The organism is Tamlana sp. I1, from assembly GCF_015355625.1.
In the GTDB taxonomy this organism is placed as follows: domain Bacteria; phylum Bacteroidota; class Bacteroidia; order Flavobacteriales; family Flavobacteriaceae; genus Pseudotamlana.
On record NZ_JACLAF010000016.1, the window covers coordinates 1 to 57,671 of the forward strand.

At 34.8% G+C, this 57,671-nt stretch carries 47 protein-coding genes and 1 pseudogene (1 of these 48 running past the window's edge); 32 read left to right on the top strand and 16 right to left on the bottom strand.

Going from position 1 to position 57,671, the window contains the following annotated elements; genetic code table 11:
- Positions 1-333: 333 nt before the first annotated feature.
- The 3 genes from H6X70_RS14420 to H6X70_RS14430 all read left to right on the top strand — a co-directional run bounded on the left by H6X70_RS14420 (position 334) and on the right by H6X70_RS14430 (position 10,254).
- Complete coding sequence (locus H6X70_RS14420; protein WP_194768400.1) at positions 334-4,905, top strand: HYR domain-containing protein; 4,572 nt, start codon at positions 334-336, stop codon at positions 4,903-4,905.
- 334 nt (positions 4,906-5,239) lie between these two features.
- Positions 5,240-9,250: a T9SS type A sorting domain-containing protein gene (locus H6X70_RS14425; protein WP_194768401.1), complete on the top strand. Its 4,011-nt coding sequence runs from the start codon at positions 5,240-5,242 to the stop codon at positions 9,248-9,250.
- Between the two features lie 143 nt (positions 9,251-9,393).
- The gene (locus tag H6X70_RS14430; protein ID WP_194768402.1) at positions 9,394-10,254 is read left to right on the top strand and encodes a hypothetical protein; all 861 of its coding nucleotides are present in this window, start codon (positions 9,394-9,396) and stop codon (positions 10,252-10,254) included.
- Between the two features lie 54 nt (positions 10,255-10,308).
- On the opposite strand, the gene H6X70_RS14435 is transcribed toward H6X70_RS14430, so the two are convergent.
- Positions 10,309-11,478 (bottom strand): DKNYY domain-containing protein, encoded by a 1,170-nt coding sequence (locus H6X70_RS14435; protein ID WP_194768403.1) that lies wholly within the window; start codon positions 11,476-11,478, stop codon positions 10,309-10,311.
- A 181-nt stretch (positions 11,479-11,659) separates the two neighbouring features.
- Here H6X70_RS14435 and H6X70_RS14440 point away from each other — a divergent pair, with 181 nt between their 5' ends.
- From H6X70_RS14440 to H6X70_RS14480, 9 genes are all read left to right on the top strand, one after another.
- Positions 11,660-12,073 (top strand): HYC_CC_PP family protein, encoded by a 414-nt coding sequence (locus H6X70_RS14440; protein WP_194768404.1) that lies wholly within the window; start codon positions 11,660-11,662, stop codon positions 12,071-12,073.
- A 113-nt stretch (positions 12,074-12,186) separates the two neighbouring features.
- Positions 12,187-15,918, top strand: a complete 3,732-nt coding sequence (locus H6X70_RS14445; protein WP_194768405.1) for an efflux RND transporter permease subunit — start codon at positions 12,187-12,189, stop codon at positions 15,916-15,918.
- A complete protein-coding gene (locus H6X70_RS14450) occupies positions 15,915-17,150 on the top strand; it encodes a TolC family protein (protein ID WP_194768406.1) in 1,236 nt (411 codons plus the stop codon). Before H6X70_RS14445 ends, H6X70_RS14450 begins: the two co-directional genes overlap by 4 nt.
- Positions 17,151-17,178: 28 nt before the next feature.
- Positions 17,179-17,472, top strand: coding sequence for a phosphoribosylpyrophosphate synthetase (locus H6X70_RS14455; protein WP_194768407.1), 294 nt, complete (start codon positions 17,179-17,181; stop codon positions 17,470-17,472).
- A 2-nt stretch (positions 17,473-17,474) separates the two neighbouring features.
- Complete coding sequence (locus H6X70_RS14460) at positions 17,475-20,300, top strand: heavy metal translocating P-type ATPase (protein ID WP_194768408.1); 2,826 nt, start codon at positions 17,475-17,477, stop codon at positions 20,298-20,300.
- Between the two features lie 16 nt (positions 20,301-20,316).
- Entirely contained in the window at positions 20,317-22,092 is a 1,776-nt protein-coding gene (locus H6X70_RS14465; RefSeq protein ID WP_194768409.1) for an efflux RND transporter periplasmic adaptor subunit, read from the top strand.
- Between the two features lie 18 nt (positions 22,093-22,110).
- Positions 22,111-22,548: a cation transporter gene (locus H6X70_RS14470; protein WP_194768410.1), complete on the top strand. Its 438-nt coding sequence runs from the start codon at positions 22,111-22,113 to the stop codon at positions 22,546-22,548.
- A gap of 104 nt (positions 22,549-22,652) precedes the next feature.
- Complete coding sequence (locus tag H6X70_RS14475) at positions 22,653-23,069, top strand: Fur family transcriptional regulator (protein WP_194768411.1); 417 nt, start codon at positions 22,653-22,655, stop codon at positions 23,067-23,069.
- A gap of 59 nt (positions 23,070-23,128) precedes the next feature.
- On the top strand, positions 23,129-25,048 hold the full coding sequence (locus H6X70_RS14480) for a heavy metal translocating P-type ATPase (RefSeq protein WP_194768412.1): 1,920 nt from the start codon (positions 23,129-23,131) through the stop codon (positions 25,046-25,048).
- Between the two features lie 81 nt (positions 25,049-25,129).
- On the opposite strand, the gene H6X70_RS14485 is transcribed toward H6X70_RS14480, so the two are convergent.
- A complete protein-coding gene (locus H6X70_RS14485) occupies positions 25,130-25,771 on the bottom strand; it encodes a hypothetical protein (protein ID WP_194768413.1) in 642 nt (213 codons plus the stop codon).
- A 457-nt stretch (positions 25,772-26,228) separates the two neighbouring features.
- On the opposite strand from H6X70_RS14485, the pseudogene H6X70_RS14490 reads away from it, so the two are divergent.
- The 13 genes and pseudogenes from H6X70_RS14490 to H6X70_RS14550 all read left to right on the top strand — a co-directional run bounded on the left by H6X70_RS14490 (position 26,229) and on the right by H6X70_RS14550 (position 34,203).
- Positions 26,229-26,699, top strand: a pseudogene (locus H6X70_RS14490) (Dps family protein).
- 31 nt (positions 26,700-26,730) lie between these two features.
- Complete coding sequence (locus H6X70_RS14495) at positions 26,731-26,922, top strand: CsbD family protein (protein WP_194768414.1); 192 nt, start codon at positions 26,731-26,733, stop codon at positions 26,920-26,922.
- A 286-nt stretch (positions 26,923-27,208) separates the two neighbouring features.
- The gene (locus H6X70_RS14500) at positions 27,209-28,327 is read left to right on the top strand and encodes an AI-2E family transporter (RefSeq protein WP_194768415.1); all 1,119 of its coding nucleotides are present in this window, start codon (positions 27,209-27,211) and stop codon (positions 28,325-28,327) included.
- Positions 28,328-28,362: 35 nt separating this feature from the next.
- On the top strand, positions 28,363-28,923 hold the full coding sequence (locus tag H6X70_RS14505; protein WP_194768416.1) for a helix-turn-helix domain-containing protein: 561 nt from the start codon (positions 28,363-28,365) through the stop codon (positions 28,921-28,923).
- A 6-nt stretch (positions 28,924-28,929) separates the two neighbouring features.
- Positions 28,930-29,376 carry a response regulator gene (locus H6X70_RS14510; protein ID WP_194768417.1) on the top strand — a complete coding sequence of 149 codons (447 nt, stop codon included), beginning with the start codon at positions 28,930-28,932 and terminating at the stop codon, positions 29,374-29,376.
- Between the two features lie 3 nt (positions 29,377-29,379).
- Positions 29,380-31,161, top strand: coding sequence for a sensor histidine kinase (locus tag H6X70_RS14515; protein ID WP_194768418.1), 1,782 nt, complete (start codon positions 29,380-29,382; stop codon positions 31,159-31,161).
- Between the two features lie 386 nt (positions 31,162-31,547).
- A complete protein-coding gene (locus tag H6X70_RS14520; protein ID WP_194768419.1) occupies positions 31,548-32,129 on the top strand; it encodes a hypothetical protein in 582 nt (193 codons plus the stop codon).
- A gap of 35 nt (positions 32,130-32,164) precedes the next feature.
- On the top strand, positions 32,165-32,317 hold the full coding sequence (locus H6X70_RS14525) for a lmo0937 family membrane protein (protein WP_194768420.1): 153 nt from the start codon (positions 32,165-32,167) through the stop codon (positions 32,315-32,317).
- A gap of 44 nt (positions 32,318-32,361) precedes the next feature.
- Positions 32,362-32,622, top strand: coding sequence for a YtxH domain-containing protein (locus tag H6X70_RS14530; RefSeq protein WP_194768421.1), 261 nt, complete (start codon positions 32,362-32,364; stop codon positions 32,620-32,622).
- 105 nt (positions 32,623-32,727) lie between these two features.
- Entirely contained in the window at positions 32,728-33,204 is a 477-nt protein-coding gene (locus H6X70_RS14535; RefSeq protein ID WP_194768422.1) for an outer membrane protein, read from the top strand.
- Positions 33,205-33,222: 18 nt separating this feature from the next.
- Entirely contained in the window at positions 33,223-33,678 is a 456-nt protein-coding gene (locus tag H6X70_RS14540; protein ID WP_194768423.1) for a ferritin-like domain-containing protein, read from the top strand.
- 119 nt (positions 33,679-33,797) lie between these two features.
- Positions 33,798-33,959 (top strand): DUF1328 domain-containing protein, encoded by a 162-nt coding sequence (locus H6X70_RS14545; protein ID WP_194768424.1) that lies wholly within the window; start codon positions 33,798-33,800, stop codon positions 33,957-33,959.
- Between the two features lie 46 nt (positions 33,960-34,005).
- Complete coding sequence (locus H6X70_RS14550; RefSeq protein ID WP_194768425.1) at positions 34,006-34,203, top strand: hypothetical protein; 198 nt, start codon at positions 34,006-34,008, stop codon at positions 34,201-34,203.
- A gap of 195 nt (positions 34,204-34,398) precedes the next feature.
- Here the strand turns inward: H6X70_RS14550 and H6X70_RS14555 are convergent, their stop codons facing one another.
- The 4 genes from H6X70_RS14555 to H6X70_RS14570 all read right to left on the bottom strand — a co-directional run bounded on the left by H6X70_RS14555 (position 34,399) and on the right by H6X70_RS14570 (position 37,471).
- Positions 34,399-35,364 (bottom strand): D-2-hydroxyacid dehydrogenase, encoded by a 966-nt coding sequence (locus tag H6X70_RS14555; RefSeq protein ID WP_194768426.1) that lies wholly within the window; start codon positions 35,362-35,364, stop codon positions 34,399-34,401.
- Positions 35,365-35,474: 110 nt separating this feature from the next.
- Positions 35,475-36,119, bottom strand: a complete 645-nt coding sequence (locus H6X70_RS14560; RefSeq protein ID WP_194768427.1) for an outer membrane beta-barrel protein — start codon at positions 36,117-36,119, stop codon at positions 35,475-35,477.
- An 86-nt stretch (positions 36,120-36,205) separates the two neighbouring features.
- Entirely contained in the window at positions 36,206-36,880 is a 675-nt protein-coding gene (locus tag H6X70_RS14565) for a hypothetical protein (protein WP_194768428.1), read from the bottom strand.
- Positions 36,881-37,000: 120 nt separating this feature from the next.
- Positions 37,001-37,471, bottom strand: a complete 471-nt coding sequence (locus H6X70_RS14570) for a hypothetical protein (RefSeq protein WP_194768429.1) — start codon at positions 37,469-37,471, stop codon at positions 37,001-37,003.
- A 398-nt stretch (positions 37,472-37,869) separates the two neighbouring features.
- On the opposite strand from H6X70_RS14570, the gene H6X70_RS14575 reads away from it, so the two are divergent.
- Positions 37,870-38,280 (top strand): hypothetical protein, encoded by a 411-nt coding sequence (locus H6X70_RS14575; RefSeq protein WP_194768430.1) that lies wholly within the window; start codon positions 37,870-37,872, stop codon positions 38,278-38,280.
- 246 nt (positions 38,281-38,526) lie between these two features.
- On the opposite strand, the gene H6X70_RS14580 is transcribed toward H6X70_RS14575, so the two are convergent.
- From H6X70_RS14580 to uvrA, 6 genes are all read right to left on the bottom strand, one after another.
- Positions 38,527-39,267 carry a YqjF family protein gene (locus H6X70_RS14580; RefSeq protein ID WP_194768431.1) on the bottom strand — a complete coding sequence of 247 codons (741 nt, stop codon included), beginning with the start codon at positions 39,265-39,267 and terminating at the stop codon, positions 38,527-38,529.
- 150 nt (positions 39,268-39,417) lie between these two features.
- Positions 39,418-40,014 (bottom strand): hypothetical protein, encoded by a 597-nt coding sequence (locus H6X70_RS14585; RefSeq protein ID WP_194768432.1) that lies wholly within the window; start codon positions 40,012-40,014, stop codon positions 39,418-39,420.
- Between the two features lie 37 nt (positions 40,015-40,051).
- Positions 40,052-42,463 (bottom strand): thiamine pyrophosphate-dependent enzyme, encoded by a 2,412-nt coding sequence (locus H6X70_RS14590; protein ID WP_194768433.1) that lies wholly within the window; start codon positions 42,461-42,463, stop codon positions 40,052-40,054.
- A 173-nt stretch (positions 42,464-42,636) separates the two neighbouring features.
- Positions 42,637-45,384, bottom strand: a complete 2,748-nt coding sequence (locus tag H6X70_RS14595) for a metalloprotease (RefSeq protein ID WP_317171476.1) — start codon at positions 45,382-45,384, stop codon at positions 42,637-42,639.
- Between the two features lie 215 nt (positions 45,385-45,599).
- Complete coding sequence (locus H6X70_RS14600; RefSeq protein ID WP_194768435.1) at positions 45,600-46,289, bottom strand: TIGR00730 family Rossman fold protein; 690 nt, start codon at positions 46,287-46,289, stop codon at positions 45,600-45,602.
- Between the two features lie 64 nt (positions 46,290-46,353).
- Positions 46,354-49,185, bottom strand: a complete 2,832-nt coding sequence (gene uvrA, locus H6X70_RS14605; protein ID WP_194768475.1) for an excinuclease ABC subunit UvrA — start codon at positions 49,183-49,185, stop codon at positions 46,354-46,356.
- A gap of 126 nt (positions 49,186-49,311) precedes the next feature.
- On the opposite strand from uvrA, the gene H6X70_RS14610 reads away from it, so the two are divergent.
- Entirely contained in the window at positions 49,312-49,836 is a 525-nt protein-coding gene (locus H6X70_RS14610) for a hypothetical protein (protein ID WP_194768436.1), read from the top strand.
- A gap of 114 nt (positions 49,837-49,950) precedes the next feature.
- Here the strand turns inward: H6X70_RS14610 and H6X70_RS14615 are convergent, their stop codons facing one another.
- Positions 49,951-50,310, bottom strand: coding sequence for a hypothetical protein (locus H6X70_RS14615; RefSeq protein WP_194768437.1), 360 nt, complete (start codon positions 50,308-50,310; stop codon positions 49,951-49,953).
- A 479-nt stretch (positions 50,311-50,789) separates the two neighbouring features.
- Between H6X70_RS14615 and H6X70_RS14620 the strand changes: the two genes are divergently transcribed.
- Positions 50,790-51,083, top strand: a complete 294-nt coding sequence (locus tag H6X70_RS14620) for a type II toxin-antitoxin system HigB family toxin (protein ID WP_194768438.1) — start codon at positions 50,790-50,792, stop codon at positions 51,081-51,083.
- 2 nt (positions 51,084-51,085) lie between these two features.
- Entirely contained in the window at positions 51,086-51,442 is a 357-nt protein-coding gene (locus H6X70_RS14625) for a type II toxin-antitoxin system HigA family antitoxin (protein ID WP_194768439.1), read from the top strand.
- A 21-nt stretch (positions 51,443-51,463) separates the two neighbouring features.
- On the opposite strand, the gene H6X70_RS14630 is transcribed toward H6X70_RS14625, so the two are convergent.
- The gene (locus H6X70_RS14630) at positions 51,464-52,183 is read right to left on the bottom strand and encodes a hypothetical protein (RefSeq protein WP_194768440.1); all 720 of its coding nucleotides are present in this window, start codon (positions 52,181-52,183) and stop codon (positions 51,464-51,466) included.
- Positions 52,184-52,362: 179 nt separating this feature from the next.
- Positions 52,363-52,962, bottom strand: a complete 600-nt coding sequence (locus H6X70_RS14635) for an ACP phosphodiesterase (protein ID WP_194768441.1) — start codon at positions 52,960-52,962, stop codon at positions 52,363-52,365.
- A 79-nt stretch (positions 52,963-53,041) separates the two neighbouring features.
- On the opposite strand from H6X70_RS14635, the gene glmM reads away from it, so the two are divergent.
- Positions 53,042-54,430 carry a phosphoglucosamine mutase gene (gene glmM, locus H6X70_RS14640; protein ID WP_194768442.1) on the top strand — a complete coding sequence of 463 codons (1,389 nt, stop codon included), beginning with the start codon at positions 53,042-53,044 and terminating at the stop codon, positions 54,428-54,430.
- 15 nt (positions 54,431-54,445) lie between these two features.
- Here glmM and H6X70_RS14645 read toward each other — a convergent pair whose 3' ends face one another.
- Positions 54,446-55,333: a lysophospholipid acyltransferase family protein gene (locus H6X70_RS14645; RefSeq protein WP_194768443.1), complete on the bottom strand. Its 888-nt coding sequence runs from the start codon at positions 55,331-55,333 to the stop codon at positions 54,446-54,448.
- Positions 55,334-55,396: 63 nt separating this feature from the next.
- Here H6X70_RS14645 and H6X70_RS14650 point away from each other — a divergent pair, with 63 nt between their 5' ends.
- Both H6X70_RS14650 and lon read left to right on the top strand, forming a co-directional pair.
- Positions 55,397-56,047 (top strand): rhomboid family intramembrane serine protease, encoded by a 651-nt coding sequence (locus tag H6X70_RS14650; protein ID WP_194768444.1) that lies wholly within the window; start codon positions 55,397-55,399, stop codon positions 56,045-56,047.
- Between the two features lie 183 nt (positions 56,048-56,230).
- Positions 56,231-57,671 carry the 5' portion of an endopeptidase La gene (lon, locus tag H6X70_RS14655; RefSeq protein ID WP_194768445.1) on the top strand. The gene runs 1,010 nt beyond the window's last position, so 1,441 of the gene's 2,451 nt are visible here — the first part of the coding sequence; it begins with the start codon at positions 56,231-56,233; its stop codon lies off the right edge, out of view.

The following is a 57,671-nucleotide window of genomic DNA, read 5'->3' on the forward strand; positions in this document are numbered from 1 at the left end:
AAAATACTTAATAAGTATTTCTGGAAGTAATAAATTGGCTATGGCTAATAATGAATCTGATGGCATTAAAAATTTTTATTCAAAGGTCTTGCTTTTTTAGATGCTCCACAACTTTTGAGATTGACCCGGTATCTGTTACTTATACATATAAAATAATTCTATTCGCTTAGGCTTTTTTGATATGCATTAGAAATGTTATGTAAATTATGATGATTTAGCTTCATGTATTAAAAATCACATTCTAGATGTTAATTACTAAACGGATGGTATATAGGTTGCAAAATATTAATAAATTTGTCTTAAATTTTTATTTTAATCTTAACCGGAAAAAAGTTGAAAAAAAATTACAAACAACAAATTATATTAACCTTGTTAATGTGTTGCATTTCCATATTCACAGGAAATGCCCAGAGTATCCAACAATTAGGAACCACGTTTTACGGAACAAATCAAAACGATAACGCAGGGACTGCTAGTGCTATATCAGATGACGGAACTAGAGTTGCCGTTGGTTACCCTGGTAGTGATGAAGGTAACAACGATTCTGGACAGGTTCGGGTATTCGATTTTGTAGGAGGTGCTTGGACACAGGTTGGCGGGAACATTAATGGTGTGGCAGCAGGTGAGCACATGGGAGGTAATGTTGCGATTAATAAGGCAGGTAATATTCTGGCCATTTCGGGAGGGGGACAGACTAATACCAGAGGTATTATTAGGGTATATGAGCTTATTGCAGGCACATGGACACAATTAGGAGCTGATATTAATGGGGTAGATCTATCGGACCATCTTGGAGTAGTAATGGATTTAGATGCATCAGGTACTGTTTTAGCTCTTGGTGCCCCTAATAGTTCAGTAGGGAATAGTGGTTTTCTTAAAGGGTATGTAAAAGTTTTTAAATATTCAGGAGGTATTTGGACTCAAATAGGGGCGCAACTAAATGGTGCTCATTCTTATGAAACATTTGGAGCAGGAATAGCGCTAGACGATAGTGGAAACCGTTTGGCTGTGGGGGATTCTGGTGCTAATTCTTCAGTAGCAAATTTTACTGGAAAAGTAAATATTTATGATAAAGATGGTTCTAATAATTGGGTGCTTAAAGCAGAAATTTATGGATTAAAACAATTTGATTACTCGGGAGCATCGGTTGATTTAAGTGCTAATGGCAATATACTAATTAGTGGGTCGAGTGAACATACTGATACTAGAGGTGCACAGGCTCGTGTTTATGATATATCTAATATTACATCTCCAACTCAAATTGGGGCAGATATTACAGTTGAAAGTTTTGAAGATTTAGCAGCTCCCGTATCTATTTCCAATAACGGTAATCGGGTATTAGTGGCAGGGCCCCACCGAAATGTGAATGGTCATTATACGGGATATGTACGAATTTTTGATAACATTGGAGGAACCTGGACCCAGATTGGAGGAAATATAAACGGTGAGGCTTCAGAAGATCAATTTGGAGCTAGTGCTGCTATAAATGGAGATGGCAGTACATTGATAGTTGGTGCGGATCATTATGATGTCAACGGTACGGTGTCAAATGCAGGTCAAGCAAAAGTGTTTTTTATTGATGAAGCTCCAACAGCTGTTTGCCAAAATATTACCGTACAATTGGATGCTTCTGGTAATGCGAGTATTACTGGTGCAGCTATAGACAATGGATCATCTGATCAAGAAGGTCCCGTTAGCTTATCAGTAACCCCAAATACTTTTACATGTGCCAGTATAGGAACTCCAGTAGATGTTACCCTTACTGTTACCGATGGTGTAGGGCAAACAGATACTTGCACGGCCACGGTTATCGTAGAGGATAATATCGCTCCTATAGCCATATGTCAAAATATTACTGTAGCTCTAGATGATACTGGTCAAGTTACTATTACCCCCAATCAAATTGATAATGGAAGTAATGACGCCTGTAGTGTTAATTTAAGTATTGATGTAGATACTTTTGACTGTTCTAATATCGGGGCCAATACAGTAACTTTAACCGTAACTGATAATTCGGGAAATTCAAGTTCATGTCCAGCCACAGTAACGGTTGAAGACACCATGAATCCTACTGTTACTTGTGCAGCCAACGCAACCCGAAATACCGATTCAGGCACATGTGAATATACAGTACAAGGCACAGAATTTGATCCCATTGCTATTGGAGATAATTGTGGTGTCGCTAAAGTGAGAAATAGTATAAATGGAGCAGCTACTCTAAATGGTGTAAAACTACCTATAGGGAATAATACCGTGGGTTGGTTTATAGATGATGTTAATGGTAACTCGGTTAACTGTTCGATGGCTATTACCGTAGAAGATAACCAAGACCCTACTATTACCTGTGCAGCCAATGCTACCCGTGTTGCCGATTCAGGAGTATGTGGTTATACCGTTCAAGGCACAGAGTTCGATGCAACTTCTAATGACAATTGTAATGTTTCAATAGTAAATAATTTTAATCTAACATCTACTTTAGCTGGAGAGGTGATTCCTCCAGGCGTTAACAACATACTCTGGAGAGTGACAGACCCTGGCGGAAATTCTGATACCTGCACTATGTCTATTACTGTTGAAGATAATGAGGATCCAACTCCAGTATGCCAAAATATCACAGTAGCTCTCGATAATATGGGGCAGGCAACTATTCAGGCTAGTCAGATCGATAATGGGTCTACCGACAATTGTGGTATTGCAAACTTGTCTTTAGATAAAACTAGTTTTGATTGTTCCAATATAGGAGCCAATACGGTAACCTTAACGGTAACAGATACTAGTGGAAACACAGCAACATGTACGGCTACGGTTACGGTTGAAGATACTATTAAACCAGTGGTAAGTTGTTTAAATTCTCAAATAAAAGATCGGGATTCTGGCGTGTGTTATTATACTGTGCAAGGCACCGAGTTTGATCCAACCTCAAGTGACAATTGTACTGTGAGTACTGTGACCAACAACATTAATAATATGGCAACTCTAGATGGTGCTCAATTACCGGTAGGAACAACTGCCATTACTTGGACAGTTACCGATAGTAGTGGAAACCAATCAAGTTGTAGTTTTTCTGCAATTATTATAAATCTAGATCCACCTGTAATTGATTGTGTACCAAATGGTACACGAGAAATCGATTCAGGAGTATGTACCTATACTGTTCAAGGTACTGAGTTTGACGCCACTGTTAGCAATGCCTGTAATAACACAACATTAATTAACGATTTTAATGGCGCAGCTACTCTTAATGGCGCTGTTTTACCATTGGGAAATACAACTGTAACTTGGACAGCCAAAGAAGACGGTTTTTCGGATGTTACCTGTACTACAGTTATTACTGTAGAAGATAATGTGGCACCAGTCGCCATGTGTAAAGATGTTGAACTCGCCTTAGACGCCAATGGTACAGCTACCTTAACAGCTAATGATATGGACAATGGTAGTTCTGATAATTGTGGAGGCCCACTTACCTTTAGTTTTTCTAAAACTGATTTTGACTGTAATGATTTTAATTCGGCCTTTTTTATAACAATGACCGTAACTGATGCCAGTGGTAATTCTTCAACTTGTCAAGCAGATGTACTTGTTGTAGATAAGATGGCTCCAGTTGTTACCTGCCCTGGAGACATGTCCTTCGCTACAACCACTGGACTCTGTGATTACCTAGTAGAAGACAGCTCATTAGACGCTACATATGTAGAGAATTGCCCAGACCGGGATGTGGTATTTACCAACGACTATACAGGATCAAGTTCCTTGAATGGTGCGTCATTTCCTGTAGGTGTAACAACGGTAACCTGGACAGCTACAGATAATTATGGCCATACCAATAGCAACAGTGGTAGCTGTAGTATGACGGTAACCGTAGCAGACAATGAGCCCCCAGTGGTTTATTGCGACGTTGCCACTGTGTATCTCGATGCCAATGGTAATGCCAGTATTGATGAATTTGATATTGGAGGCAATACCGGTTTTGATAATTGTAGTGGGACAAACTTAATATTTGATGTTATGCCAAATACATTCGATTGCTTCGATTCCACGGGTGATCAGTCGGTAACCATGACCGTGACGGATGAGAGTGGAAACAGTACCAGTTGTACAACTAAGGTAACGGTATTAGATAAAATTCCTCCTACTTTTACTTGTCCTGCCAATGCAACACGAAGTACCGATGCCAGTTTCTGCAACTATCAGGTACAGGGTACCGAGTTTGACCCTACAAATATTGATGATAATTGCTCCAATCTTGGTTGGACGATCAGTAACAATATTAACTTCAGCAGTACTTTGGACGGGGCTCTGTTCAATCTAGGTGACAATGATGTGATTTGGTCCGTAACCGATTTTCATGGTAATAACACAACCTGTACCATGACCATCACCATTGAAGATAATGAATCACCAACGGCTATATGTAAAGATGCGACAGTGCATCTGGATTCTAATGGCACCGTGACTATATCTAAGGACGACATTGATAATGGTAGTTCTGATAATTGTAGTAGTACATTGACTTATGCTTTTTCACCATCCACTTTTGATAGTTCTGATCTTGGCCCTAATACGGTAACCATGTTTGTTGCAGATGCGTACGGCAATAGTAAAGCCTGTACAGCTACGGTAACCGTAGAGGAAACACTCTCTACAACCGATGTTAATTCAAAACTGCAAGGCGTATCAATTTATCCTAACCCAGCTAGCGATAAAGTAATTATTAGAAACGCTAGGCAAGAATCCTTAAAAACCGCGAAAATATATGATATAAGAGGAAGCCTTGTTAAAAAGGTTAATCTTAATGGCATGGGAGAAACCTTAGATTTAGATATTTCGGCTTTAGAAGGTGCTTTATATCTTCTTAAAGTAGAAGGAGAAAATGGCTCTAAAGAATTTAAATTAATGGTTAAATGATATTAATAAACCTATAAATTATAAAAGCGATTCATTTTTATGGGTCGCTTTTTTTTTGTTAATAGTCATCAATCGTGATAAAATGGATTCAGATTATTTTATTTAAATCAAGAGGTATATATATTACTCTTACATATAAAATAATTCTATTCTCTTAGTTTTTTTTGATATGCATTAGAAATGTTATGTAAATTATGATGATTTAGCTTCGTGTGTTATAAAATCACATTTAAGATGTTAATAACTGGATGTTTAGTGTTCAGACAGAAAATATTAATATTTTTGCACGAAATAAATGATTGTACTAACCTATAAAAGCCTAAAAAATAAAAGGATGAAAAAGAATTACAAACAACTAACGATATTAACTTTGTTAATCTGTTGCTTTTGGGTACTCACAGGGTACGCTCAAACCACCGTAACTAAAAATTATAGTGGACCTACTCAGGAGATAAATGGATGTGGTGGACCATATTGTGCAGATGTAGGTAGTGTTAGTTTTGCTGCAAGTGACTTTCCAGCAGGAGCTGTAATAACCGATGTAAAGGTATCTATTACCTGGCAAAAAACAGCGGGAACCTGTTCTGCCCCAACATCGGAAGACCCTACTAACGCAGAAGTAAGCTTCCAAATCGTAGAAACCGATAGTGGTAAAAATGTAGTTTTAGCGGGACAAACTACCTGGAGAGGAACAACTCCAGGCGGTGTAGTTACAACTATTTTTGATGATAATGCTGCAACAGTACCTTCAGGTACCCCAACGTCTGGAACTTTTAAACCAGCAGAGGTTAACACTTTTGAAGGCCAATTTAAGGGCGAAAATCCTGTTGGCACTTGGTTATTAAAAGCAGGAGATTTGCTTGATAATAATAAGGCACTTTGTGTTTCTAGTTTTTCAGTCACGATTACGGCTAATGCAGCACCTACGGCGGTTTGTATATCTGGAACAGAAATGTTTTTAGATCAAAACGGACAGGCAACTCTACCGGCTCATTTAGTGGATGGAGGGTCAAGCGATCCTGAAGGAGGTGTTACACTTGCTGTGAGTCCAAATACTTTCGATTGTAGTGATATTGGAGATCAAATAGTTACCCTTACAGTTACTGATGCTGCAGGAGAAACAGACACATGTACAGCCACTGTTACAGTAAGCAAAGGGGACGATTTGGCCATTACCGATGCATATCCGGAAGATATTTGTCATGGAGCAGCAGCCAATACTGGTAAAATTAATGTAGAATGGGTAGGTACAGCTCAAGAAGTAGTATTAACACCTAGTGGAGGTACAGCTACAACCTATAATTCAGATTTATTAGATGGAGAATTAGAAATCACTGGTTTGGAAGCAGGAAATTATACTTTAGATATTAATGGAATCTGTGGACAAACGGTTACTACAACCATTGAAGTAAAACAATCGGACGTACTAGCTATTACCGATGTAACACCTAAAGATATTTGTTATGGTGCAGGAATTAATTCAGGAGAGGTTGATATATCATGGGACGGAGGAGTTCTCTATTTTATAGGTATTCGATCTACTTTTCCAGGAGGATCTTCGACAAGGGCTGTTTACGATAACCTTGAAAATGGACAGACTACTTTATATGGCCTTCGTGCGGGTACTCATGAAATTACGCTTAATGATGAATGTGGTAAATCTGTTACTACAACTGTTGAAATTAAGCAATTGGATGAACTTGCCATTACCGATGTCTATTCGGTAGATATTTGTTATGGAGCAGCAGCCAATACAGGTAAAATTAATGTAGAATGGGAAGGTGCGGCCCAAGAAGTAGTATTAACACCAGATGGAGGTACAGCGACAACCTATAATTTAGGTTTAGAAAATGGAGAATTGGAGATTATTAATTTGGAAGCAGGAAATTATACTTTAGATGTTAAAGGAATCTGCGGAGAAACGGTTTCTACAACCATTGAAGTAAAACAATCGGATGAACTTGCCATTACCGATGCAACACCTGTTGATGTTTGTTTTGGTGCAGGAGACAGTACTGGGAAAATTGAGATAGCATGGAACGGAAGCGCCAGCTTTATAGGAGTTACCTCAGTCTATCCAGATGGAGGAACAGGGTCAAGACCAATCTACGACGATCTTGATAATGGGGCTACTTCTTTGCTCTTCTTTAGTGCGGGTACTCATACTATTACTATTACTAATGCCTGTGGGGAATCCGATACTACAACCGTTGAAATTAAACAATTGGATGAACTTGCCATTACCGATGCATATCCGGTAGATATTTGTTATGGAGCAGCAGCCAATACTGGTAAAATTAATTTAGAATGGGAAGGTGCGGCCCAAGAAGTAGTATTAACACCAGATGGAGGTACAGCGACAACCTATAATTTAGGTTTAGAAAATGGAGAATTGGAAATTATTAATTTGGAAGCAGGAAATTATACATTAGATGTTAATGGAATCTGCGGAGAAACGGTTTCTACAACCATTGAAGTAAAACAATCGGACGAACTTGCCATTACCGATGCAACACCTGTTGATGTTTGTTTTGGTGCAGGAGACAGTACTGGGAAAATTGAGATAGCATGGAACGGAAGCATCAGCTTTATAGGTGTTACCTCAGTCTATCCAGATGGAGGAACAGGGTCAAGACCAATCTACGACGATCTTGATAATGGGGCTACTACTTTACTCTTCTTTAGTGCGGGTACTCATACTATTACTATTACTAATGCCTGTGGGGAATCCGATACTACAACCGTTGAAATTAAACAATTGGATGAACTTGCCATTACCGATGCCTATTCGTTAGATATTTGTTATGGAGCAGCAGCCAATACAGGTAAAATTAATGTAGAATGGGAAGGTGCAGCTCAAGAAGTAGTATTAACACCAGATGGAGGTACAGCTACAACCTATAATTCAGGTTTAGAAAATGGAGAATTGGAAATTATTAATTTGGAAGCAGGAAATTATACATTAGATGTTAATGGAATCTGCGGAGAAACGGTTTCTACAACCATTGAAGTAAAACAATCGGACGAACTTGCCATTACTAGTGCAACACCTTCAGAAATTTGTTATGGAGCAGGAGATAGTACTGGGAAAATTGATATAGAATGGAACGGAAGCGCCAGCTTTATAGGTGTTACCTCAGTCTATCCAGATGGAGAAACAGGGTCAAGACCAATCTACGACGATCTTGATAATGGGTCTACTACTTTACTTTTCTTAAGAGCTGGTACTCATACTATTACTATTACTAATGCCTGTGGAGAATCTGATACTACTACGGTTGAAATTAAGCAATTGGAAGAACTTGCCTTTACCGAAGCAAATGCGTCAAATATATGTTTTGGAGGAGCAGCAAATTCAGGAAAAATAAATATAAAGTGGGTCGGAGATGCAGAAGAAATTACAGTAACTTTTGGAAGTACCACTTGGAACTATACGGATGCCTTGGAAAGTGGTAGTTTAACTATTGAACCTCTTGAGGCTGATACATACACTATTGAAATATTGGACTTTTGTGGGGAAACGGTTTCTACAACCGTTGAAGTAAAACAATTGGATGAACTTGCCATTACCGATGCAACACCTATAGATATTTGTTTTGGTGCAGGAAATACTGAAGGAAAAATTGATTTAACATGGGACGGAGGAACTCTCGACTATATAGGCATTGACTCTACTTATCCAGATGGTGGATCTAGCGGACATACATTCTTCGCTAATCTTGATAATGGGCAGACTACTATAGACGGTCTTCGTGCGGGTACTCATGAAATCTCTCTTAATGATAAATGTGGTAAATCTGTTACTACAACCGTTGAAATTAAACAATTAGAACCAGTGATTACTTGTCCTCCGGACGAAACTGTACAAGCTGCTGTAAGCGGAACTTATATGTTGCCAGATTACATAGCAGATAATAAAGTAACGGCTACAGATGGATGTGGAGCTAGTGTTTCATTAACGCAATATCCTGTCGCAGGGACAGATTTAGGTGTAGGTAAACACACAATCACCTTCAGTATACCAAATGGATTGGGTGCATTTAGTTGCTCGTTCGAACTTACTGTAGAGGATGCGCTTTCTACAACCGATGTTAATTCAAAACTGCATGGTGTTTTAATTTATCCTAACCCTGCTAGCGATAAAGTAATTATTAGAAACGCTAGGCAAGAATCCTTGAAAACCGCGAAAATATATGATATAAGAGGAAGCCTTGTTAAAAAGGTTAATCTTAGTGGCATGGGAGAAACTCTAGATTTAGATATTTCTGCTTTAGAAGGTGCTTTATATCTTCTTAAAGTAGAAGGAGAAAATGGCTCTAAAGAATTTAAATTAATGGTTAAATAATATTAATAAACCTATAAATTTTAAAAAGCGATTCATTTTATGGATCGCTTTTTTTTTGTTCTAATTCACTTGGAATCAAGCTGTAGTGAATTTATCTATATTTGTAACACCAAATCTATTTATTAAAATTAAACCACTATGTTATGAAAAAAATTTATGTATGTGCTTTAGCTGTTCTTGGCTTATTATATTCTTGTAGTAATTCTGATGATGATACAAATCATGACGCTAAACTTATTGTAAAGCTTAAATTTGATAAAGATCAAGTACGATTAAATAATGTTGGCGAACCTGCTACTATTGCTCCTGGGCATGCAGCTCAAACTCCAGAAATGAAACTGATGAGTGCTCATTATTTAGAATTAGCACCCAATGCAACAACATTATTAGGAGAAGGAGAGGTTTTATACAAAGGCGAAGAAACTTCAAAAGGAGGAGAATCTGCTATAGATTTTAATAAATCAATTTTAGTAGAGGATGGCGAGGTTTTTTTAGAAATACCTTTAAGTCAATTGAATCCAGGAACTTATAGTTGGGTTAGAATTTCGGCTTCGTACGAGGAAGGGGATATTAAAATTTTAAATGATGGTAACGAGTATAATGGTACTGTAGCAGCTTTTTTAGGTTATATCAACTATATTGAATCATTTTCTATAAATGAAGAGACCGTTGAGGTTAATGAAAATAAACTACAAGGATTTTGGGCTTTCGAGGCTGAAGGACTTGTTTTTCAGGGACAGGCTCCAGAAGGCGCAATTACGGTTCCAAACCCTTTATTTGAAACGTCTCCAATTCCAGAGGGGTCTTGTGTTTTAACTGGAGAGTTTAGTAATGCATTGAAAATTTCAGGAAACGAAACTCAAGACATAACATTAACCCTTTCTTTCTCTGTAAATAATAGTTTTGAATGGGAAGAGGTTGTAAATGATGGAAAATACGAACCAACTGCAGGAGAAAATGTAGTTGACATGGGATTAAGAGGTCTTATACCCTCTATAAATTAAACAGGTTTATCAAATAAAGCCCTGTTAGTATCAAATCTAACAGGGCTTTTTTTATTAGTCATCTTTACGAATTTCTGTACCCATATAATCGTGGTTTTTATCGCTATAAATCCAACCACCTTTTTCTTTAGGCCCAAAGCTTTCAATATCGACACCTTCCATTTTTTCGCCCCAAAAGTAAACATGGTTTTTATCTCTAGCATATGCCGCGTAATCATAAAGTTTAAAAGTTTCTAAATCGGCACCCACAATTTTTTTACCATAACAAAATACAAATTGATCGTTTGTAGCATAAGAGCGCGTCGGACTCTCAATCACCTTAAAATGTGCTCTGTCGGCATCTTCAACTATATTACCATCATAAAGAACTTGGTTGTCAAATAAAAGATAGTCTTTATCGGTGGCATCAACCGAATTAAAATCTTCGTAGCTAAATTTATTCAGTTTATTTACTTCTTTACCATTTTCCCAACCTACAAAGTCATATATAAATTTGGCATCAGCTACATAACGATCATTAAGTGATTTAAAGGTTTTCGCTTCAATGTTACAAGGTATAATTTCAAACGATTTTTTTATGTAAACACGGTGCTCATCTTTACAAAAATTACTGTTTATCGGAGTAAAACTTTCATAATCTACATCTAATCTTTTATAATAATAAAACCAGTTTTTAGCATCTTTTCCCCAACTCCAATCTTCTAGTCTTTGGTAAGTTTCAGGATCGGCACCAGCTACAATAAAAAGGGTGGTTTTAATATTTAAGTTGTCGGTAAAGGAAAACGGCAAGTCGTCTGTCGCAATATATACATGGTTTTTATCGAAAGCCATGGCGTCTTTAGCTCTAAAGGAAGGCATGTCTACTTCATTATCAATCATGTTTTCTTTATAGAAAATATGGTCTTTATCTTTTCCATAATCTCTTGCTAAGGGTGTAAATGATGCTACATCTGCATTTACTTTATTATTTCCTAATGAAAACCAATTTCCCATAGGGCTGTAGCGTATATCTTTCTTAAATTTTCCATAGTAGTAGTTGTTTGAAACGGCTTCATTTACCGCTCCTGAAAAAGGACTACAAGCCTGTGATAAAAAGGAACCTATGGCTAAAACTAGGGCTGCGATTGGCGATAGCTTTGATTTTGTTATGATTTTTACAATACTATTTAATAACATAATGGCTATAATTAGGGCTAAGTAAGGATGGTTGGTAATAAATGACATGCATCGAATGTATAAACAATTCAAAAAGTGTTTTTGGTAAAAACCTGTGAATTTAAAATACCTAAAGGTAATTTCCTAATGAAAATTGTATAGGAAACATTAAATAACATGCTGTCGAATATTTTAAAACCTTGTTAAAAAATAAGCTGCGATTTAAATTTTTGTAACTTTGTCATTCATCATGAAAAAAGTATTTCGAAAAATAGCGTCTCTTTTAATGGCATTTGTAGTTTTATTTTCTACAATGTCTTTTGCTGTAAACATGCATTATTGTGGCGATAAATTAGTGGATGCTTCTATTTTTCATAATGCAGAAACCTGCGGAATGGAAATGAACGCATTGCCAGTTGAAGGCTGCGAAATTACCAAAAAAGACTGTTGTAACGATGTTCAGGTCGTAGTTGATGGTCAAGATGAATTACAAGTTTCTTTAGATAAAATTACTTTCGAGCAACAACTTTTTGTTGCTTCTTTTATATATACATATATCAACCTTTTTGAAGGTTTAGATAAAAATGTCGCTTCGTTTGAAGCTTATAATGCGCCACATGTCATCAGGCAAATCTTCAAGCTTGATGAGTCATTTTTAATTTGATTTTAAAATAGTTACCAAATATATTCTATTGATTTTTAATGAGTTGATAGGAGGTTTCTTATATTAGATTGTTTTCTAATAGTTATGTGTAATTATTTTAAAATCAAATTAAAATGCTAAATAAAAGCATCAAATTTTTAATAGAAAATAAGCTTGTTGCTGTTCTATTATTAGTCCTAATGGTAGGCTGGGGTACCGTAAATTCGCCCTTTGGTTGGGATACTGGTTTCCTGCCTAGCGATCCGGTTTCGGTAGATGCCATTCCAGATATAGGCGAAAATCAACAAATAGTCTTTACAAAATGGGACGGGCGTTCGCCACAGGACATCGAAGATCAAATTACCTATCCTTTAACCACATCGTTACTTGGTATTCCTGGGGTTAAAACCATTCGTAGTTCGTCTATGTTTGGCTTTTCAAGCATCTATATCATTTTTGAAGAAGATATCGAATTCTATTGGAGCCGTAGCCGAATTCTAGAAAAACTAAATTCTTTGCCTAGTAGTTTATTGCCCGAAGGTGTAAATCCTGCTTTGGGTCCAGATGCCACAGGGTTGGGGCAAATATTTTGGTACACACTTGAGGGGCGCGACGAAAACGGTAATGTAACTGGTGGTTGGGATTTGCAAGAGTTGCGAAGCATTCAAGATTACTACGTTAAATATGCTTTGTCGGCTGCAAGTGGGGTTTCCGAAGTCGCTTCAATTGGTGGTTATGTTCAAGAATATCAAGTGGATGTTAATCCGGAATTAATGCGCCAATATAACATTGGTTTAAACCAAGTTGTAAAAGCGGTAAAGGAAAGCAATAAAGACATTGGCGCCCAAACTTTAGAAATTAATCAAGCTGAATATTTGGTGCGTGGTTTGGGCTATGTAAAATCTATTTCAGACATCGAAAATGCGGTTGTGGCTTCCGAAGATTATACTGCCATTAAAATTAAAGATATTGGCAAAGTCACTTTAGGACCAGCAACCCGCAGAGGACTTCTAGATAAGGAGGGGGCTGAAGTGGTTGGAGCAGTAGTGGTAGCACGTTATGGCGCAAATCCTATGGAAGTTATTAATAACGTTAAAGAAAAAATTAACGAGTTAAGTCCTGGATTGCCATCAAAAGTTTTAAGCGACGGCCGTACATCGCAAGTTACAATTGTTCCTTTTTACGATAGAACGGAGCTAATTCAAGAAACTTTAGGAACTCTAAATGAAGCCTTAACTTTAGAAATTTTAATTACCATTTTGGTAATTATTGTTATGGTTTATAACCTAAGAGCTTCCGTTTTAATTTCAGGACTATTACCTGTAGCGGTTTTGATGGTTTTTATTGTGATGAAAATTTTTAATGTCGATGCAAACATTGTAGCCCTTTCGGGGATAGCTATAGCCATTGGTACCATGGTTGATGTAGGCGTCATACTTTCAGAAAACATCATCAGGCATTTAGATGAAGCTAAAAATAGAATGTCTAATGAAGCAGCTTCGAATAATGAAATATCTATAAATCAAATCGTTTATAATGCCACTTCCGAAGTTTCTGGAGCCATTGTAACTGCGGTTATGACAACCATTATTAGTTTCATTCCTGTTTTCACGATGATTGGTGCCGAAGGTAAATTATTCAGACCTTTAGCCTTTACAAAAACCTTTGCATTAACGGCTTCACTTGTTATTGCCTTGTTTATCATTCCGCCGTTTGCAGCCTATTTATTCCGAAGAAAACCTGTTAAAAAGACTTTTAGTTATGCTATAAATGCGGCTTTAATCATTTTTGGAATTTCAGCACTGTTTTATGGTTTTTGGTTAGGTCTTGTAGTTATCGCTTTTGGTAGTGTTGGTTTATTAAAACTTCAAAAGAAAATAGACGAAAAGCAAGCTAATCGCATCAATATTATCATGTCATCATGTGCTATTGTGTTTTTATTAGCAGCGTATTGGAGACCTTTAGGTGTTGATAAAAGTATCTTTTGGAACCTCATTTTTGTTGGCATTATCTGTTTTGGTTTGTTGGGGGCGTTTTCATTACTACGTAAATTTTATACACGAATATTAAAATGGGCACTCGCTAATAGATTATTGTTTCTTAGCATTCCTGCAACCCTTGTTATTTGTGGTTTTATAATCTTGAAAAATGCAGGAAAAGAGTTTATGCCTGCTTTAAATGAAGGTTCGTTTCTTTTAATGCCAACATCGATGCCGCATTCTGGTGTAGAGGAGAATAAACGGATTTTACAGCAATTAGACATGGCTGTGGCAAGCATTCCTGAAATAGAAACGGTGGTAGGGAAAGCAGGGCGAACCGAATCGGCTTTAGATCCCGCACCATTGTCTATGTACGAAAATATCATTCAGTATAAGCCTGAATACATGCTAAATGAAAAAGGAAAGCGCCAACGTTATAAAGTGAATGATGCAGGAGAATTCATGCTGAAAGATGGAAAAACTTGGTATGCAGATCATCGTGAAGCAGGCGAATCTCTTTATTTAAAAAATCAATTGATTCCTGATAATGATGGCGAATTTTATCGCAATTGGCGACCAGAAATACAATCGCCAAACGATATTTGGAATGAAATTGTAAAAGTTACCAAACTTCCAGGGGTAACATCGGCACCAAAGTTACAACCCATCGAAACCCGATTGGTTATGCTACAAACAGGTATGCGTGCGCCTATGGGCATAAAGGTTAAGGGGCAAGATTTAAAACAAATTGAAGCTTTTGGGGTGCAACTGGAATCTATTTTAAAAGACGTTGAAGGCGTAAAAGCCGAAGCTGTTTTTGCCGACCGTATTGTGGGGAAACCCTATTTGCTTATAGACATAGATCGCGAAAAAATTGCCCGTTATGGCATCACGATTGAAGATGTGCAAAACGTACTTAAAGTTGCTGTAGGTGGCATGGTTTTAACCCAAACTGTTGAAGGGAGAGAACGCTACGGTGTTCGCGTGCGTTACCCCAGAGAGTTGCGTGCCAATCCAACCGATTTGGAGCAGATTTACATCCCAGTATCTTCAGGTAGCCCAGTGCCTTTAAGCGAATTGGCTACCATTCGGTATGAGCAAGGCCCTCAAGTTATTAAAAGCGAAGACACGTTTTTAGTGGGATATGTGTTGTTTGATAAATTAGATGGTTTTGCTGAGGTAAATGTTGTTGAAAATGCCCAAGCTCTTATTCAACAAAAGATTGATTCTGGAGCGTTAACAATTCCAAAGGGTGTTAATTATAAATTCACGGGGACTTATGAAAATCAGTTGCGGGCAGAAAAAACCTTATCGGTGGTGGTGCCTTTAGCCTTGTTTATTATACTTCTGATTTTGTATTTTCAGTTCCGTTCGGTATCTACCTCATTAATGGTGTTTACAGGAATTTCGGTAGCTTTTGCTGGCGGTTTTATCATGATTTGGCTTTACGGGCAATCTTGGTTTTTAAATTTCTCCGTATTTGGTGAGAACCTGCGCGACTTGTTTCAAATTCGAACTATAAATCTCAGTGTAGCAGTTTGGGTTGGGTTTATTGCTTTGTTTGGAATTTCAACCGATGACGGCGTTATCATGGCCACCTATCTCAATCAAGTATTCGATAAAAATAATCCTAAAAATAAATTAGCAATTCGTAAATCGATTGTTGAAGGTGCATCAAAACGTATACGACCTTGTTTAATGACGACGGTAACCACAACTTTAGCCTTGTTGCCTGTTTTAACTTCAACAGGAAAAGGAAGCGATATCATGATACCGATGTCTATTCCAATTTTTGGTGGGATGATTATCGATGTAACATCTTATTTTTTAGTTCCCGTTTTGTATAGCTGGAAAAAAGAATTTCAACTTAAACGCGCAGCAAAATGAAAAATAAAAAGTTAAATACAAAATCAGTTTTGGGGCTTTTGTTTTGTTTCTTAAGCTTCTTTGCAAATGCTCAACAATTAGAAACGCTTATTGATGAAGCTTTGGCTAACAATCCAGAAATTCAAAAGTTCGAGCTGCAATACAAAAGGGCTTCCGAAAAAATTAATGAAGTCAATACGGTGCCAAATACCGAATTTGCTGTAGGTTATTTTGTAAGCGAACCCGAAACAAGAACCGGTCCGCAGCGTTTTAAAGTATCTGCAGAACAAATGTTACCATGGTTTGGAAGCATTACCGCCAGAGAAAACTATGTAAATGCTTTGGCAGATGCTAAGTATGAAGATATTGTTATTTCTAAACGAAAATTAATGGCTTCGGTTTCGCAATCGTATTATAATTTGTATACTAATAAAGCAAAACAAGCTGTTTTGGTTGAAAATATAGAATTGCTTGAAACCTATAAAAAGCTGGCTTTAAGTTCGGTTGAAGTAGCCAAAGCTTCAGCGGTTGATGTTTTGCGTTTGCAAATGCGTCAAAATGAATTAGAGCAATTAAAACAAGTTTTAGAACAGCAATTTCTAGCAGAGCAAACCGCCTTCAATAATTTACTAAACAGAAATAATACTATTGAAGTACAAGTTGTTGATGATTTACAAATGCCTTCGGAAGATTTTGAAATTAATACGAATAATTTAGAGCTTCATCCGGAATTAGTTAAATATGAAAAGCTTTATACTTCCGTAGAACAATCCGAATTATTAAATCAGAAAGAAAGTAGTCCTATTATTGGTTTTGGTCTCGATTATATTAATGTTGAAAAGCGTACCGATATGGATGTTAGCGATAACGGAAAAGATATTCTTATGCCTATGCTGTCGTTTACCATTCCTATTTTTAATAAGAAATATAAGTCGGTAACCAAGCAAAATACTTTGCAGCAACTAGAAATTGAAGCAGAAAAACAAGAGCGTTTTAATACTTTAAAAACCAGTTTAGATAAAGCGATTTACGAACAAAAAGCTTCAAGAATAAGTTATAAAACACAAGTTAAAAACCTGAAACAGGCAAAAGATGCCGAAGAAATTCTTTTAAAAAGCTTTGAATCAGGAACCATTAATTTTAACGATGTGTTAGATATTCAGGAGTTGCAATTAAAGTTTCAAATAAATCAAATTGAAGCGGTGAAAACCTACTATATACAAACAACGATTATTAATTATTTAACGAATTAAAAAGACGTTTAATTTAAAATTTAAAGACATGAAAAGTTACGATACATTATCACAAGCGATAAACAGTTTACAGGAAAAAGGGTATACCCATAACTTAAACCTGTGTTCAGGACATATAGAATGTCACGCATTAAAGCTAAAAATACATCCAGAAGATTTTGAAGTTGATGAGGTGCATCGTTTTGAAGGAATGAGTAGCACAGGCGACAACAGTATTTTATATGCCATTCACTCTAAAATAGGCGTTAAAGGCCTGTTAGTAGATGCTTATGGGGTATATGCTGAAAATATTTCTGAAGCCATGCGTAAAAAATTAAAATAATCATGAAACATAGCTATAAAATATCAGGAATGACTTGCAACGGTTGTCGCAGTCATGTTGAAAGTACGCTATCTAAAGTTGAAGGCGTCACTAAAGCCACAGTAGTTTTAGCTAAAGCTAAAGCTGAAGCTGAAATTGAAATGGAAACACATATTCCAATTGAAGTTTTTCAAAAAGCTTTGCTTGATGATGGTGGGCGGTATGGAATAGAAAATCCCCACCCAGCCTCCCCAAAGGGGAGGAGTCAAAACTCGAAAAACATATCAGATTTAAATAGCCCCCTTCGGGGGTTGGGGGAAACCACGTACTACATACACGGCATGACGTGTAAAGGTTGTCGAGGCCATGTAGAGACTATTTTAAATGCTGTTGAAGGCGTTACAAAGGCTTCGGTCGATTTAGAAAAATCTGAAGCCACCATTCAAGTGGTGACTCATATTCCTATAGAAACGTTTCAAAAGGCTTTAAAAAATGATGGAGATACCTATACGATTCATACAGAGCCCCTCCCAGACTCTCTAAAGGGGAGGAGCCAAGATAGTAGCCTCCTTAGGAGGGTGGGGGATAATGAGATTCCTGCCTCCGCAGGAATTGGGGTCTATTATTGCCCGATGCATTGCGAAGGAGATAAAACCTATGATAAACCAGGCGATTGTCCGGTTTGTGGAATGGACTTGGTGAAGGAGCAGAGTTTAAAAGCAGCTACTAAAACGCAATATACCTGCTCCATGCATCCTGAAGTGATTAAAGATGAACCCGGAGCTTGTCCTATTTGTGGCATGGATTTAATTCCGTTGCAAGTTGATATTTCTGCCGAAGAGCAGACCTATAAAAAACTGCTTAAAAAGCTTAAAATAGCGGCGTTATTTACCATACCGATATTTGTTATTGCGATGTCGGAAATGATAGCGAATAATCCTTTATACGACATCATGCCTTTAAAATACTGGAATTGGGTGCAGTTTGTGTTGTCAATTCCCGTGGTATTTTATGCCACTTGGATGTTTTTTGAACGGGCTTATAAAAGTATAAAAACATGGAATTTAAACATGTTTACTTTAATAGGCATAGGCGCTGGAGTTGCTTGGTTATTTAGTGTATTTGGTATGCTGTTTCCAGATGTTATTCCCGATCAGTTTAAAACGGAAATAGGTACGGTTCATGTGTATTTTGAAGCAGCTTCGGTAATTTTAACTTTGGTTTTAATGGGGCAAGTTTTAGAAGCCCGCGCCCATAGCAAAACCAATGATGCGGTTAAAGAACTATTGAAATTAGCCCCAAATGAAGCCACTCGCGTTGTAGATGGTAATGAGGAAGTGATTGCCATAGACGATATTAATTTAGGGGATTTATTACGTGTAAAACCAGGCGATAAAATCCCTGTAGATGGTAAAGTTCATGAAGGCGAAAGTTCGGTTGATGAATCCATGATTACGGGAGAACCTATTCCTGTTAGAAAAACAGTAGGCGATCAAGTGAGTTCGGGAACCATTAACGGGAAGCAATCCTTTATAATGACCGCTGAAAAAGTAGGAGGCGATACCTTATTGTCGCAAATAATAGACATGGTGAACAAGGCGAGTAGGAGTCAGGCGCCTATTCAGAAATTAGCCGATAAAATTTCAGGGTATTTTGTGCCCGTGGTGGTGGCGATTTCAATTTTAACTTTTGTGCTTTGGGTTATTTTCGGCCCAGAACCCAAATACGCTTTTGCTTTTGTAAATGCTATTGCGGTTTTAATAATTGCTTGTCCCTGTGCTTTAGGCCTAGCCACGCCCATGTCGGTTATGGTTGGAGTTGGTAAAGGTGCCCAAAATGGTGTGCTGATTAAAAATGCCGAAGCTTTAGAGAAAATGGATAAAGTCGATGCTTTAATTATTGACAAAACCGGTACGATAACCGAAGGGAAACCATCGGTAGAAAAAGCGAAAAGTGCTTCAGATAGTATAGATGATAACACCGTACTCCAATACATCGCTTCTGTAAATACCATGAGTGAACATCCACTAGCCGAAGCTACGGTAAAGTATGCCAAGGAACAGAACGTGACACTTTTAAAGGCATCCGATTTTAATTCGGTTTCAGGAAAAGGGGTTACCGCTGTAGTTGATGGTAAGCAAATCGCTTTAGGAAATGCTAAAATGATGGAAGAAGTGAATGCAACCCTTTCAGAAACATTAAAACAAGCTGCCGCTGAAGAACAGCAAAAAGGTAAAACGGTGTCTTTTCTTTCGGTAGATAAAACAGCCGTTGGTTATGTTGTTATTGGCGATAAAATTAAAGCTACAAGCAAACAAGCCATAAAAGAATTGCAAGACTTGGGTATTGATGTCGTGATGCTTTCGGGCGATAATGAAGCTACGGCAAAGGCTGTCGCCGAAGAATTAGGCTTGAAACATTTTAAAGGCGGCATGTTACCTCAAGATAAATTGGCAGAAGTAGAACGTTTGCAAAATGAAGGTAAAAAGGTTGCCATGGCTGGCGATGGTGTAAACGATGCACCGGCATTAGCGAAAAGCGATGTTGGTATTGCCATGGGCACAGGAACCGATGTGGCTATAGAAAGTGCTGTGATTACGCTTGTAAAAGGAGATTTACACGGTATAGTAAAAGCAAGAAAATTAAGTGATAAGGTGATGAAAAACATCAAGCAGAATTTGTTTTTCGCTCTTGTTTATAATTCGGTTGGTGTGCCTATTGCAGCCGGCGTTTTATATCCGTTTTTCGGATTGTTATTATCGCCTATGATAGCGGCTTTGGCCATGAGTTTTAGTTCGGTTTCTGTCATTGCTAATGCATTGCGATTAAAAGGAACTAGTATTGATTAGTATAAAAATTTAAAAGATGAAGAATAATAAAATAATCATATACCTTGGTTTGATTGCTGTCGGACTTTTGTTAGGCTGGTTCCTTTTTGGAGGAACTTCCCAAAAAGAAACCGAACATCATCATGATGAGGTTACAGGAGAAAAACAGATGTGGACTTGCTCTATGCATCCACAAATTATGCAACCAGAACCGGGCGATTGTCCTATTTGTGGTATGGACTTAATTCCTGCCGAAACAAACTCCGATGGGTTGTTAGCAGGACAATTTAAATTGACCGAAAACGCGATGGCTTTAGCGAACATTCAAACTACAGTAGTGGGGAATGCTGTAGCAGGTTCGCACGGTATTAAATTATCGGGAAAAATTGTTGAAAATGAAGAAACAAACACGGTGCAAGTCAGTCATTTTGCAGGGCGTATTGAAACTTTACGCGTGGGTACAACTGGAGCATATATAAAACAGGGACAGCTTTTAGCTACGATTTATTCTCCCGAATTATTTGCAGCTCAGCAAGAATTAATTACCACAGCTTCAATAAAAAGTTCGCAACCAGAATTGTATAAGGCGGTTAAGAATAAACTTTTAATTAAGAAGTTAACCGATAAACAAATTAATGCTATTGAAGCATCTGGGGAACCCATTCAAAATTTCCCGATTTACGCCACGCATTCGGGAACCGTTATTGAAAAATTGGTAGAACAAGGGGATCATGTTTCATTGGGGCAACCTTTATATAAAATCGCCAATTTATCGCAAGTTTGGGCAAATTTTGATGTGTATGAAAATCAAATAGATGTTTTTAAAAAGGGGCAGGAGGTTTTAATTTCAACGAATGCTTATCCGGATAAACAATTTAAAGCGCAAGTCGATTTTATAGATCCTGTATTAGATACTAAAACACGTACCGTAAAAATGCGTGTGGTTTTAAATAATAAAGATAATTTGCTTAAACCAGGGATGTTTGTAGAAGGGAGCATACAAGGACATTCGGCAGATAAAGCTGAGGTTTTAAGTATTCCTGCGTCGGCTGTTTTATGGACAGGAAAACGCTCGGTGGTGTATTTAAAAACCAATTCGTCTGTTTTTGAAATGCGAGAAATCACCTTAGGAAATCAAATAGGAACGCAATACGTTGTTTTAGATGGTTTGCAAAATGGTGATGAAATTGTTACAAACGGCACTTTTACTGTTGATGCAGCAGCACAATTACAAGGCAAAAAATCGATGATGAATAAATCTGGTGGTAAAGTGATGACGGGTCATGAAGGGCATGCAGGCATGCATCATGGTACTTCTTCAAACGAAAGCGGCACTCAAACAAATGAGAATGCCCGTTTGGAAGTACCGAAAGCGTTTCAAAAGCAACTTAAAGTGGTTTACGATGATTACATCAAAATTAAAAATGCTTTAGTTGAAGATGATTCAGAAGCTGTTATTGATGATTCAAAAGCGCTTTCAGAACATTTGAAGAAAGTGGATATGAATTTGTTAACTAGTGAAAACGCCCATAAAGAGTGGATGCCATTAAAAGAAGCCATACATACTTCCGCGGAAGCGATATCGAAAACAACAGCCATCACTCAGCAACGCCATGCATTTAAAAACTTATCCACGTTAATGGCAAAAACACTTCAAATTTTTGGTATTGGCGAAAAGGTGTATTATCAATTTTGTCCTATGGCAGATGATAACAACGGTGCGTATTGGTTGAGTAACGAACAAAAAGTAATAAACCCATATTTTGGAGCAGCCATGATTAGCTGTGGAGAAATAAAACAAATTATTGAATAATAACTAAATTTTTAAATCATGAATTTTTTAAAGTCAAAACAAATGAACAAATTGGGATTGAACCTAAGTAAAACAGTGTTGTTAAGCATGGTTTTTATAGCAGCTTTAGGATTAACAAGTTGCAAGAACGACACTAAAAAGGAATCTGAAAGTACAGAAATGTCTAGCGATATGGCAGCAAATACCATCACTTTTGGAGTAAGAGGAAATTGTAATATGTGTAAAAAAACCATTGAAAAAGCCGCGAATAGTGTCGCAGGCGTTAAAAATGCCAATTGGGATGTCGATGAAAAGAAAATCGAGGTTTCCTTTGATGGCTCTGAAACCGATGCCATGGCTATTCATAAAGCTATTGCAGCTTCGGGATACGATACAGATAAAGTAGCAAGCAATGAAGCGGCGTATAACGATTTACCAGGATGTTGCCAATATGATCATGCTATGAAAATAGATTAATGTTTTTAACTTAGTCTACTCTATAAAATTAAGACTGAATTTTTTGGTTTTAACCTTAGAATTCGGTCTTTTTTATATTAAACTTTCTAAATTTAAAACATAATATGAACAATATCGAACAATTTTTCGAGTCGAAACACATCAGGTTAACAGCTATGCGCTTATTAATTTATAAGTTTTTAGCCCAGAAGGACGTTGCTGTAACTTTAAGAGATGTTGAAAATGCTTTTGAAAAAGCCGATAGAACAACCTTATACAGAACCATAAAAACTTTTGAAGACAAAGCCGTTGTACATCAAATAGACGATGGTACGGGCATTACCAAATATGCCTTGTGTGAAAAGGGTTGTAATTGTGATATTGAAACCGATTTGCATTTACATTTTCATTGTAATAATTGCAATGAAACAATATGTTTAACCGACCATAAAATTCCTCAAATAAAAGTCCCCGAAGGCTTTGTTTCCGAAAATGTAAACTTGGTGGTTAAAGGTGTTTGCGATAAATGTAGCGGCCAATAATTGCACTTCCATTGCATAAGAGAGATCAGTAACTTTGGAATACATTAAAATTAAAAACAATGAAATCCAAAACTGAATCTGTTCAGCAAAACCATAACAATCATCTACATAAAATATCTAGTCAAATAAAAGTCTATATACCTGCAATCATAAGTTTTACAATGCTAATTATTGGTATTGGGTTAGACTATTTTGATGTTAGCTTCTTCAAAGATTGGGTGCGTATTATTTGGTATGGCCTAGCATATTTACCAGTGGGGTTACCTGTAGTTAAAGAAGGTTGGGAAAGCATTAAAAAAGGCGCTGTTTTTACAGAGTTTCTTTTAATGTCTATAGCAACTATTGGAGCATTCGCAATAGGAGAGTATCCCGAGGGCGTCGCGGTTATGCTGTTTTATGCCGTTGGCGAATTATTTCAGGGTGCCGCAGTAAGACGCGCCAAAGGGAATATTAAAGCCTTGTTGGATGTTCGTCCCAAAGAAGCTTATGTTTTCCGTGAAGGCCGTTTTAAGCGTATTTCCCCAGAACAAGTAAATATTGGTGAAAAGATTCAAATTCGCGTTGGCGAAAAAATTCCTTTAGATGGCGTTTTAATTTCTGAAAAAGCGGCATTAAATACGGCTGCTTTAACTGGTGAAAGCAAACCAGATCATGTTTTTAAAGGTGAAAACGTATTTGCAGGAAGCATCAATTTGGATGGTGTCATTGAAATAGAAACCACCAAAGAATTTAAGGATAGTTCCATTGCGCGTATTCTCGATATGGTGCAGAATGCAACAGCTAGAAAATCTAAAACCGAATTATTCATTAGAAAATTTGCACGTATTTACACGCCAATAGTAGTTTTTCTGGCCATTGGTGTAACGCTATTGCCTTACTTTTTTGTAGACGATTATGTGTTTAGAGATTGGCTGTATCGCGCCCTAATTTTCTTAGTGATTTCTTGCCCCTGTGCCTTGGTTATTTCTATTCCGTTAGGCTATTTTGGTGGTTTAGGCGCTGCTTCAAAAAACGGTATTTTATTTAAAGGGGCTTCGTTTTTAGAAGCGATGACCAAAATAAATACTTTGGTTATGGATAAAACTGGGACGCTAACCAAAGGTGTTTTCAAAATTAAAAAAATAAAAGCGGTTGGTTTTGATGAGCAGGAGTTTATGAAATACCTCCTAGCCATGGAAGCACAATCTACGCATCCTATTGCCAAAGCCATTTTAGAATATAAACTTGAAGACACCGCGTATCAAGCTTCTGAAGTTTCGGAAATTGCTGGTCAGGGTTTAAAGGGAAAAGTTAACGGAAAAACAGTTTTAGTTGGCAATAAAGCATTAATGTCAACTCATAATGTCGACGTCTTAAAGGAAACCGAAACACTTGTAGAATCTCTTGTTTTAGTGGCTATTGATGAGGTTTTTGCTGGTTATGTTGTTATTGCAGATGAATTAAAAGAAGATGCCAAAACAACCATTACAGCTTTGCATAAAGTGGGAATTAGGAATATTTGGATGTTATCTGGCGATAAAGATTCCATCACGCAGCAGGTAGCATCCGAATTGCAAATTGAAAATGCAAAAGGCAGCTTATTGCCTGAAGATAAATTAAATGAAGTTGAAAAATTAAAACAAAACCCTAACAATAATATCGCTTTTATTGGCGATGGTATTAATGATGCGCCTGTTTTGGCAGCCAGCGATGTGGGCATTGCTATGGGCGGTTTAGGAAGTGATGTAGCTATTGAAACGGCCGATGTGGTTATTCAAACCGATCAACCTTCAAAAGTGGTAAAAGCCATTAAAATTAGCCGTTCTACACGAAGCATTGTTTGGCAAAATATTGGCCTGGCATTTGGTGTAAAACTTATCGTTTTAATTTTAGGAGCAGGTGGTTTGGCCACCATGTGGGAAGCTGTTTTTGCCGATGTAGGCGTTGCATTACTAGCCATTTTAAATGCGGTGCGCTTACAGCGTATGACTTGGGATTAAAAAGCAAGTATATAAAAAAAGAGGCTTTTTGAATGTTTAAGTTTCAAAAAGCCTCTTAATCTGGATATTAAATAATTGCAATTATTTTTTGGCAGCCGCATTTTCATCTGATTTCGCGCCCATTCTATTTAATTGGTACATCGGTGCAAATTTTAATTTTAAAGCTGCAATGTCGTTATTATCTTCGGTTGTTAAGCCTTCTTTTTCAACGGTGTTTTTGCGTGTATCAATGGCTTCATAAATCAACTTGATTTCATCCCAGTCTTCTCTTGAATACGAATCTTTATTATTTTCAACAGTTGTTACAAAGGTTTCATAAACATCTAAAATGTTGTCTTTGTTAATCCAATTAAAACTCATGTCTTTTTCAGTGTAATTAGCACCTAATAAAGATTGTCTTAACGCCTTTGTTTCATATATCGAAAGGACTTCAGCTTCATAGGCTTCGTATTTTAAAGTCGACTCATCTAAGATTCTCTCTAATTCGGCATCTGCTTCAACCGAAGCTATGGCATGTTTTGCTTCCTTTTCTAATTCATGATGTTTTCTTTCAATAGCATCCCAATTTTCGGCCGCTTTATCGGTAGCCACATCACTTACAGAATCTATATAAGCTTCATAAGTTTCAATTTGTGCGTGTGCCATATCTTTTTTTCCTTCATTACAAGCGATAAACGTACCACCTAATGCTACAACTGCTAATGTTATTTTTAATGTTTTCATCTTAATTAATGTTTAATGGTTTCTGGTACAAAGATGCAAACGCAAACCGCTTTTCGTGTTACATGATTTTTTTTAAAGTTTATATGATTGCAATAATGTACTGATTTTGAATTCTAATTAATTGATTGTTAGTTGGTAGTCTTTAGTCTTTAGTCGGTAGGCTGTGGTTTTAAAATGAATGTATAAAAACTGTTTATACCTCTATATGTAATAGAGATTCTCCTACAGTATAGGTTTTGGGTTATTTTGATGAATGAAGGATTGGTTCGTTTTATCAGCGATGGAAAAATGAACCTCAATGGCATTCGGGATGGTTTATCATATTGATTTTTAATCCTAAAACTAGTCACTCTAGTAATTCTATAATAATCTCCAAAAATGATGTAACAGGAAATCTTGAGTGTGAACATACCTTTGTGAAGACAATAATAAGTACCATTAAAAAACATTAAATATTATGACAATTAAAATAGGACTATCAAAAAAAGAACTAGAAAAAAGCATAAAAAACCTGACTGTCGTTTTAGCAAATGAAATGGTTTTATATGTGAAGCTTAGAAAATTTCATTGGAACGTATCTGGAAATAGTTTTATGGAATTGCACAAACTTTTTGAAAGTCAATACACTGAAACGGAACACAATATAGATGAAGTCGCAGAGCGTATTAGTAAACTTGGAAGTAAATCTATAGGAAGCATGAAAGAATTTTTAGAACATACCACGTTAAAAGAATCCGATAGTTACGAATCGCAAAAAGCGATGTTAGAAGAATTGTAAAGCGATCATGAAGCGATAATTTCAAGTCTTAGAAGCATGGTTGAAGCGATTGAATCTGGTTCTAAAGATTTTGGAACCGTAGATTTTTTAACCGCTTTAATTCAAACACACGAATCTCAAGCTTGGATGTTAAGAAAATATATATCATAAAAATTGAATATTAACTTTAAAAATAAAAACGATGAATACTACAGAAATTAAAGGAAACTGGAATGAGTTAAAAGGTAAATTAAAACAAGAATATGCCGATTTAACAGACGATGATTTATTACTTGTTGAAGGTAAAGAGGAAGAAACTCTTGGAAAAATTCAACAAAAACTGGGGAAATCTAAAGATGAATTTCACGACATGATCTCAAAATGGAACTCCTAAGAAGTTATTTATTTTGATTGAAAGTTTCAAATGAATATCAATTCGAATAAATTTTTTTAGAAAATAGTATCGAGAGTACACTTTTCAAAATTAAAACTTGATTCTCGACACTAATTTTACTCATTTTCAATCGTAAAATTCACTCGAATTGACAAATTTCATTTAAAGAACACAACACAATTAATAGCACAAATAAACTGCCCGAAAGCCATTTTATACTATATTGTAGGTTGGTTATTTGGTTAATATTATGGTAGTTAGGGCATTTTAAAATAAAGCAGACACAATGGCAATAAAAAACAACATTAGTTTATCTCATAATACATTAAACATCGTTGGTTTTATAGCCATTGTGTTTATTTTATATGTATTAAAACCTATTATCATGCCCTTATTATTGGCCATGATTTTGGCGGTTATGATATTTCCTGTTCAAAAAATATTCGAGAAAAAACTACGTTGTAGCCGTTTATTGGCGACATTAATTTCCATTTTTATCGTAATTGTTGTTACCTCTTCATTAGTATTGGTTATTTATTTACAACTTAATAGTATAAGCCATAACGGAGAAAATTACACAGCAAAAATTTCAGAGTTATATTATAAAGCCATAAACTATTTTGAAGAGACTTTAAACATAAGTAAAAGCAATTCTTTAACCAATAAAGATCTTAAAATTGAAGACTTAGTAAAAGGCAATGTTGAAAAAATAGGCGCTTTTATTTCGCAGTCTGGATCGCTATTTAGCAACCTATTTTTAATCCCGATTTACTTGTTTTTCTTTTTGTATTACAGACGCTTTTTACGTGTTTTTGTTTATAAATTATTCAAGAATAAGCCTAAAAGCTTTTTGAATTTTATGATTAAAAAAATATACAACGTACAACGAAGTTACCTTATAGGTTTAATAAAAGTGATTCTAATTGTTGGCGTTTTAAACACCACAGGATTGCTCATTTTAGGGATAGAGAACGCCGTGTTCTTTGGTTTTTTTGCCGCTTTATTGCTTTTAATCCCTTATGTTGGGATCATTATAGGTTCGTTAATTCCTGCCGTAGTAGCTTTAGTAACTAAGGATAGTGCTTGGTATGCCTTTGGCGTTATTGCCATTTTTGGGTTTATTCAATTTGTAGAGGGCAATTTTATCACGCCTAAAATAACAGGCTCTAAAGTAAACATGAATGCTTTTGCAGCCATAGTTTCCTTAATAATATTTTCCATGCTTTGGGGGATTTCTGGGATGATTGTCGCGTTACCTATTATGGCCTCATTAAAAATTATTTTTGATTACACACCAGGGTATCAAGCTTATGGTTTTTTATTGGGCGAACCTGTAGATCAGCATCTTCAAAGTACAGCGCGAACACGCCTAAAACGTTGGAAAGAAATTAGAAAAAAACAGTAATATTGTTATACATTTACTGCAACAACGCCTAAAATATGACTGTATATTTAAAATTTGATTTTCATGCTGTTTGTAAAAAAGTTCTTGAAGACAGCCTACAAGCTCATGATATAAAGTATAACCTCACAGGTTTTGGTGAAGTTGAACTTCTACAAAAACTAAGCCCAGATAAAAAACAAGATCTTGCCGATACTTTACAAGCCTACAATATTGAAATTGTTGAAAACCAAAAGAGTGTTTTGGTGCAAAAAATAAAAGATACCATTATCGATATGGTTTTTAATGAAGACACCGAAGTTAACGTAAAAACATCGGCGTATTTGGCAGATACTTTAGACCATAGTTATGGGTATTTATCTAATTTGTTTTCTGAAATTACCTATACATCCATTGAAAACTTTATTATTCTTCAAAAAATTGAATATGCCAAACAGCTTATCATAAAAAATAATTTGAGTTTAACCGAAATCGCTTTCAAACTTAATTATTCTAGCGTGGCGCATTTAAGCACACAATTTAAAAAAACAACAGGCATAACGCCTTCAGCATTTCAACGTATTATTTCTAAAAGACGCGAGATAAGTCAACAACAATAACCAACTATGCAAAAAGATTACATTCATATAATTTTAGCAGACGATGATGAAGATGATCGTATGTTTTTTACCGATGCTTTTGAAGAATTAAAAATAGGTACCAAAGTAAAAACCTTTAACGATGGTGTTTATTTAATGGATTATTTAAATGCTGAAGACTGCAATTTACCTCATGTTTTGTTTTTAGATTTAAACATGCCGCGAAAATCGGGATTAGAATGTTTAAATGAAATTAAAGCAAATTCGAAATTCAACGATATCGCTATTGCCATTTATTCCACTTCAGCTTCAGAAGAAGATATCGAGAAAACCTTTGTTCAAGGTGCCAATATCTACATTAAAAAACCTAGCAGTTTTAAAACTTTAAAAAAAGTACTTTCCGAAGTGGTTACCACAAATTGGCAATACCATACAAACGGATTAAATAAAGACAATTTTTTATTAAGATTATAGATTATGCCTTATAGAGTTTACCAAAAACCCTGGTTTGTAAAAACCGTTTTTTATGCCTGTTCGTTTGTCATTCTTTTAGTTGGAGGGATTACGTACCGGAATATTAGCGATTTATCTCAGGCCTCAGATTTGGTAACGCATACCTATAAAATTAATGTAGAGCTAGAGCAAATTTTTTCTTATTTAAAAGATGCTGAAACAGGGCAGCGGGGCTCTATTATAACAAACGATGCCCAATATTTGGAGCCTTATTATTCTGGAAGGGAAAATATAAACAACAGTTTTGTTGAGTTAAGAGAACTTACAAAAGACAACCCAAAACAGATTGAAAATTTAAAAGAATTAAATAAGCTGATTGATGTAAGAATGGCTTGTTTTCAAAAATCTTATAGCTTTTATGCTGCTACAGATATGAATAATCCTAAGTTTAAGGAGAATTTTTTAGCTGGTAAAAATGCTATGGAAGCAGTTCGAAATAAGATTAAAGAAATGATTCTTCTTGAAAATAAATCTTTAGAAGCGCAGCAAGTCGAACTGCATAAAAACTTAAAAGTTACGCCTATATTTTTATATTTTGTACTGTTAATGGCTTTATTACTTATGTATGGCGCTTATGCAAAAATTGCTTCAAATTTAAAAAGGCTGAAAAAATCGAACATGCAATTGGAAATGTTCAAAGAGTCTACAAATTTATCTGAAATTGTAAGTAACCACGGAAATTGGATCTGGAATGTTGAAGAAGACACTTATATTTATTCTGATAACTTGTACCGATTATTGGGTGAAGAACCTCATGCTTTTCTGCCTTCTCTAGAAAAATTCATGGAATTTGTACACCCTAAGGATGTTAAAAAATTAAATAAAGCTGTTGAGAAAATGATGGCTTCTGAAAATTTACCATTTACTTATTTTAGAGTGGTACACAAATCTGGAAAAGTAAGGCATTTAAAAGCTTTTGCTAAAAAAGTAGTAAACAGCGAAGGTAAAACCCAACTTATTGGAACCACAACCGATGTTACCGAAGAAATTAAAAGTTTTAAACTTTTAGAGCAGCGTAATCACGAGTTAGAGCGCAACAATAAAGAGTTACAGGCCTTTAATTATGTGGCAAGTCACGATTTACAAGAGCCTTTAAGAAAAATTCAAACTTTTTTATCGCGTCTTGAAGACAAAGAATCTGAAAATGTTTCTGAAACCAGCTTAAAATATATCGATAGAATTAAAACGGCTGCTACAAGAATGCGTTTACTTATTGATGATTTGTTGCAATTTTCTAGAACCAACAAAGCCGATAAAGCTTTTGAAAAATCCGATCTTAATTTACTGTTAGAAGATGCCAAACAAGATTTAGCCGAAGTGATATCAAAAGAAAAGGCAGTTATTAAGGCAAACGAATTACCCAATATAAAAGTGATTCCTTTTCAATTTCAGCAATTGTTTATCAATTTAATAGGGAATTCTATTAAATATAAATCGGAAACACGTACGCCAGAAATAAACATTGCTTATTCTAAAATTCGGGCGGTAGACGAGCCTAAAATTAAAAAGAAAAAAGGATCGTATCATAAATTCACTTTCACCGATAACGGTATTGGTTTTGATAATACTTACGCTAAAAAAATATTCATCCTTTTTAACCGTCTTCATAATAAAGACGAATATTCTGGAACAGGCATTGGCTTATCCATTTGTAAAAAAATAGTGGAAAACCATAAAGGTTTTATTTTCGCCGAAGGCCAACCAGGAATAGGCGCAACGTTTACGGTTTATATTCCTTTGAAGTAGTTTATTTGTCACTAAAACACTCATATGTCTCCAGGGGATATTTAAAACCAAGAAGCTTTAGAATTATCACATTGATTTCAAACTAGTATTATCACTCTTTGTTGTTAATTTTAAATAGATTGGTAGAGTTATCCCCTAGAGGGGATTATAGGGGTGTCCGCCCTGTAACTACCACATTTCCATCAAAAATATTGAAATCCTATAAGCATTCCTAAAAATGCTGTAACGCCAAAAGTGCTGTTCTTCACGAACTTTGTAGTGTAGTTATTTAGTAAGTATTATAGTATTGAAACTAGTTGATGCGAATTATATAACGATTAAAAAAAATGATGTAATGAAAAACAACAAGACTCATGGCATCTTTGTAACAGAAAAAGTATTAAAAAATGAAATCTAAAATGAATATTAAGGCAACTTTGACTACCGCGAGTATCGCGTGTTTCATTTCAGTTTCTTTAATATCCTGCGATTGGATAATAAATAAAAAGAACAAAAATATTTTTAGTGTAAACCAAAGCAAGGTAAACACTAAAAAAGATGAAGCGCGATTACTGGTTCAAGCAACACAAAATAATTTAGATGTTATTGAATTGTGTCAAATCATTAAAGAAGCCAAACCAGTACCTAAAGTAAAAACCTTAGCAGACGATTTAGAAAACGTTCATAAAAATATTTTTAATGCTTATGAGGCTTTAGCGCAGGACAAACTAATTTCAATTCCTAGGCATTCTAATATTGTTTTTCAAACCGCAAACGATTCTTTAAATGAAATCGAATCACGTGTTCTTGTTGAAGCAAATTTAGAACGCATTACAGAAAAATTAGTGAAGCATATCGAATTGCTTGAAACACTATCTAAAACCACAAATAATAAAGATTTTAGACGGCTTTCAAAAAAAACAGATTCTGTTTTAACGCTAAAATTGGTTAAAACAGAAGATACATTAAGCTGGTTAAAAGCCTCTTAAGATTCAAACAAAATATTAACCCTAAAAAAATTACCATGAGAAGTTTATTATACATCATAGCAGTAATCCTTGTAATTGGTTGGGCATTAGGATTTTTTGTCTACAGTTTCGGAGGATTAATACACATCTTATTAGTTATCGCGGTAATCGCTATTCTACTAAGATTAATAGGCGGAAAGTCCGTTTAAAAATTAAAACAAATCAAATTATAAATTTAAAAAACAAAAACATTATGAAATCAAATAGTTTATTAGCAACAGTAGCAGGATTAGCCGTAGGAGCCACTTTAGGTGTATTATTTGCACCAGATAAAGGCGAAAAAACAAGAAAGAAAATCGCAGATAAATCCTTAGAAGCCAAAGATCATTTAAAAGATAATTTGGATGAGTTTATTGAAACGGCTTCAGATAAATATGCTTCTATAAAAGAAGAAGGGGAGTCGCTAATTAAATCCACCAAAGAAAATCTGATTAAGAAGGTAAAAAGTGCTTAATCAAAAGAGAGAAACACTTTTAGAAGAATAATCATCAGCCAAAGCTTCGGCTTTGGTTGTTATAAAATTTAAATAAAAATTTAAAATTAACATCCCGAACAAAATATGAAAACTCTATTAATAACTGCTGTAATACTAACAACCTCAATTTTTACACTTAATGCACAAAGCATTTCAAAAAACGCATTGGGTGTACGCTTAGGTGATAATGACGGATTTGGAGGTGAAATATCATATCAACGCTATTTAAAAGCAAATAACCGTTTGGAATTTGATTTGGGATGGCGAGATTCTAAAAACATAGACGCTTTCAAATTAGTTGGATTATACCAATGGGTTATGCCTATTGAAGGTGGTTTTAATTGGTATGTTGGTGCAGGAGCAGGAGTTGGTTCTTTTGAAAATAAAAACAATAATGACGATGGCGCTTTTGCCTTAGTAGCCGGAGATTTAGGTATAGAATACAATTTTAATATTCCGTTAATGTTATCATTAGATTTTAGACCAGAATTAGGTTTTAACGATTCCTATAATGATGATCTAGATTTTGATATTGGATTAGGAATACGTTATCAATTTTAATCAAAAAAAACAGAAAGCATGGAAACAACAAAGAATAACACCGAAACCGTAGAGGTTTTACAAGAACTTTTACAGAAAAATTACGACGCCGAGGAAGGCTATAAGCAAGTTATGGTTAAAACTGAAAATGTAGCCTTAAAACAATGGTTGCAAAGTAAAGCCAAACAACGCAGTTCTTTTGCAACAGAGTTAGATGGTAAAATTCGTGAATTGCATGGAGAACCTGTTACATCTGGTAGTATTTTAGGAGCCGCCCACCGTGCTTGGATTGATGTGAAAACAACATTGAGTTCGGATACCGACGAAGCGATTTTAGAAGAATGTTTAAGAGGCGAAAAAGCCAGTGTTAACGAATACGAAAAGCAGCTTGAAAAAGTTAATTCGAAAACCGAAGTAGGTAACCTATTAGAACACCAGTTGATAAATATAAAGCTTGCTTTAAATACGGTTAAAAGAATTGAAGATATTGTATAGATTAAAAATTGCTATGAAAAAGAAATTTTAATCTCAATATTCACTATTAAACGATGCGCACCTTTCTTTATGGAGATAAAGAAAATGGAAGATACTTATTAACTTAAAAATCAAAAAATATGTTACGTTGGACAATCACATTTATAATCATTGCAATAATAGCTGGAGTATTAGGCTTTGGTGGCATCGCAGGAGCCTCTGCAGGAATTGCTAAAATTCTATTCTTTGTTTTTATTGTATTATTTATTTTATCTCTAATTAAAGGGCGTCCCAAAGTTTAAAACAACATAAAATTGAAAATATTATTAACCAATAAAATTTAATAAAATGAAAAAATTAGCATATATATTTATAGTAATACTATCTGTAGGAACATTATTTACAGGTTGTAGAGACCAGAAAACAGCAGGTGAAAAAATTGAAGATGGCGTAGAAGAAGTAGGCGATGGTATTGAAGATGCCGCAGATGATGTGGGTGATGCCATTGAAGATGCTGCCGACGACGTTGAAGATGCTGTCGATTAATTATAGCATGAGTTTAAGATTAATTTAGGCTGTTTAAAAAGTGAAGTTTTTGTCAACCTGAGCTTGTCTCAGTTTCTCATAAAATCAGGTTTTTCCTGTGATGAGTCTCTGAAATAAATTCAGAATGACGGATTTAAACACTTTTTAAACAGCCTTTTTTTTATATGATAAAAGAACAAGCATAAAAGCCTGATGTTATTTATTCACAACGTTTATTGGGTTTCCAGCAATAAAAGCTTCAATGTTTTTTACAGCAGTATCCATTAAGCGCATTCTTGCTTCTTTTGGCGCCCAAGCAATGTGTGGTGTGATCATGCAGTTTTTAGCATCTAACAATGGGTTGTTTGTTTTAATAGGCTCTTCGGAAACCACATCAACTGCAGTACCAGCAACTTTCCCAGAGTTTAAGGCGTTTTTTAAATCCTCTTCATGAATTAAAGGCCCTCTAGAGGTGTTGATAATCATAACTCCATCTTTCATTTTATCAATGTTATTTTTATTGATAATGCCTTGCGTTTCTTCCGATAACGGACAATGTAAACTGATAAAATCTGACTGTTCAAAAAGAGATTCTAATGACACATATTTACAAGTTTCAGTTTCTAATTCAGGATGTTTTGTTCGACTATAAGTAATAATATTTAAACCGAAAGCTTGAGCAATTTTGGCTGTAGCCTGACCAATACTGCCAAAACCAATAATACCCATGGTTTTTCCTTCCAATTCAATAAGCGGATAGTTCCAGAATGAAAAATCGGGGCTTTTACTCCAATCGCCGTTTTGCACCGCTAAATTATGATTGCCAACATGATGACACATTTCTAGCAGTAAAGCCATGGTAAACTGCGCTACAGACTTTGTGCTGTACGATGGCACATTGCAAACTACAACACCCTGCTTTTTTGCAGCGTCAACATCAATAATATTATAGCCCGTGGCAAGCACGCCAATGTATTTTAATTGGGGCGCTTTTTCTATAACTGCTTTTGATATGGGTGTTTTATTGGTAAAAATAATTTCGGCGTCACCAATGTTTTCTAAAATCGATTTAGAATCTAATGCCGTACGATCGTAAACAGTTAAATCGCCTATTTCTTCAAGGTTTTTCCAACTTAAATCGCCCGGATTAAGTGTATAACCATCTAATACTACTAGTTTCATAAGTTGTTATTTTAAAAGAATTATTATAAAGCAAAACACCCTTTATCATTTCGAATAAAGGGTGTTTTGTATAAATTAAAAAGGATTTTACTTAAAATTCAATAGCTTTTTTAGGCTCCAAATTTAAATACTAATCCACCGCTAAATCCACCTAATACGATTGTGCTTTGTGTACTCACTCCACCAGAGAATCCTCCAGTTCCTCCACCTAAATAGAAGCCACCCCATTCAACAGGTGTAAATAAGTTACCTTGTAAATTTATCCCAATGGCATCGGTAAGCATAATATTAACTCCGCCTTTTACAAAAAATGAAAACCTGGTATCATTTTCCATATCGTATCTAATAATATCACGATTTTCGTTTTTAGGGCTTGCAACAACAAAACCTAAACCACCTCCAAAGAAAGGTTTAATTTTTTCGTTTCTTCCTAAGTAGCTTGTCGCTCCTAAGAAAAACCAATCCATGTTAAGGTCTGCTAGTCTTGATCTGTTCGGGCTATAAATACGATCTTTAATATCTAATTGTGTACTGTGGTTAAAATAAGATAACTCGGCAACCACATTCGGCCTAACGTACATACCTGCTGTAACACCAAATTGGTCGCTATCATTAATGGCGATGTAGTTTTGACCGTAGTATAATTTAGTGCCAAATTGATAGCCGTATGAAGGTGTAATCTCAAAAGTTTGAGCAAACACAGAAGACATAGGTGCCAAAGCAATAAGAAAAAGTAATAATTTGATTTTTTTCATAATAGTTGTTTTAAGAAGGATGATTAATTAATTATAAGTGTAAAATAATATTAAAGATGTTTGAGGGAAAAAGAACCTTAATTTAATTATTTCTTCTTCACACCATTTATAATGGTTTTAGCATAGTCTTTAGCTAAATTATGACCTGTTTCTAGGTTATCAATTTTAGAAGTTACCGAGGCTACTAATTGCTCTTTATCTTCTAAATCTAAATTGAAAACAACGGTTTCTAAAATATAAATTTTAGCTGTTTGGGTATCCATTTCTACAGGTTCGTAAACACCAGCAAAACTTGGTGGTGGTAAAGTACTGCCGTAATAGCCAAAAAAGCCCATGTAATATAAATTGGTATAGTTTCCAATGGTTGCACCCGCTTCATGTCCACCAGAAACAGTTGTTTTAGAAAGTTTTTCAACGCCAATCACTCTACTGTAAACAATACCATTAAAACCTTCTTTTTTCAGCTTTGCTTTAATTTCTGAAATTTGGGCTTTGGTTAATGTATCATTCGGATTTAATTCAGGAAATTTTTCATAGCTAGAAGTTGCACTTAATTTCTCTGCGCGAAGTTGTTTGGTAATCTGTTTTTCATAGGATTCTCTAATTTTTTCTTTTTTAGCTTTAACAATAACTAAAATGTTTTTAGTTTTAATTGTAGCTACATCTTTAGAGGTCCAATGGTTAACTTCTTTAACACCAGAACATCCCGAAAATAAAACGATTAAGCTTAAGCTTAGGAATTTGAAAATTGAATATTTCATTTATAAATTTACGTTAGTTTTTAAGAATTTTTTTTCAAAATTAACAACAAATATAAACTTTGTGTGGCATTAATAAAGAACCTCTATTGTTAATTATTGAATATTTTTTTGTTGTGAATGCTATAGTTCTTCAAGCATGATATTGTAATCATACTGTAAATCTTCATGCAGCGTACCAATAATTTTTTTAGCGAGTTCTAATTGGCGGTTATACACATTTTGTAATTGTGCACTTTTTGAGATTGATGGTCTAAAGGCTTTTAATTGCTGACAAAAATAGAGTAGGAGTTCCACTTCGGTTTCTTTGTTTTGGGAATAACGCACAAACTTTTTAACGTTGCGCAATATTTTTCGAACACTTTTTCTGATGTAGAAGAAACTATCACGATTTATGGCTTCAAATTCTTCATCTACATAGCGTTTTACACTTTCAATATAATCACTTTCATGATGCGACTCAAACAGTAAATAGGTAAGAAGTTCTTTGTTTTCCTTTTTAAAACGAGATAAACGCAAACAAAGTTCTTGAAGTTCTTCCGAAGAAAGGGTGTTTAATTCTTTTTTAATTTCTCTTACCGATACAGCTTTCATGAATGTGGTTTATGGTTTTGTAAATGTAAAAATAAACTGATTAAAAGGAATACCCCTTGCTGTAATGATTTTGTGTGTGATATCTAACGTTGATTATGCTCCATATTTAGTTCGTTTCTAGATTCAATTTTTCAAAAAAATTATTTGATTCAGCAAGAAAGTTTTTTCAATCAACTTAATTTTTAGTATAAGGGATTTCAATGTATTTGTGTAAGATATTTTACGCGGTTAAGCAATTAATCTAGTAAATAAAATTCGTATAGAAACCTCTGTATTATTTTTTAAACAACTAGTATTAGGTTAGTTAGATGTGAAAAGTATTATGGTGTGTTAAATTTTTATTATATTTATAAGAGTGATTTATTAAGGACAATGTTTTTGAAATTAAATCAACTATTATGAAAACAATTAGAGTTATAGCAATAATCCTAATATTTTTATTGGGATTTAATTATACTTCTGAGGGACAAGTTTTATCTCAAGAAAAAAATAGATCGCCTCAAGAACAATATGATTTTCATATAAAGAAAATGAAATCAAATAGAACAGCTGCATGGATAACTTTAGGAGGTGGAGCAGGAATGCTTATTAGCGGTGTTGTAATTAATATTTCAGAGAATATTTTTGATGATTCATCTAAAGGTCTTGTTTTAGCCGGAGTTGGATTAGCTACTTCCCTTGTAAGTATACCTCTTTTTGCGGCAGGGCGTAAACACAAAAATCAAGCTAAAATTCAATTGCAAAATGGGGCAGTTGGGTTTAATAATGAATTTAGGTTTTCGGGCATTTCTATATCGTTTTCATTTTAGAACTTTTGCTTCTCTCTAAATTATATAAATAATGTAGCCTTTAATTAGGGGGCAAAATATGCGTGGGACTAAGAAGTTTGTAATGTTAAGTAAATCAACAGATACGATTCCTTGTTTCCTTCATATAAATACCAGTGGTTTTGAGTATGTTTTTGGCGTGTATATACGTAACTAAAATCTGAATAGAATTCCAACGTCATCTAGATACAAAGAGTTTGATGAGTAGGAGAAAACCAGTCATTAATTTCAGAAGTCTTTGTAGCTGGTTTTTTCTATTTTATTCTTTCCCCAAGCAATAACTTTTACGCCTTTTGAGTAGTGCATTAAGTTTGGTTTGTTTTTAATGAGTTTGTTGAATCTCGGATAATTAACTTCTAAATTTTTTAAGCTAATTTCATTTAACGGCCATTCTATATGATGAATTTCAAAAGTGTTAATGGATTTAACCGTGTCTTGAAAAAGCACGTATTTTTCGGTTAACCACTTTTCCAATTCGGTTTTCTCAGTAATTTCTTTTCCTATCTCAAACTGAATATTTAATTTGTCTTTAAATTGCAAGTTATTGGATACATATTGGTTTTCAGTCCGTTTGATATTTGAAAACCGATATGGAAGTTCAGACATACCTTTAGCAACTTTACAAGACAAGTTTTTTCCGCCTTCAATACTTAAAAAATAGACTCCAGTTTTGTTGTTTGATTTTACATAAGTCCGAACATTAATCTCATCGAAATTCGAAATTAACGGGAAAGCAGGTAAGTTTTTTGGTCGTATCTTTTCCATTGTAAAAGCAACAACCGAAACCCAAGGTTTTCCTTCAAAAAGATCAATTTCAAGTTCTTTTGGGATAAACTTTTTTATTTCGGATAATTCCACTTCCCAATGAAGAAATATAGCATTATTCCACTCTTGATAAAATTTCCATTTTTCATTTGGAACTTCCCAAGGTCTGTGTTTTGTCGTATTTAATAGCTCTCGGATTGTCATTTTAAAAATCACCTATATTGGCCTTGTATATGAAAAGTAGCGGATTTTACTAACTAACTTTTCGGTTAAACACTGACTTTATTTATATTTACTTACTTTCGTTTTAGCGATAAAACCGCTATTGTTTTTATACATTGTTGTACAACGTTATTATTTATGGAACTTCCAATCTTTAGGTGCTATTTTCAAGTTTTTTTCTTGAAGCCATTTTTTTAACTCTAAAATAGCACTTTCAGGAATTTCTTTTTTGCTCTTAAAATTATTTGAAGCAATTGTTAATAAAGGATAATCAATATATTCTTCTTTTTTGTTAAAATAATGAACAATACCAACAATTCCTTTTTCGGTGTTATAATCAAACCACATAAATCCCTTTTCATCACAGGAATGTAGTCTGCATGCGCTAATTACAAAGTAGTTTCTTTCTTCATTAAACACAATATTATCAGGAGGACCACCAATGGTTTCATTAAAGATATGGGTAAAAGTAGATTCGAATCCCAGCATATAAGAAAAAGACTCTCTTGGAACTACTTTTTTATGGATTCTATGAAAACGTTGATCCCAAATTAAAGAATTAGTTGTTTTGTTTTTATATTGAAATAACCAATCATAATTTAAAGTAGTTTTATTGTCTTTAACTATATTACAAGCAGAAGATTTAACATTATGATTATTCCTGTTTTTTTTCACAAAACAAGAATATATGGTAGAAGTCAAAATTATTATGCAGGTTAATTTTTTCATATGTTGTACAACTTCTTTTATAAGCTATAAAACAAACCTATCTAAGTTTCGGGAACTTAAGCGGATTGGTTTCGTGCATCACTGCGTAAACAGCTTCGTAGATATCTTCAGCCGATGGTTTCGAGAAATAATCGCCATCATCGCCGTAAGCAGGTCTGTGCGATTTGGCAGTTAAGGTTTTTGGTGCGCTATCTAAATATTGAAACGCATTTTGTCTGTTTAATATTTCGTCTAAAATATATGCCGAAGCACCTCCAGGAACGTCTTCATCAATAATCATAACCCGATTGGTTTTAGCAATACTTTTTACGATATCATGATTTAAATCAAACGGAATTAAAGACTGTATATCAATAATTTCAGCATCAATGCCTGCCGCCAATAGGTCTTTTGCAGTTTGTTCTACGATTCGTAGTGTAGAACCATAAGATACTAAAGTAATGTCGGTACCCTCCTTAATGGTTTCAACAACGCCTATAGGTGTTTTAACCAGGCTTAAATTATTAGGCATTTTTTCTTTTAAACGGTAACCATTTAAACACTCTACAACAATTGCAGGATCGTCACCTAAAAGCAGACTGTTATAAAATCCAGCAGCTTTGGTCATGTTTCTAGGTACTAATAAATTAACCCCTTTTATAAGGTTTAAAATACCGCCCATTTGCGATCCAGAATGCCAAATACCTTCAAGGCGGTGGCCACGAGTTCTTATAATTAATGGCGCTTTTTGTTTGCCTTTTGTTCTGTAATGTGTGGTTGCTAAATCGTCGCTAATTATTTGTAGGGCGTATAAGATGTAATCCAGATATTGAATTTCGGCAATGGGTCTTAAACCACGCAATGCCATGCCTATACCTTGTCCTAAAATAGTCGCTTCTCTAATGCCTGTATCGGCAACACGAAGTTCACCATATTTAGCTTGAAGTCCTTCTAAACCTTGATTTACATCACCAATATTTCCAGTGTCTTCACCAAAAATTAAAGCTTTTGGGTAGTTTTTAAAAATAGCATCAAAGTTATCGCGTAAAATTATTCGACCGTCAACCAGTTCAGCTTCATCATCAAAGGTTGGCTTAATTTCCTTAATACGAATATTAGCGCCTTGGGTTTGGGAGTATAAATGCGAACTAAATTTAGGTTGTACATTTTCAATAATCGTATCAATCCAAATTTGAAGTTTACGTTTTTCTTCAAAAGTTTCAGAAACTAAATATCTTAATGTTCTTCTCGCATTTGATAGTAAATCTTTACGAGTAGGCTCATCAATATTCGATAAATTCTCGACTATTTTTGAGATAAAAACACCATTTGCGCTAATTTTTGCAATGGGTTTTAATATCGAAATTAATTCTTGTTGCTCTTTAGTTATGGGTCTTAAAAAGGTGTTCCAAGCATTTTTTTTCGCTTCGCGAACATCGCGTTTTGCAGCGCGTTCAATCTCAATAAGGCCTTCGTTTGTAGAAATACCACTTTCAATAATCCATTCACGCATTTTAAGGTTACAATCGTGATCGGCTTCCCATTCTAAACGCTCAGCATCTTTATAACGTTCGTGCGATCCTGAAGTAGAGTGGCCTTGTGGTTGTGTAAGTTCTAAAACATGAATTAAAACAGGAACATGCTCGTCTCTGGCAATTTTTCCTGCTTCTTGGTAAGTTTCAACCAAATTGGCATAATCCCAACCTTTTACGCGTAAAATTTCAAAACCTTTATTGTGTTTATCGCGTTGAAATCCTTTTAATATTTCTGAAATATTCTCTTTAGTAGTTTGGTGTTTGGCATGTACCGAAATTCCGTATTCATCATCCCAAATACTAATAACCATTGGTACTTGTAGTACACCTGCAGCGTTTATAGTTTCAAAAAACAAACCTTCACTGGTACTTGCATTTCCTATGGTACCCCAAGCCACTTCGTTGCCTTGGTTAGAAAAGTTTGCCGTATTAATGCCTTTAACGTTTCTAAATATTTTCGAAGCTTGAGCTAAACCTAGTAAACGTGGCATTTGCCCAGCTGTTGGCGAAATATCGGCACTCGAATTATATTGATTGCTTAAATCTTTCCAGCTGCCATCATCATTTAAACTATGCGTAACAAAATGACCGCCCATTTGGCGCCCGGCAGACATAGGTTCTAATTCTAAATTGGTATTGGCGTAAAGGCCAGAAAAAAACTGTGTTGGCGTTAGTTCGCCAATGGCCATCATAAAGGTTTGGTCGCGGTAGTAACCAGAGCGCCAATCGCCTTTTTGAAATGCCTTAGCCATGGCTAATTGTGGCACTTCTTTACCATCTCCAAAAATTCCAAATTTGGCCTTTCCTGTTAAAACTTCTCTTCTGCCTAATAGACTACATTCTCGACTTATTACGGCCGTTCTATAATCATTTAGGACTTCGGTTTTAAAGTCTTCAAATGAAAGGTTGTTGTTCAAATCGGATAATGTTTGCATAGAAGCCGTGCTTTTACAGTTCTCGCAAAAGTAGTTAATTTTCTTCTTTTTTACAATTAAATTTCTTGTTAAAGTGTTGAGAATAATGCAATAGATTTAATAAAAAACAGTATTTTGTTGTGTTTTTTATATTAAAATAGCAATTTGTATTGTAATAATTAAAAAATAAATTTTTAAAACCAGCGTCTTCTAAACAATCCTAAAAGCGATTCTGGGTCTAATGTGAAGATAAATCGGATGCGTTCACTATAACTAGGTTGTGCAATTTCCCATCCTAAATTGGAATACACGGGGAAATATAATTCGAAATAATCGGTTACTAAATTTATACGAACACCGGTGCCATATACAAATTTAGGGTCTCTAAATTTATTTTTAACAACTCCCACATCGCCGTATAATAGAATATAGCGCCATAATGTCGTACTTGCATTTAAGGTGGTAATCCATTGGTTGGCAAAGGCTGGGTCTAATTTTGATTTAAAACCACCTTCGGCAGGAATGTATTGCTGACTAAATATTCCAGAAGATTCAGATCTTCCAAGGTAATTGTAATCAAACAGGTAGTCTGTTGGGCGGTCTAAGGCAAAACTGAAAAAATTGGAATCTAAATCGTTATTATTCGTTAAAAATGTTCCTGCAAAGGCTCTTAAATTAATTTGACGGTTATTTTCAAATAAATGGCGGTATTCATAATTCAAGGATAGTTTGCTAAATTTTTCACTTACTTGAAAATCGACGTACCATTTATTAAAAGTGATAAGGTTGTCATTCGAAAAAATATAACGCGTATTAAAAACTCCGTAATTTGGGTCTGTGCTTGTTACTTGATGCAATTCGTCTTCGTCTCTGTGAATATCAACATATCTAAAATACAAAGCACCTCTTTTGTTCGATCTAAAATCTTTATCATCTCTATAAAGAAAGGTTACCGAAGGCGTTAAGCGTCGTACAAATAAATCTTCGGCAAAAGATTTATACGATCCCACAAAACCATAATTTACATAATATAAATCGCGGTTTCTTACATTATGTGTTTTTGAAATGGCCAACGAACCCGTTACTGTGTTCGAACCAAAGGAATATTGTGGTGATATTTTATAGTTAAACATACGACGTAAAACCGTTTTGTTATAGGCTTTCAAACCTAAATTAATACCATCGTAAATATTGTCAAATTCAACAATAGGCATTAAGAAAACCTGACTGTAATTAGGGTCTTCAATGTCTTTAAAAAGCCGAACTTGTAAGGGTTTATTATTGGAAAGCGCTCCTTTTAAAGACTTCCAATTGTCTCTTGCGTTAAACTCTGGAATGGTATTATCGTAATTTAAAACCAGTTTATCGGCATCATTTCTAGGGATGGTTACGGTTTTGTATTTTGAAACATTTTCCACCCAATGTTTAGAAACCACAGTATCGTTTTCAAGCGCGTAAAGTGATACAGGCATGTTATTATTGCCTTTGTTTTTTATGGTTAAGGTAATAGAATCGGCTGTTTTTGATACTTTTTTAATTTTAAAATCTATTATTTTTCTTGTCGATAAATAGTCTTTAAAAAACCAATCGATGTTTTTATCGGTAAGCGATTTTAAATAGATTTCGAAGTCTTTCGTGGTTGTGGGTTTTAGTTTGTTGTCTTTAACAAAAGTTTCAATACCATGCTCAACAACATCATCACTTACAAAATCATCTAAATATTTAAGTCCTGTACCAGCCTTGTATTTGTTTGCTATGTTTTTATTGTATTTTAATAATGAATCTTTGGCTTTTGTAAGTTCTTGGTCGCGATTACTTCTAGCCATAAGCATGAAAGCGAGAATGTATTTATCGTTAAATTTCATGTCGGAAGCATGAAAAGGACGTGCCGCCCAAAAATCGGCAATTTTGCCTAGAAACTTCATGTCAGGATAATGCTTCTCTACATAATTCATCATGTAGTAAATTTGAATACCATCAATAAGCCACTGTTCTTTTCTAGGGTTAATTAGTAATGTGTTTTCTAAATAATTGTACAAAGCAATTTTTAGAATTTTAAGTTCATATTCAAAATTGGTTGGATATGTTTTTATAAATTTTGGTAAAAAATTTAAGCCGTAAATGGGGTCTTTATTGTAATCAATTCTAGACAGTAAAAGTTTTTTATGAGGGTATTCACCGAAATTTTGAACGATAAAATTAGTAACCCTTTCGGTAATTAAAACCTGGTCTAAAACATCAACACCGCTGTCGTCTATATTTGAAATTATTGAAAAATCATCCGTTTGAATGGTGTTGAATCGAGAAATCTTTTGAAGAAATAATTTGTTTGAATTCCTGTTTTTTCCTTCAAGACTAATAATTTGATTATCATTTGATTGAACACTGTTAATTACATTTAAATCTGAAGTAAGTTCGTGACTGTTTGGATATTCAATTTCTAATGAAACATCGGCTGAAGGAATGAATAAATCATCTAAATTTTTATTACTATAATATTGCCATTCGCCATTGTAAACAGCAGGCGTAATGTACCAATAACGCAAATTAACATCGCCGTAATTTGTTATTCCGTAACCTGTAAATGTGTCGTACGGAATTTTAACAACATAGTCTAATTGAAGGCTGTAAGATTCGTTTGGTTTTAATGCTGATTTTAAATGAACTTTTATAATATCTATTTGATTTGGAAGCAACTCAAAAGCTAAATTTTCGCCATTTTGTTGAATATGGCTAATGGCTGAAAAACCACGATCTTCATCATTCACTAAATGAAATTCGTCTTTATATTCTTCAGCTAACCGTAGCGCAAGTGGCGTGTATTTAGAAGAATAACTGTTGTTCCAATCGTTTAAATAAATGTCTTGTAAAGTGTCGCTACTCGTATTTTGATATTGAATAGTTTGCGAAATTTTAATTTGTCTATTTTCAATATCAAACACAGCTTTTAGGTCAATCTTATTCTGACTGAAATTTAAAAAGCAAATGAAGAAGAATAATAAACAATTAAAAAGACGTAGTCTCAATGTGGAGTTGCGTTTAGGTTAATAATTTCAAGCCATTTTGCCGCAATATAGTGAAATAAAGGGCTTGTAATTTGACTTAAATCAACTAATTAAAATCAATATAATACAAACGATTTGGGGCTTAATTTTGTTTAGAAATTAGGACTTAAATCTGAGCTCTTATAAAAATGATCCAGAATGTCTAGTACTTCATCTTCGGTGTCAACCAAATGAATTAAATCTAAATCTTTCGGACTGATGTTGGCATGCGTGTCTAAAAGCGTGGCTTTAATCCATTCTAGTAAACCTTTCCAAAACTCTGTGCCTACAAGTATAATAGGGAATTTGCCTATTTTATGCGTTTGAATAAGGGTAATCGCTTCAAAAAGTTCATCTAAAGTTCCAAAGCCTCCAGGCATTACAACAAACCCTTGAGAGTATTTTACAAACATAACTTTACGGACAAAAAAGTAATCGAAATCTAAATTTTTATCAGAATCGATATATGGGTTGTCGTGTTGTTCAAAAGGCAATTCAATATTTAAACCTACAGAGGTTCCGCCAGCTAAATGAGCGCCTTTATTTCCAGCTTCCATAATTCCGGGGCCACCACCTGTAATCACACCATAACCACCTTCAACTATTTTTTTTGCTACATTTTCTGCAAGTTTGTAATATTTATGATCTGGTTTGGTTCTTGCCGATCCGAAAATAGACACACACGGACCAATTTTGCTCATTTTTTCAAAACCACTTACAAATTCGCCCATAATCTTGAAAATGGCCCAAGAATCATTAGTTTTTATTTCGTTCCAACCTTTAGGATGTTGTTCTAATGTCATAATTTTTTTGAATTTATTTTGTACTAATTCGTTTTAACTTTTTAGTCTATTTCGTAATGCTAGACTAATGTAATTCTTTTTTTAAAAATTTAGCGGTATAGCTCTTTTTATGTTGTGCAACTTCTTCTGGTGTGCCTTCAACTATAACTTTTCCACCACCTTTTCCGCCTTCATAACCAATATCAATAATATGGTCTACGGTTTTAATAACGTCTAAATTATGTTCAATAATCAGGACGGTATTGCCTTTATCGGCGAGTTTATTCAAAACAATCATAAGCACCCGAATGTCTTCAAAATGCAAGCCTGTTGTGGGTTCATCTAAAATATAAAACGTGTTCCCAGTATCTCTTTTTGAAAGTTCTGAAGCCAGTTTTATACGTTGGGCTTCACCACCAGAAAGCGTGGTGCTTTGTTGCCCAAGGGTGATATACCCCAAACCAACGTCTTTAATTGTTTTTAATTTTTTATGAATTTTAGGGATGTGTTCGAAGAATTCTACAGCTTCGTTCATGGTCATATTCAACACATCGCTAATATTTTTTCCTTTGTAGCGAATTTCTAAGGTTTCACGGTTAAAACGTTTGCCTTGGCAGGTTTCACATTCCACATAAACATCAGGCAAGAAATTCATTTCAATAACGCGTAAACCACCGCCTTGGCAAGTTTCGCAGCGACCACCTTTAACGTTAAAACTAAAACGTCCTGCTTTATAACCACGAATCATGGCCTCGGGAATTTTAGCAAATAAAGCTCTAATTTCACTAAAAGTGCCTGTATATGTGGCAGGATTACTTCTTGGTGTGCGTCCAATGGGCGATTGGTTTATATCGATAACTTTATCGATATGTTCCAAGCCTTTTATGCTTTTGTAAGGCATTGGTTTTTTAACACCATTAAAGTAATGCGCATTTAAAATAGGGTAGAGGGTCTCGTTAATTAGGGTTGATTTTCCACTACCAGAAACACCTGTAATACCAATCATTTTACCTAAAGGGAATTTTACAGATACGTTTTTAAGGTTGTTTCCTGTACAGCCTTTAAGTTCTAAAAAGTGTCCGTTTCCAGCTCTGTGGGTTTTTGGGATTTCAATGTTTTTTTTGCCGTTTAAATAATCGGCAGTCAGCGTATCATGCGTTTTTAATTCGTCGGGTGTACCAATACTAATAATTTCGCCACCGTGTTTCCCTGCTTTTGGACCGATATCAATCACATAATCGGCACGTTCAATCATGTCTTTATCATGCTCCACAACGATAACCGAATTACCAATATCACGTAAAGCCACTAAGGAATTGATGAGTTTTTCATTATCGCGTTGGTGTAAACCGATGCTGGGTTCGTCCAGAATATAAAGGACACCAACCAATTGCGAACCAATTTGAGTAGCCAATCGAATGCGTTGTGCCTCGCCACCAGAAAGGGATTTCGAACTGCGATTTAAGGATAAATAATCCAAGCCAACATCTAATAAAAACTGCAAACGCGATTTAATTTCTTTAATAACCTCTTCGGCTATTTTAATTTGTTTGTCGGAAAGATGTGCGTCTAAATCTTGAAACCATTTTGCTAAATCTACAATATCGGTATTGGCAAGTTCGGCAATGTTTTTATGGTTTATTTTGAAATAAAGCGATTCTTTTTTTAGTCGAGAACCATGGCAAACAGGACATTCAACTTTGTCCATAAAATCTTTTGCCCAGCGTTTTAAAGAGGTCGATTCGGCTGTTTTGTATTGGTTTTCAATAAAATTAGCAACCCCTTCAAAATCTATTTTATAATCACGGGTAACTCCTAAAGTTTTGCTTTCAACCGAAAACTTCTCATTTCCTCCATAAAGAATCATGTCTTTGGCTTCCTTCGGAATGTCTTTATAAGCATCGGTTAAACTGAAATTGAACCGTTGTGCAATGGTTTCAAATTGCTTAAAAATCCAACTGTTTTTTTCAGGGCCGTGTGGTGCTAGGGCGCCGTTTTTTATAGAAAGTGAATCGTCTGGAATAATTTTATGTTCGTTAACCTGATACAGGTTCCCAATACCATTGCAATTATCGCAAGCGCCTTTTGGTGAATTGAATGAAAAATTATTTGGCTCCGGATTTGGGTATGAAATCCCAGAACTTGGGCACATTAAATTCCGACTAAAATAGCGCGCTTCTTGGGTGTCTTGATCAATCACTAAAAGCACATCATCACCATGATACATGGCGGTATTTATGGTTTCGGTGAGGCGTTTGTCGTTATCTACCGAATCGTCTATAACCAATCTGTCAATCACAATTTCAATATCGTGAGTTTTGTAGCGGTCTAATTTCATGCCTTTTACAATATCACGAATTTCGCCATCGGTTCGCACTTTTACGAAACCTTGTTTGCCAATTTGCTCGAATAATTCGCGATAATGCCCTTTTCTAGAACGTACAACAGGCGCCAAAATATTAATACGTTTGCCTTTAAAATCGCTTGTAATTAACGATTTAATTTGCTCGTCGCTGTAACTCACCATTTTATCGCCTGTGTTGTAACTGTAAGCATCGCTAGCACGCGCAAACAATAAACGCATAAAATCGTAAATCTCTGTAATGGTACCAACGGTAGAGCGTGGTGACTTGCTAGTGGTTTTTTGTTCAATAGCAATAACGGGAGAAAGGCCGTCAATTTTATCAACATCAGGACGTTCTAATCCGCCTAAAAACTGACGCGCATAAGCCGAAAATGTTTCAATATAACGGCGTTGCCCTTCCGCATAAATAGTATCGAATGCTAAAGATGATTTTCCGCTTCCAGATAAGCCTGTAATAACAACAAGTTTTTCCCTAGGAATAGAAACATCAATATCTTTAAGATTGTGTACTCTAGCTCCCTTTACTTCAATAAAATCGTTGAATTGGCTCATAAAATCGCAAAAGTGCAAAGGTACAATTTTAGTTGTTAAATTCTTGTGAAGTTTTAGGGCAGATTTGTTATTATTGTAGGAGTGAAGGGCTTCGCTTTCGCGGAAATATATAATAAATATAGACTAATGAAAATACTAGGAATAGGATCGAGAATTGATCATGCAGAATACGGAAAAGGTGTTGTAACTAACGTGACCTCGCAGCATTATTGGGTAACTTTTATTGAAAACGGATTAGAAACTATTGATTTAGATAGTGATTTCGAAATTATTGAAGCTGCCGATGGCGATGTGGATACCATTAGTTTTGCTGAAGTAGAAAGCAGTTTAGTGCGTATTTTAAAAACCTGGAGCGATGTGAGTGAAATTGTGCCTATTGCCGATAAATTTAAAGGTGGGAAACTTATTTTAGAGCCAGCCGATACCAATTTAAAACCCTACGAATTGCCAATAGATAAGTTTTTTAATAAAATAATTATGGTTAGAGATCGCCTGCGTGTTATGGAACAACGTATTAATTCAAGCGATTTAGACGAGCAAAATAAAGTAGATTTACAGCAATACATTACGCGTATTTATGGCAGTTTAACAAGTTTTAATATTTTGTTTAAATCGAAGAGCCATAATTTTGTGGGGCAGCGTAGTAAATAATTTAGGGTTAAGACAAAAAAATTGGATTTCAATAAGGGGGGATTTATGCCTTAATGAAATCCAATTTTAAAGTTTCTAAATTTTAGAAACGTGATGTATAATAATCAGTTAAATTTACATTGATAATTCGCCAGAACGTATGGCTTTGTCAAAATCGGCATTTACACTGCTTAAAAAACCGAAAAATTTCTTACCACCTACAGGCTCAAGCGTTACGTGAGTTTCGCCGTTTCCTTTAGTAACAACATTTGTTACCACAACTACTTTACCGTCTACGCTATTATAATTTGCTAAACCACCACGTTTAACGATAAAATTTAATCTAGGAAAGTCAACATGATTGAACTTATCTGCAGTTTGTGTATTAATAACTAGTTCATCACCTATTTGAACCATAGTTTGTGGTGTTGGATTTGTAGTGTTAGCAAATGAAACACCAAAGGCTAAAAACAGTAAAAAAGTAAGCTTTTTCATAGGGTTAAAATTTAATTAAGTTGAACATTTTTTTTATTTCTGATTTAAATCTAACTCAAAAAATTAGCTTGGTAAAATGTGTTTTGAATCTCTTAACAGATGTTAATTTTTCATGTAAATCGAAGGTGTCCTGTTGGTTTTAGGGGTGGAGTATATAGTTGATATGTTTAATTTGTTTTAGGGCTAAATTCTGAAGGGGTAGGTGAAAATTTTGACATAAAAACATGTTTTGGGTGTGCTAAAAAACAAGGTTGTTCTTTTTGGTGACAATGTGAATTTTTAACAAAGTTTAACAGTTTGTGATGCTGTGGAACATGATGAGAATTCATTGTTGGTAGTATTTTATACTAAAGCTACTTTTGCCAATTTGTGCCAGTATAATCATTAAGTAATTTAAATGACAGTATTGGAGTTGAAAATTTACAACAATTAATAGTTCCCAAATTGGGAATATTTTATTATTTTGAAGTAAATATAGTGTGAGAGTAATAGCTAAAAGTATTTTGCCAGATTTTTGGGAAAAGCACGCAGACTGTGAAGAGCAATTAAAATCATGGTTTGGAGAAACTGAAAAATCTGAATGGAAAAATTTAAATGAATTAAAAAAGGATTATCCAAGCGCAAGTATTTTAAGAGAAAATAGAATTGTTTATAACATTAAAGGAAATAAGTATCGATTGATTGTGAAATTCAACTTTGATTACCAAATATGTTGGATAAGGTTTATGGGAACTCACGCAGAATACGATAAAATTAATGCAAATACCATTTAATTATGAAAATAGCACCAATTAGAAACGAAAATGATTATCGAAATGCACTCGCAAGACTCGAAGATATTTTTGATGCCAAAAAAGGAACGGAAGATGGCGATGAATTAGAAATTCTTTCAATCTTAATCGATAAATATGAAAACGAGAATTTTCCAATAGGAATGCCGGATCCCATTGAGGCTATTAAGTTTAGAATGGAACAAATGGGGATGAAACAAAAGGATTTAGCGGAAGTAGTTGGCTTTAAAAGTAGAGTGAGTGAAATTTTAAGTAAAAAAAGAAAATTAACTTTAGGAATGATAAGAAAACTAAATACGACACTTCACATTCCTACGGAAGTTTTAATTCAAGACTATTAGTTGTTAAGTTGGTAATTTACCTTAATTATACCCTTTCACATCGGTAATTTCCAAACCAAAAAACAAGAATTTATGAAAAGTTGGAAGTTGTGCATTCGTTTCGGTGGTTGTCCAATCGCTCCAAGAAGCTTCAAGACCATCTATAGGCAATAAAGAGGTCCACATTTTAAAAGCTGTTGGTTTGTGGTTTTTATCAAGCAACCATAAATACGAATCGCCAGGGGTAGTGCCTCCAGAAGTATAAGTAACTAATAGCGCTTCATTGTTATTTGCTTTTACTAGGCGACGTTCCACACCTTCATCAAATATTTTGTAGGGTGCAACCAACCAAAAGGAATCGTTATTAAAGTATTTTGTAGCGGTTTCTATTAGATCTGGCGCTAATTCACTAGTGTTTATAAAACCTTGAATATAAACCTTTGTGTTGTTATTATTGTTTAAATCCAAAACCACCCGATAAGATTTCCAAAACACTTCACAAACATTAGTTGTTTTATTCCATTTATAATGTCTTCGCTTTTTAAAAGTCCATTCCAAATAGGTCGTATTTTTATAGGCGTCATAATCTAAAGCGTCTAACATTTTATAAGCTAAATTATCGGCGGCTTCGCCTTGTGTTCCAGTAGGCAAATCTTCATTGTATTTAAAATAAGCAAAACCAAAAAAAAGCAAAGTTGGTAGCGTGAAAAACAGAATAACACCAGCAATAATTTTTAGAGTCTTTTTAGATTTTTTTTGCATACGAGGGGATGGGTAGGGATTTGTTTAAAAATCTAAGTTATTAAATAGCATGGCTTTAAAAAAGGAAAACCTTAAAAAACCGATAACCCGCATAGCCTGAAGTAAGTTGTCCTAAAAAAACTGTTTTCTGTCGAAAAGCATAAAATTTAAAAGCTAAAAAGATGAAGAATTGAATATTTTTAATAATAAAGCTTATTAAGTTCTGTTAATTTCATTTTTGATGAGGCTATCAATTCTTCAAAAAAAGCAGAGAATTCAGTTTCAAATTCTACGTAAAATTCCTGAAGTTCATTTACGGCTTCATTCATGCTCGATCGGTTTTTTGTTCGGCGATTCATACCGTCTAATACTCGCGAAATCCCTTCAATAGAAGCGTAGCTTAAAAGCCAATTATCGGCTAACATGTATGGCAGCATTTTTTGAATATTACTAGGAAGCAATTGGTAATGCTTTTCTAAAGAATCGTAAAAAGCTTCGGTGTATTCTGCAAGAGGGACGTCTGAATACATTTTCCAGTTTTTGGCTAAAAAATGATCGTATAATATATCAACTATAATTCCAGAATAATGCCCATATTTTTCATGAAGCCTTTTGGTGCTTTGTCTTACTGTTTTGTGGGCATCGGTAAACGTATCAATGTGGCGGTGCAATAAAATACCTATTTGAATGTCTTTTTCAAATTTTAAATATTTTTTTCCCTTTATACCATCGGCAATAAAATTTCCAATTGTAATCAATTCGTTATCACCAGATAGATAAATATGGGCTAAGTAATTCATTCGTGAAATTTACGAAATCCCTTTTAAGAATTCCGAATATGAAATACTATATTTGCTTATCAATTTTTAAAAATAACTAATGACACTTATAAAATCAATTTCAGGAATTAGAGGAACCATAGGGGGACCCGTTGGAGAAAATTTAACACCCATTGATGCGGTAAAATTTGCTTCGGCATACGGCGTTTGGCTAAAGCAACAACGAAATAAGGAAAAACATAAAGTAGTTGTTGGTAGAGATGCCCGAATTTCAGGAAAAATGATTCAAAATTTGGTCATGAACACCCTTGTTGGTTTAGGGATTGATGTGGTTGATGTCGGACTTTCTACAACGCCAACCGTTGAAGTTGCTGTACCTATGGAGCAAGCCGATGGCGGTATTATTTTAACTGCAAGCCATAACCCAAAACAATGGAATGCCCTAAAATTATTAAATGCAAAAGGCGAGTTTTTAGATGCTGAAGAAGGGGCGAAAATTTTAGACATTGCTGAAAGTGATTCTATGAGTTTTGCCGATGTGGATAGCTTAGGAAAAATTACAAAGAACAAAGCATACATCGATTTACATATTATTGAAGTATTAGATTTAGATTTAGTTACAGTAGCTGCAATTGAAGACCAACGTTTTAAAGTGGTGGTTGATGGCGTAAATTCTACAGGTGGTATTGCAATTCCGTTATTGTTAGAGCGTTTAGGGGTTGAAGTCGTTAAATTATACTGCGAACCAAATGGCGAGTTTCCGCATAATCCAGAACCACTAAAAGAGCATTTAACCGATTTATCGGATGCGGTAAAAAAACATAATGCCGATTTTGGTATTGTAGTCGATCCAGATGTAGACCGCTTGGCTTTTATGGATGAAAACGGCGAAATGTTTGGCGAAGAATATACTTTGGTAGCTTGTGCCGATTATGTTTTAGGAAAAACACCAGGGAATACCGTTAGTAATATGAGTTCAACCAGAGCTTTAAGAGATGTTACCGAAAAACACGGTGGTATGTATGAAGCTAGTGCTGTAGGCGAGGTGAATGTGGTAAAATTAATGAAGAAAAATAAGGTTGTTATTGGTGGCGAAGGTAACGGTGGTATTATTTATCCAGACGCTCATTATGGTCGTGATGCTTTAGTAGGTGTGGCTTTATTTTTAAGCTTATTAGCCGAAAGAAAAGTGAGCGTAAGCGAACTTAGAAAGAGCTACCCAAGTTATTTTATGGGTAAAAAGAAAATTGAACTAACGCCAGGTTTAGATGTTGACGGCATTTTAAAAACGATTGAAACCCGTTATAAAAACGAGCAATTAACCACTATTGATGGTGTTAAAATCGATTTCCCTGAAAGTTGGGTGCATTTAAGAAAAAGTAATACCGAACCTATTATTAGAATATATACCGAAGCTAAATCGCAGGAAGAAGCCAATACTTTGGCTGATAAATTTATTGCCGAATTAGGCGAGATAGCAAATTTATAATGCTACATTTTAGTGCTACGCTTGAGGAGCTTTATCCTTGTGCTTCCAACGTTTGTGCGTCCATAAATAATATTCAGGTGCTTCATGAATTTGTTCTTCAATACGAATTAATGAAGCATCTGTTATTTCATAATTCTTATAATCTTTAGGATTTCTAATAACATCCATAAACGTAGCTTCATAATACCCACGTTTTACTTTTTTTACTTTTAAAAACATGGTGGCCATATCCAAGCGTTTGGCAAGCATTTCTGCCCCTACATGAACCGGAACTTTTACGCCCATAAAGTTTTGCCAATGAAATGCTTTTTCAGCAGACTTTGGTGATTGGTCGAAAACAAAACCGTTAAATGTTAACTCCTTATTTGCTTTGGCTTTTATAAGGGTGGGGATGGTTTCTTTTGTGGTTATTAAATGACTGTTATATTTGGCGCGTATACGCTTCACTAAAGCATCAAAATACTTATTGCTAAGTTTCTTGTAAACAGCGTAACCTTTGTGGTTTACATGGGCTTGTAAAATAAAAATCCATTCCCAGCTCCCATAATGCCCCATAAGTAGAACAATACTTTTATTCTCTTGTTCCAGTTTGTGCACTTCTTCTACATTAGTAAAAACGTAGCGCTTTTTCATTTCGGCTTCCGATATGGTTATAGATTTTATCGCCTCTAAAATCATATCACATAAATGATGGTAGAATTTTTTACGAATTAATGCAATTTCTTTTTCAGATTTATCGGGTAATGCCAACTTTAAATTAGCGGTAACTACTTTTCTGCGGTAACCAATAATATAATATAACAATACGTAAACAGCATCCGAAACCACATAAACCAATCTAAATGGTAAAATAGAAATTAGCCATAAAAGCGGATAAACTATAATATAAGCTAGTAATTGCATTAATTAATTTTAGATTTGTAAAAGCAAATATATGTTAAATACTTTTTAAACTTTTATTCCTTTATGGACAATTTAAATATAATAACCATCATTATAATAGCTGCTAACGTCATTATATCCTACAAAGGTTTTGGTGATTACAGTTTTTTTGAAAAGTATAAATTTAATATTGGCGCCATTCAACGTGGCGAAAAAATAAGAATGGTAAGTTCTGGCTTTTTACATGCCGATACGCAGCATTTGCTTTTTAACATGCTTACTTTATACTTTTTTGCCGATGTGGTTATTCGCTTGTTAAATCCCATGTACTTTGTGGTTATTTATTTAGGAAGTTTAGTTTTAGGGAATTTATTATCGTATTATTTTCATAAAAACGAATATCAATACAGTGCAGTAGGGGCGAGTGGTGCAGTTTCTGGAATAGTTTATGCCGCCATTTTATTGCAACCAGGCATGAGCTTAATGTTCTTTTTTATTCCAATTCCAATTCCCGCTTATCTTTTCGGAATTGGCTACTTATTATATTCTATTTACGGTATGAAAAATAGGATTGGTAATATTGGTCACGATGCCCATTTTGGTGGTGCTATTGGCGGATATTTAATCACATTATTTTTAGCACCTTGGTTATTTCAAACCAATTTATTAATGATTGGTCTGCTTGCTCTACCTATTATTTTACTTTTTATTCTGAAAAAATCAGGGAAGATGTAACCGTATTCATCAAGAGAATTTAAATACCGAATTCTACATAATGGCATAAGTATTGAATTTATAATGATGTTGAATATTTATAAATCATTTTACATGACTGATATTCAATGTTTTGAAACATGTTGTTGATAACTAAAAAAATGATCAATCTCGATTTAATGACAGATTGACCTAAATATATATATGAAGAAATCTAATTTTATGACGCTTGACAGTTTGTCATTACAGGAATTTGATGAAAACTCAGAATTAATTCCATTAATGACGCCTGAAGATGAAGAAGCGATAAATAGTGAAGAATTGCCAGAAACCTTACCAATTTTGTCTTTACGAAATACAGTTTTGTTTCCAGGGGTGGTTATTCCAATTACGGCGGGCAGAGATAAATCAATTAAATTGATAAACGATGCTAATAAAGGCGGAAAAGTAATTGGTGTAGTTGCACAAAAGGACGAATTGGTTGAAGATCCTTCAGCAAAAGAAATTCATGAAACAGGAACCGTAGCTCGAATTTTACGTGTTTTAAAAATGCCCGATGGTAATGTTACCGTTATCATTCAAGGTAAAAAACGCTTTAAAGTAGCCGAAGTTATTACGGAAGAACCGTACATGAATGCGACTATTAGAGACATTCCTGAGGCGAAACCAGCTTTGAAAAACAAGGAGTTTTCAGCTATTATAGATTCTATTAAGGATTTGGCTTTAGAAATTATAAAAGAAAACCCAAACATTCCTAGCGAGGCCTCTTTTGCTATAAAAAACATTGAAAGCAATTCGTTTTTAATCAATTTTGTGTCTTCAAACATGAATCTAACTGTTGCTGAAAAGCAAGAGCTTTTAGAGATTAACGATTTAAAAAAACGTGCTTTAGCCACGCTTAAATACATGAATGTTGAGTTTCAAAAACTTGAACTTAAGAATGATATTCAGTCTAAAGTTCAAATGGATATGAACCAACAGCAACGTGAGTATTTCTTACATCAGCAAATGAAAACCATTCAAGAAGAATTGGGTGGCGTAAGTCATGATGAGGAAATTGAAGAGATGAAGCAAAAGGCTAAAACGAAGCTTTGGGATGAAAAAGTAGCCAAGCATTTCGATAAAGAAATTGCTAAAATGCAACGTATGAATCCGCAAGTTGCCGAGTATTCCATTCAGCGTAATTATTTAGAGCTCTTTTTAGATTTACCTTGGAATGAATTTAGCAAAGACAAATTCGATTTAAAACGTGCGATGAAAATCCTTGATCGCGACCATTTTGGTTTAGAGGATGTTAAGCGCCGTATTATTGAATATTTAGCGGTTTTAAAGCTGCGTAACGATATGAAATCGCCAATTTTATGTCTTTACGGCCCTCCAGGAGTAGGGAAAACATCTTTAGGAAAATCGATTGCTGAAGCTTTAGGACGTGAATATGTTCGAATTTCTTTAGGTGGTTTACGTGATGAAGCAGAAATACGTGGTCATAGAAAAACCTATATTGGTGCGATGCCTGGCCGTATTATTCAAAGTTTGAAAAAAGCCGGAACATCTAACCCTGTTTTTGTTTTAGATGAAATTGATAAGTTGTCAAATTCAAATCAAGGCGACCCTTCTTCAGCGATGTTAGAAGTTTTAGACCCTG

What these genes read in the sequence shown, in the direction of transcription:
- H6X70_RS14505 (WP_194768416.1), top strand. Translation starts at nt 28,363, where the DNA reads ATGACTGTATATTTAAAATTTGATTTTCATGCTGTTTGTAAAAAAGTT.
- H6X70_RS14555 (WP_194768426.1), bottom strand. Translation starts at nt 35,364, where the DNA reads ATGAAACTAGTAGTATTAGATGGTTATACACTTAATCCGGGCGATTTA.
- H6X70_RS14535 (WP_194768422.1), top strand. Translation starts at nt 32,728, where the DNA reads ATGAAAACTCTATTAATAACTGCTGTAATACTAACAACCTCAATTTTT.
- H6X70_RS14590 (WP_194768433.1), bottom strand. Translation starts at nt 42,463, where the DNA reads ATGCAAACATTATCCGATTTGAACAACAACCTTTCATTTGAAGACTTT.
- H6X70_RS14550 (WP_194768425.1), top strand. Translation starts at nt 34,006, where the DNA reads ATGAAAAAATTAGCATATATATTTATAGTAATACTATCTGTAGGAACA.
- H6X70_RS14610 (WP_194768436.1), top strand. Translation starts at nt 49,312, where the DNA reads ATGAAAATACTAGGAATAGGATCGAGAATTGATCATGCAGAATACGGA.
- H6X70_RS14565 (WP_194768428.1), bottom strand. Translation starts at nt 36,880, where the DNA reads ATGAAATATTCAATTTTCAAATTCCTAAGCTTAAGCTTAATCGTTTTA.
- uvrA (WP_194768475.1), bottom strand. Translation starts at nt 49,185, where the DNA reads ATGAGCCAATTCAACGATTTTATTGAAGTAAAGGGAGCTAGAGTACAC.
- H6X70_RS14485 (WP_194768413.1), bottom strand. Translation starts at nt 25,771, where the DNA reads ATGAAAACATTAAAAATAACATTAGCAGTTGTAGCATTAGGTGGTACG.
- H6X70_RS14625 (WP_194768439.1), top strand. Translation starts at nt 51,086, where the DNA reads ATGAAAATAGCACCAATTAGAAACGAAAATGATTATCGAAATGCACTC.
- glmM (WP_194768442.1), top strand. Translation starts at nt 53,042, where the DNA reads ATGACACTTATAAAATCAATTTCAGGAATTAGAGGAACCATAGGGGGA.
- H6X70_RS14455 (WP_194768407.1), top strand. Translation starts at nt 17,179, where the DNA reads ATGAAAAGTTACGATACATTATCACAAGCGATAAACAGTTTACAGGAA.
- H6X70_RS14630 (WP_194768440.1), bottom strand. Translation starts at nt 52,183, where the DNA reads ATGCAAAAAAAATCTAAAAAGACTCTAAAAATTATTGCTGGTGTTATT.
- H6X70_RS14440 (WP_194768404.1), top strand. Translation starts at nt 11,660, where the DNA reads ATGAAAAAAGTATTTCGAAAAATAGCGTCTCTTTTAATGGCATTTGTA.
- H6X70_RS14465 (WP_194768409.1), top strand. Translation starts at nt 20,317, where the DNA reads ATGAAGAATAATAAAATAATCATATACCTTGGTTTGATTGCTGTCGGA.
- H6X70_RS14560 (WP_194768427.1), bottom strand. Translation starts at nt 36,119, where the DNA reads ATGAAAAAAATCAAATTATTACTTTTTCTTATTGCTTTGGCACCTATG.
- H6X70_RS14445 (WP_194768405.1), top strand. Translation starts at nt 12,187, where the DNA reads ATGCTAAATAAAAGCATCAAATTTTTAATAGAAAATAAGCTTGTTGCT.
- H6X70_RS14435 (WP_194768403.1), bottom strand. Translation starts at nt 11,478, where the DNA reads ATGTCATTTATTACCAACCATCCTTACTTAGCCCTAATTATAGCCATT.
- H6X70_RS14500 (WP_194768415.1), top strand. Translation starts at nt 27,209, where the DNA reads ATGGCAATAAAAAACAACATTAGTTTATCTCATAATACATTAAACATC.
- H6X70_RS14525 (WP_194768420.1), top strand. Translation starts at nt 32,165, where the DNA reads ATGAGAAGTTTATTATACATCATAGCAGTAATCCTTGTAATTGGTTGG.
- H6X70_RS14575 (WP_194768430.1), top strand. Translation starts at nt 37,870, where the DNA reads ATGAAAACAATTAGAGTTATAGCAATAATCCTAATATTTTTATTGGGA.
- H6X70_RS14540 (WP_194768423.1), top strand. Translation starts at nt 33,223, where the DNA reads ATGGAAACAACAAAGAATAACACCGAAACCGTAGAGGTTTTACAAGAA.
- H6X70_RS14635 (WP_194768441.1), bottom strand. Translation starts at nt 52,962, where the DNA reads ATGAATTACTTAGCCCATATTTATCTATCTGGTGATAACGAATTGATT.
- H6X70_RS14530 (WP_194768421.1), top strand. Translation starts at nt 32,362, where the DNA reads ATGAAATCAAATAGTTTATTAGCAACAGTAGCAGGATTAGCCGTAGGA.
- H6X70_RS14425 (WP_194768401.1), top strand. Translation starts at nt 5,240, where the DNA reads ATGAAAAAGAATTACAAACAACTAACGATATTAACTTTGTTAATCTGT.
- H6X70_RS14430 (WP_194768402.1), top strand. Translation starts at nt 9,394, where the DNA reads ATGAAAAAAATTTATGTATGTGCTTTAGCTGTTCTTGGCTTATTATAT.
- H6X70_RS14495 (WP_194768414.1), top strand. Translation starts at nt 26,731, where the DNA reads ATGAATACTACAGAAATTAAAGGAAACTGGAATGAGTTAAAAGGTAAA.
- H6X70_RS14570 (WP_194768429.1), bottom strand. Translation starts at nt 37,471, where the DNA reads ATGAAAGCTGTATCGGTAAGAGAAATTAAAAAAGAATTAAACACCCTT.
- H6X70_RS14480 (WP_194768412.1), top strand. Translation starts at nt 23,129, where the DNA reads ATGAAATCCAAAACTGAATCTGTTCAGCAAAACCATAACAATCATCTA.
- H6X70_RS14585 (WP_194768432.1), bottom strand. Translation starts at nt 40,014, where the DNA reads ATGAAAAAATTAACCTGCATAATAATTTTGACTTCTACCATATATTCT.
- H6X70_RS14645 (WP_194768443.1), bottom strand. Translation starts at nt 55,333, where the DNA reads ATGCAATTACTAGCTTATATTATAGTTTATCCGCTTTTATGGCTAATT.
- H6X70_RS14600 (WP_194768435.1), bottom strand. Translation starts at nt 46,289, where the DNA reads ATGACATTAGAACAACATCCTAAAGGTTGGAACGAAATAAAAACTAAT.
- H6X70_RS14520 (WP_194768419.1), top strand. Translation starts at nt 31,548, where the DNA reads ATGAAATCTAAAATGAATATTAAGGCAACTTTGACTACCGCGAGTATC.
- H6X70_RS14470 (WP_194768410.1), top strand. Translation starts at nt 22,111, where the DNA reads ATGAATTTTTTAAAGTCAAAACAAATGAACAAATTGGGATTGAACCTA.
- H6X70_RS14450 (WP_194768406.1), top strand. Translation starts at nt 15,915, where the DNA reads ATGAAAAATAAAAAGTTAAATACAAAATCAGTTTTGGGGCTTTTGTTT.
- H6X70_RS14650 (WP_194768444.1), top strand. Translation starts at nt 55,397, where the DNA reads ATGGACAATTTAAATATAATAACCATCATTATAATAGCTGCTAACGTC.
- H6X70_RS14580 (WP_194768431.1), bottom strand. Translation starts at nt 39,267, where the DNA reads ATGACAATCCGAGAGCTATTAAATACGACAAAACACAGACCTTGGGAA.
- H6X70_RS14510 (WP_194768417.1), top strand. Translation starts at nt 28,930, where the DNA reads ATGCAAAAAGATTACATTCATATAATTTTAGCAGACGATGATGAAGAT.
- H6X70_RS14460 (WP_194768408.1), top strand. Translation starts at nt 17,475, where the DNA reads ATGAAACATAGCTATAAAATATCAGGAATGACTTGCAACGGTTGTCGC.
- H6X70_RS14545 (WP_194768424.1), top strand. Translation starts at nt 33,798, where the DNA reads ATGTTACGTTGGACAATCACATTTATAATCATTGCAATAATAGCTGGA.
- H6X70_RS14475 (WP_194768411.1), top strand. Translation starts at nt 22,653, where the DNA reads ATGAACAATATCGAACAATTTTTCGAGTCGAAACACATCAGGTTAACA.
- H6X70_RS14515 (WP_194768418.1), top strand. Translation starts at nt 29,380, where the DNA reads ATGCCTTATAGAGTTTACCAAAAACCCTGGTTTGTAAAAACCGTTTTT.
- H6X70_RS14615 (WP_194768437.1), bottom strand. Translation starts at nt 50,310, where the DNA reads ATGAAAAAGCTTACTTTTTTACTGTTTTTAGCCTTTGGTGTTTCATTT.